Genomic DNA, 57,538 nt, shown 5'->3' on the forward strand with positions numbered 1-57,538 from the left:
TGCCATCCTCGGCCAGGGTGACGGCCTCGCCATCCTGCTTGTCATCGACAAAATGGCTGCGCTGGAACAGCTTGCCATCGGCATAAAACACTTCCTGCACGCCGTTCATCCTGCCGCCCTTCAGGAAGGCGCGGCTGCTGACCTTGCCATTCGGACCGTAAGACACATACTCCCCATCGGCCATCTGCTGGCCGTGGTAGGTGATGCGGTTCATCAGCTGGCCATTCTCATGGTACGTTTCCGAAATGCTGTCTCGCCCGTTCGGCAAGGCGGTCACCCGCTGCTGGACCTGGCCATTCTCGTAGTACACGCTGCCGCCGAGCAACTCCTCGCCCTGGGCATCGAAATAGGTTTCGCGCAGCAGCTGGCCATTCTCGTGGTAGTACTTGCGAAACTTCACGAACTTGACCTGGCTTAAGTCCAGGTCCCTGGCATAGGTTTCAAAGGCCAGCACGCCCGGCGTGTCGGGAAACTCGAGCCGCACATGCCAGGCGCCCAGCGCCTCGTCGCGCACGGGCGGCGTGCGCAGCGCATACACGGCGCGGCGCTGATCGCTGGGCATGAAATTTTCATCCAGATACATGGTCCTGCCTTCTTCTTGCGCGCGCTCGGACGCCGTTGCTGGCAAAGGCGTATCTTCCTGTGCCGCCAGCGGCAAGGCCGTACCCATGCCCAGCGCCGCGGCCAGCAGCCAGCGCATCGTCTGTTGATTCTTCATATTGCTCCATTGTTCATGTTGCTTTGCGGCTGCCATCATAAAGGCAAGCGCCGTTCGCCATCGTCACGATTGCCGCCCGCATGAAAAAGGCCGGGACGGACCTGCTGGTCCGGCTCCGGCCTGGCGCATCGGCTGGCGCAGGATGCGCCAAGTATCCGGTTTCAGCCCACGCCATCCTTGACCGGCGACAACTGGCTCGCATGCAGGCGCGCATACGCGCCGCCCTGCTGCAGCAAGTCCCCATGGCTGCCCGATTCCACCAGGCGACCGCCCTGCATGACGACGATGCGGTCGGCGCTTTCGATGGTGGACAGGCGATGGGCGATAACGATGGTGGTGCGGTTGCGCATCAGCACTTCCAGCGCCGCCTGCACCGAGCGTTCCGACTCCGTGTCCAGCGCGCTGGTCGCCTCGTCCAGCAAGAGAATCGGCGCATCCTTGTACAGGGCGCGCGCGATGGCCAGGCGCTGGCGTTGCCCGCCCGACAGGCGCGAACCATTCTGCCCTGCCTGGGTCTCATAACCTTGCGGCAGTTGCATGATGAAGTCGTGCGCATAGGCGGCGCGCGCCGACGCCTCGATGCGGTCCTGGTCCGGGGCCGGGTCGCCATACGCGATATTCGCCGCCATCGTGTCGTTGAACAGGATCACGTCCTGGCTGACGAGGGCGAACTGGCGCCGCAGGGCCAGCAAGGCGTAGTCGCGCAGGTCGACGCCGTCGAGCAGGATCTGGCCGCCGCTGACGTCGTAGAAGCGCGGCAGCAAGCCCAGCAAAGTCGTCTTGCCGCCGCCGGAACCGCCCACCAGGGCCACCGTTTCGCCGGCGCGGATGTCGAGCGTGATGTCGCTCAAGGCCGTGGGCGCATCGGGATCGTCGCTGTTGTAGCGGAAACTAACATTCTGCAAGGACAGATTACCTTGCACGGCCGCCGGGGCGATGGTGCCCGGGTCCGGTTCCAGCGGCGTGTCGATCAGGCCGAAAACGGACTCGGCCGCCGCCAGGCCCCGCTGCAGCGGTTCATTGATCTTCGTTAAATTCTTGATCGGCGACTGCATGGCCATCAGCGCACCCATGAAGGCGACGAAGGCGCCCGGCGTGATGGCGCCGCTTTGCGCGCGCAGCATGGCGAAATAGATCACGGACGACAGGGTAATGCCGACGAGCATCATGATGAAGCCGGAATTCATGGCCGAGGTGGCCGCGTGCTTGACGGCCAGCTGGCGGTTGCGCTTGACGACGTCGACGAAGCGCGCCTGTTCATAATCCTGGCCGCCGAAGATTTTGACCACGCGCTGGCCGGCTATGCTTTCGTCGAGCACCGAGGTCAGCTCGCCCACGGCTTGCTGCGAACTCTTGCTCAGGTGGCGCATGCGCCGTCCCGCCAGGGTCACGACGATGGCCACGATGGGCATCGAGGCCATGCAGAACAGGGCCAGTTTCACGTCTATGCTGAACAGCAAGATCAGATAGCCGACGGTGGCGACGGAATCGCGCACCATCACGTTGAGCACGTTCAAGCCCGCCTGCGACACCTGGCTGGCGTCGAAGGCCACGCGCGACTGCGTCAGGCTGGTGGTGGTGGTATCGAAAAAGCGGCTGGGCAGGCGCATGATGGTGGCGAACATCTTTTCGCGCAAGTCCGCCTGCACCCGGCTCGATAGCCAGACGGAACCGTAATCGCCGGCAAAGCTCGACACCATGCGCAGCACGGCCAGGCCCAGGATGGTGGCGGGAATCACCCACAAGTCCACCTGCCCCGCCTGTGCCGGCAGGAAACGGTCGACCCAGCCCTGCAGCATGCCCATCACGCCGGACGCGGGAGCGACCTGCGTGCTGGCCGTCGCGCGCATGGCGTCGACGACGTTTTGCAATTGCCTGATTAATAACACATCGGTGGCGGACGCCACGCCCACGGCCAGCAAGGTGGCGGCGACGATGGCGCCATAGCGGCGAAACTGGCCGGCCAGGCGGAAGAACAGGAGGCGACTTTGCTGCATGCAGGTGAGAAAAGAGAGGGTAAAGCGTGATTCTAACCGTTGCCAGACTTACCTAGAGGAAAGTCGCACCTTGCCGGTGCAGGACCGGCAAGGGAAATGCACGGACGATCAGCTCTTCGCCACTTTCCACGCAGCCGTGCCCGCCTTGCAGACCTTCAGCTTGAGGGTCTGTTCCTGGCCCTTGGCGTTCAAGCCCACCTGCACCTTGCGGCAGGTTTGCGCATCCGTCTTTTGCGTGTCGCTGGCTGTGATATCGGCGGCGATGCGCACGGAATTGCGCAAGCCTTCATTGCTCCATTGCACGGTTTCGCCATCTTTCTTGTCATTGAGCACGTCGGTGACGGCCTTCACGAAGACGGGCTTGTCGTTCTTGTTCAGGTAAGCCATCGGCGTATCGGCCAGGAAACCCAGGCCGACGGCGGAGGCGGAAGCGCTGAAGACGACGCTGCCGAAGATCAGGGCGGACAGCAGTGTGGCGGGACGAATACGCATGGAAAACTCCTTTAAAGTAAAAATAGGGACCGCCGGGGCGGCCCTCAGCCGGCATCCGCCGGCGAAATACCCACGGCCAGCAAGGCGTCGATGCTGGGCACAAAATAGATCGCCGACGACAGCGCCGTGGAAAAATCCAGCAGCCTGTCCGTCTTGGTGACGCCATCATAGCCTACGCCGTACATTTGCCGCAGCATGCCCATGCTTACCGTGATGTCCTTGCAAAAACCGACAAACATGACGCCCGCCTCGCCGGCATTGGCGTAATTGGCATTGCGGCGCACGATGTCGACTTCCTCGCCATCGCGGATGAATTGATTGCGGCCCACATGGGAATCGACGGGCAGCGGCGACAATTCATGGCTGCCGGCCTTGGTGCGGCCCCAGACCTGCTCCGCCGCATGCACGGGCAAGGCGCGCAGGCGCTCCACGTCCATGCGCCATTTCTGCAGCAGCACGGTCGAGCCGCCCGCGCCCGCCTCGCCGTCCGGGATGATGGCCACGCCGTGGGCGCGGAACGGATTCGGGTTCGCAACGCCGTCGGCGAAGCCGTCAAACGTTACATTGTTATGATACGGAAAACACACCTGTTCGCTGGCCAGCTCGGCGAAGGGGCTCAGCAAGGCGAGCGTCGTGCGCATGCTGTCGTACAGAGTGGCCGCGTTCGACTGCGTGATCCAGACCCAGAAATCGTGCTGGGTGGCCGGCGCCGTCTTGCCGTTGGCGCCCACCAGGTCGTGCGCGAACGACGCCATATTGTCGGGCACGCAGCCGGGGCAGGCCGCGCGCCACAGCTCGGGCTTGAAGCCCAGCACCACATTGGCCGTGCCGCCCGTCAACTGATGGTGGCGGTTCAGGGTGGGGTCCAGGATGCCCGTGACCTCCGATTCCCACAGCTTGCCCAGCACCCTGAACAGCCGCTCCGGTTCGACGCCGGCCTTCACATTGAACTGCAAATGCACTTCGTCGCGCGCGACGACGGACAACATGCTTTGTGGAATTGCCATGACAGAGGTTCCTCTTTTTCGTTTTCCAGGTGAATCTTAAACCAGAAGTGCCGGATGGTAGTTTCATTTTGGCAACATGCGATGACTGTCACTATCGGCAGTCATGAATTGGACGATAATGCAATGACGTGGAGCAAGAATAAGAATGGATACCATTGCATGAAATTGTATGAAAAGCTCGTCGGCGACATCGAGCAACTGGTGGCCAAGGGCGTGCTCTTGCCCGGCGAACGCATTCCCTCCGTGCGCCAGACCAGCCAGCAGCACAAGCTGAGCATCACCACGGTGCTGCGCGCCTACGTCAAGCTGGAAGGCATGGGCGTGATCGAAAGCCGGCCCCAGTCCGGCTACTTCGTGCGCCAGCGGGCCGGCGACGCGGCCGCGCCATCCCTGTGCATGCAGGCGTCGCATCCCAGCCCCGTGCCGGCGGAAGTGCACGTCAGCCGCCTGGTGTTGTCGACCCTGCGCTCGATCGGCTTGCACGACGCCATACCGCTGGGCTCGCCCTACCCCGACCCGTCGCTGTTTCCCTGGGAACGCATCAACCAGTATGCGGGCGCCGTGGCGCGCCGCAACCGCGCCTGGAGCGTGACGGACGACCTGCCGCCGGGCAACCCGCAACTGATACGCGAAATCGCCCGCCGCTACATGGAAAACGGCCTGGCCGTCGACCCTGACGAAATCATCGTCACCGTGGGCGCCACGGAAGCGATCAACCTGTGCCTGCAAGCCGTGGCCAAGCCGGGCGACACCATCGCCGTCGAATCGCCCACCTTCTATGCCATGCTGATGGCCGTCGAACGGCTGGGCATGAAGGTGGTGGAAGTGTCCACCGATCCCTATGAAGGCATCAGCATCGAGGCGCTGGCCGACATCATGGCCCGGCAGCCGATCGCCGCCGTCATGGTGATGCCGAACTTCCAGAATCCGCTGGGCTTTCAAATGTCCGACCAGCGCAAGCGGGCCCTGGTTCAGTTGCTGGAGCAGCACGACGTGCCCGCCATCGAAAACGGCGTCTACAACGAACTGTATTACGGCGACGCCCATCCGTCCTCGCTCAAGTCCCATGACCGCAAGGGCCTGGTGCTGCACTGCTCCTCGTTTTCCAAGAGCCTCAGTTCCGCGCAGCGCGTGGGCTGGGCCCTGGCCGGGCGCTACCGGGGCAAGGTGGAGGAACTCAAATTCCTCAACACCCTGGCCACCTCCTCGTTCCCGCAGCTGGCCATCGCCGAGTACCTGCAAAACGATGGCTACGAACAGCACCTGCGCCGCACCCGCAAGGCCTATGCCCAGCAGGCACGCATCATGGCCGCCGCCGTGCTGCGCTTCTTCCCTGCTGGCACAAAAATCTCGCACCCGCAGGGCGGCTACGTGCTGTGGGTGGAATTGCCCGGGGACATAGACTCCATGCAGCTGTACCGGCGCGCGCTCGAATGCAAGATCACGGTGGGCCCGGGCCGCATGTTTTCCGTCAGCCAGGCTTACAAGCATTGCATCCGCCTCAATTACAGCTATCCGTGGAGCGTGGGCGTGGAGCAAGCCATTATTCTGCTCGGTAAGCTCATCACCGAATTCCTGTAGACCATTCACCCGCCCACCAGCGACATGCGCACGGTGGGATACTGCTTGCGCCCGCCAAGCTGGGCCAGCGCGCCGCGCACTTCCGAGTAGCGGTCGCCACGGCGCCGCCAGTGCTGGCGCAGCAGGCTTTCCAGCCCTTGCGCGGAATCAAGCAATGGCCGCAGGTCGAGGCCGTCGTGGGCGAACAAACAGGTAAACAGCTTGCCGTCCGACGACACGCGCACGCGGCTGCAGTCGCCGCAGAACGGCTGCGACACGCTGGAAATGAATCCCACTTCGCCGCCCCCATCGCGGTAGCGGTAGCGGCTGGCCGTTTCGTGCAAGAGGGGCTTGCCTGCGCCCATCGCCACGAGGGGAAACTCGGCGGCGATCAGCGCGCGCGCCGCCTCGGACATGACGACGTGCGTGCGCGACCAGGCGCCGATGCCGCCCACGTCCATGAATTCGATCAGGCGCAGCACCACGCCCGTGTGGCGGAAGTGGCGCGCCAGCGGCACGATCTGGCTGTCGTTGACGCCTTTCTGCACGACCATGTTGACCTTCACGGGCGTCAAGCCCACGGCTTGCGCCACCTCAATGCCGTGCAACACTTTCTCGACGGGAAAATCGACGCCATTCATGCGCTGGAAAATGCCCTTATCCAGACTGTCGAGGCTGACGGTGACCCGCTCCAGGCCCGCATCCTTCAGCGCACGCGCCTTGGCCGCCAACAAGCTGCCATTCGTCGTCAGCGCGATGCGCACGGCGCGCCCGTCCGGCGTGGTCAGCCTCGCCAAGCGCTCGATCAGCCGCTCCAGGTTCTTGCGCAGCAGCGGCTCGCCGCCCGTGATGCGGATCTTGTCGACGCCGAGGCGCACGAAGGCGCGCGCCATCGTTTCGATCTGGTCGAAGGACAGGCGCTCGCTCGATGGCAGAAACGGATAATCGCTGGGGTACAGCTCGGCCGGCATGCAATAGGTGCAGCGAAAGTTGCACTGGTCGATAACGGAAATGCGCAAGTCCGTCAGGGGACGGCCCAGCATGTCCACGCACGGTTCGATATGGTCTGGCTGCCGGAGCGCCGGCGGCGGATACAGGATGGTGTTCATGGTGCTTCCCCTCGATAGGCATTCGTCTGGAAGTAGCATAGGACGAATGGGGGCAGGCAAAGAGGTACAGTCCGGCGCCAGCCGATAGAGTACAGACGCGCCGCTACTCTTCTTGCGGTGGAGTAAAGACGCTGGCGCACAGTTCCGCGCCCGCCGCGCTCAGTAGCGCGCTGCCGCCGCTCTCGGCAGTGGCGAGCACCACCAGTCCCGCGCTGGACAGCGCATTGAGCTGGCGCAGCAAGGTGCTCATCTGTACTCCTGCCCGCTTGGCCAGCTTGGCCAGCGACCACGGCTTCCCCGGCGCCTCCTGGCGCGCCTCCCACAGCAGCGCCAGCAGCGCTATCAGCGCCGCGTCGATGCCGTCTTCCCTGTCTTCCTTGTGCATGTTTTTCTCCATGTCGACATCATAAATCACAGCCCGCGCCGGCGCGACCGGCATCGTCATCTTGCCATCTGTACTCTGTTTTTTTGTCCTGAACTGTGCGCCTACGGGGCAAGCCGCCGCCCCTACCATGTGATTGTCCCATCGCATACCACCAGGAGAGTCATCATGAGCAAGCCAAAGTCCGACGCGCGCATCGCGCCCTACACCCATGCCGCGGCCGGTTGGGGAGCACTCAAGTACGTGGCCATCAACCTGTTCAAGGAAAAAGTCAGCGCGGGCAATTACCGCTCGCTGTTCGAGCAAAACCAGCCCGACGGTTTCGACTGCCCCGGCTGCGCCTGGCCCGACCGCGAACACGCGTCGACGTTTGAATTCTGCGAAAACGGCGTCAAGGCCGTGGCCGCCGAATCGACGAGCAAGCGCGTGCGCCCGGAATTCTTCCAGGAGCATACGGTCACCGAACTGATGGAACAGTCGGACTATGAGCTGGAACAACATGGCCGCTTGACGGACCCCATGGTGTACGACGCGGCCAGCGACAAATACCAGGCCATTGCCTGGGACGACGCCTTCGCCCTCGTGGCGCACCACCTGCACGCGCTGGACGACCCGAACCAGGCCGCCTTCTACACGTCTGGCCGCGCCAGCAACGAGGCGGCCTTCCTGTATCAACTGTTCGTGCGCGCCTACGGCACGAATAACTTCCCCGACTGCTCCAACCTGTGCCACGAAGCGACGAGCCGCGGCTTGCCGGAAACGGTGGGCATCGGCAAGGGCACGGTGCTGCTGGACGATTTCGAGCACGCGGACACCCTGCTGCTGTTCGGCCAGAACCCGGCCACCAACCACCCGCGCATGCTGGGCGAATTGCGCGAAGCGTCGCGCCGCGGCGCCGTCATCGTCTCCATCAACCCGCTGCACGAGCGGGGCCTGGAGCGCTTCACGAGCCCGCAGCATCCGCTGGAAATGCTGACGGGCGGCAGCACCAACATCTGTTCGCTGTTCATCTGCCCCACCCTGGGCGGCGACTTTGCGCTGATCAAGGCCATGGCCAAGCGCGTGATCGAACTCGATGACGAGGCCATCGCCCACGGCCAGGAGCGCGTGCTCGACTGCGATTTCATCGCCGAGCACACGAGCGGCTTCGATGCCTTCGCGGCCGACCTGCGCGCGGAAAGCTGGGAGGTGCTGCTGGCCGAATCGGGCGTGGCGCGCGACAAGATCGAAGAATTGACGCAGATCTATGTGAAGGGCAAGGCCGTCATCGCCACCTGGGGCATGGGCGTGACGCAGCACAAGAATTCGCTGGCCACCGTGCAAATCCTGTCGAACTTGATGATGATGCGCGGCAATATCGGCAAGCGCGGCGCGGGCCTGTGCCCCGTGCGCGGCCACTCGAACGTGCAGGGCGACCGCACCATGGGCATCGAGGAACAGCCAACCAAGGAATTCCTCGACCGCCTGGGCCTCGTGTTCAACTTCGAGCCGCCGCGCCACCACGGCTACGACGCCGTCGGCACCATCGAAGCGATGCTGGAGAAAAAAGTGAAGGTGTTTGTCGCGCTGGGCGGCAATTTCTCGATGGCCACGCCGGACACGCCGCGCACCTGGGACGCGCTGCGCTCGTGCGACCTGACCGTGCATATCGCCACCAAGCTCAACCGTAGCCACCTGGTGCACGGCAAGGATGCGCTGATCCTGCCGACGCTGGGACGCACGGAGATCGACGTGCAGGAAGGCGTGGCGCAGGGCGTGACGGTGGAAGACTCGATGAGCATGGTGCACATCTCGTTCGGCATGAACCAGCCCGCCTCGCCCAATCTGCGCTCGGAAATCGCCATCGTGGCCGGCATGGCGCAATCGACCCTGGGCAGCGAAAAGATAGCCTGGCTGCGCTATGCCGGCAACTATGCCTTGCTGCGCGATTCCATCGAGCAAGTTTTCGATGACTTTTTCGACTACAACCTGCGCGTGGCCAAGCCGGGCGGCTTCCACCTGGAAATCGCCTCGCGCGAAAGAGTGTGGAAGACGGAAAGCGGCAAGGCGCAATTCCTCGTCAACGCCGTGGAACTCGACACGCCGATCCACCGCGCGCGCCAGCAATACGGCGAGCGCCTGATGGTGCTGATGACGACGCGCTCGCACGACCAGTACAACACGACCATCTACGCCATGGACGACCGCTACCGTGGCGTATTCGGCCAGCGCCGCGTCGTCTTCATCAACAAGGACGACCTGGCCATGCTGGGCTTTGCGGCCGGCGACTGGGTCGACCTGATCGGCGTGTGGCATGACGGCATAGCACGCCGCGCCGACCGCTTCCTGCTGGTCGAGTACGACATTCCGCGCGGCTGCATCGGCGCCTACTACCCGGAAACCAATCCGCTGGTGCCGCTCGACAGCGTGGGCCACGGTTCGCGCACGCCGACCTTCAAATCCATCCCCGTGCTGCTGGCCCCTTCGGCCGCCGCCAGCTGAACAGGAGAACGCCATGTTCGGTTTCGATACCCTGGACCTGTCGCGCGCGCAATTTGCGATGACGGCCATCTTCCACATCCTGTGGCCCATCCTGACGATCAGCCTGTCGCTGTTCCTGTTCGTCGTCGAGGCGCTGTGGCTGCGCACCAGCGACCCCGTCTACTACCGCCACGCGCGCTTCTGGAGCAAGCTGCTGGTGCTGAACTTCGCCGTCGGCGTCGTCAGCGGGATTCCCCTGGAATTCCAGTTCGGCACCAACTGGGCGCCGTTCTCGCACCATTCCGGCCAGTTCATCGGCAACATCCTCGGCTTCGAGGGCGCCATGGCCTTCATGCTGGAAGCGGGCTTCATCGGCGTCATGATGTTCGGCTGGGGCCGCGTACCGAAGGGCGTGCACCTGTTTGCCACCGGCATGGTGGCGCTCGGTTCCAGCATTTCCTCGTTCTGGATCATGGTCGCCAATTCCTGGATGCAGACGCCGGCCGGCGTGCGCGTGCTCGACGGCAAGATCATCGTCACCGATTACGTGGCCGCCATCTTCAATCCCGACATGGCCTGGGCCGTGGGACACATGTGGGTGGCCGCCGTGGAAACGGGCCTGTTCGTCATCGCCGGCATTTCCGCCTGGTATATGTTCAAGCGCCGCGAACCGGCCTTCTTCGCCCGCTCGTTCAAGCTGGCCCTGATGCTGCTGCTGGTCATCGCGCCGCTGCAAGTGTGGCTCGGCGACTCGAGCGGCGTCGACGTCTTCAAGACCCAACCGGCCAAGGGCGCGGCCATCGAAGGCCATTGGCACACGAACCGCGATGGCGAAGGCGCGGCCTGGTCCCTGCTGGCCTGGCCCAACCAGGCGGAGCAAAAGAATGACTGGTCGCTCGAAGTGCCCGGCATGCTCAGTGTGATCGCCACGCATAGCGCGACGGGCAAGATCACGGGCCTGGCCGACATCGCCCGCGCAGACCAGCCGCCCATGCTGCCGCTGCTGTATTACGCCTTCCGCGCCATGGCCGGCATCGGCATGTGGTTCGTGCTGCTGTCGTTCTGGACCTTCGTGGCCTGGCGCAAGGTGGGCGGACGGGTGCAGGAGTTCGTGCCCAAGCGCAAGCTGCTGCTGGCCTGGGTGCTGACGATTCCGCTGCCCTACATCGCCGTCGAGTGCGGCTGGATCGTGCGCGAAGTGGGACGCCAGCCGTGGGTCGTGTACGGCTTGCTGCGCACGCGCGACGCCGTCTCCGACGTGGCGGCGCATGCCGTGGCCGGCAGCATGCTGATGTTCTTCGTGTTTTACATCGTGCTGTTGGTCACTTTCTTTGTGTTCGCCAAGAAATGGCTGCAACAAGGCCCGGACGTGGCGCTGCCGCCGCCCGCCACGCAGATGCGCACCTATCAATCAAGGAGTGTGTAATGGATATCAATTCGCATGCCATGCTGGGCAATGCCTGGTTCGGCCTGATCGGCCTGATGCTGGTGTTTTACGTGGTCACGGACGGCTTCGACCTGGGCGTGGGCATCCTCAGCCTGTTCACGCGCCGCGAGCAGGAGCGCAACCTGATCTTCCAATCGATCGCCCACGTGTGGGACGCCAACGAAACCTGGCTGGTGGTGGTGGGCGGCGCCCTGTTCGGCGCCTTTCCCAGCGTCTACGCCACCTTGCTGGAACAGTTGTACATCCCCATCATGCTGCTGATCGCCAGCCTGATCCTGCGCGGCGCCTCGATCGAGTTCCGCCATGCGGCCGGCAACAAGCGCCTGTGGGACCTGATCTTCGGCGTGGGCAGCCTGCTGGCCGCCGTGGCGCAGGGCGTGGTGCTGGGCGAAATCATCACGGGCTTGCAGCCTGGCTGGCTGAGCGGCATCTTCACGGCCTGCACGGCGCTGGGCGTGGTGGCCGGCTATTGCCTGCTGGGCAGCACTTACCTGATCAAGAAGACGGGCGGCCAGCTGGAAGCGGCGGCGCGCCGCTACGCCATGGCCAGCGTGCTGGCGACGGTCGCGGCCGCCATCGTGCTGTCGGCCGGCACCATGGTCTTCAGCGCCATCGGCCACGACCGCTGGGCGCAGCCGGGCGTGTTCGGCGTGCTGCTGGCCCTGGCCGCCATCGCCGCCAGCGCTTTTATTTACATCCTGTGGGCCGTGCACGTGAACGGCGTGCGCGGACCATTCCGCGGCGCCATCGTGCTGTTCCTGGCGTCGTTCGCGGGCCTGGCCGTCAGCTTCTTCCCCGACCTCGTGCCGGGCAAGCTGAGCATCGCGGCGGCCGCGTCCGACGAACCGACCCTGATCTTCATGCTGATCGGCATGGGTTCCATGCTGCCGATCATGATCGGCTACAACCTGTTCCAATACTACGTCTTCGAGGGCAAAGTCGTGCCCCAGAAACATTAACCGGCATCACGGCATGCGTATCCCATCATGATTATCCGTCCCACCACCAACTGGTTCCGCATGCTGTTCGTCTGGGATGGCTCGGTGCTGCAAGCCATCATCCCGCAATTGCTGCTGATGCTGGTCGTCAGCTCGCTGGCCCTGCTGACGGATGGCCGCATCTTCGGCGTCAAGATTCCGCTCGATACGGCGCCGTTTCCCATGGTCGGCATCAGCCTGGCGATCTTCCTCGGCTTTCGCAACAACGCCAGCTATGCGCGCTTCGTCGAGGCGCGGCATATCTGGGGGCAATTGCTGATCGCCGCGCGCGCCCTGGCCTCGCAGGCGCTCACTTACCTGCCGCAGGCAACGAGCGGCCTGGAGCATGAATTGCTGCTGCGCCGCCTGGTCGCCTTCGTCTACGCGCTCAAGCACCAGCTGCGCCAGACGGACCCGCGGGAAGACCTGGCGCGCTACCTGCCGGCCGAGGAAGTGCAGCGCTTGCAGGGAGTCAACTTCAAGCCCGTCGCCGTGCTGCACACGGTGCGCGCCATGCTGCACGACGCCGTGCAGCGCCAGCCGGGCCAGACGCAGCTGCTGTGGATGCTCGACACCCAGCTCAACGACCTGGCCGCCACCGTGGCCGGCTGCGAGCGCATCAAGAACACGCCGATACCGTATCCGTATGGCGTGCTGGTGCACCGCACCGTCTATATGTACTGCTTCCTGTTGCCGCTGGGCCTGGTGGACGCCATCGGCGTGGCCACGCCCCTCATTTCCGTCTTCGTCGCCTACACCCTGTTCGCGCTGGAAGCCATCGCGCAACAGATCGCCGAACCGTTCGGCCTGGCGCCCAACTGCCTGGCCCTGAACGCCATGACGCGGGAAACGGAACGCTCGCTGCTGGAATTGCATGGCGACCCGCTGCCGCCGTCGATACGGCCCTGCCCGCGCTATCAGATCGATTAACCGAAGGAGAAGAGCATGGAATGCGATATCGATATCACCACCATCGAACGCGACGGTTACCTGGACGTCCCCATGGTGCGCCACCAGGCTGGCGTGGCCACGGCGGGCCGCGACATGGTGGCCGAGGAGTATCCCGTGGCCCTCGTCTACAACGGCATCGCCCACGCCGTGATGATGGCCACGCCGCGCGACCTGGAGGAATTCGCCGTCGGCTTTACCTTGACCGAAGGCATCGTCGGCAGCGTGCGCGACATCTATGACCTCGACGTATGCTGCGGCGAAGACAGTGCGGAAGTGCGGCTGACCATCGCGCAGCCGGATTTGATCAAGCTCAAGGCCCGCCGCCGCGCGCTGACCGGGCGCACCGGTTGCGGCGTGTGCGGCATCGAAAGCCTGGCCCTGCTGGACCTGGTGCCGGAAAAGATCACGCGTCCCCTGCCGCCGCTGGTCGCCAGCAGCGCCATCCTCGGCCGCGCCGCGCGCGAACTGCTGCCGTACCAGGATTTGATGCACAAGACGGGCGGCGTGCATGCGGCCGCCTGGTGCACGGCAGAGGGCGCCGTGGTCAAAGTGTTCGAGGACGTGGGCCGGCATAACGGCCTGGACAAGCTGATCGGCTACCTGGCGCTGCACCGCATCGCCATGCACGACGGCTTCGTTTTCCTGTCGAGCCGCGCCAGCTATGAACTGGTGCGCAAGTCGGCACGCATGCATATCGGGCTCGTCGCCACCATCTCGGCGCCCACCGCGCTGGCCATCCGCATCGCGCGCCAGGCCGGCATGCAGCTGGCCAGCTTTTGCCGCCGCGACGGCTTTGTCGAGTACACGGCGGGCGAAGGGGAAAATAGCAGCCAGCATGCGACTTGAGCTGCCAATGCTACATTTTTTTCCGTAAAGCAAGTGCACGCTTGACTTGGCGACACGGCAGGCTTTCAATGGTAATAGTTTCCTATTATTAACTTTGCCTGCCACCACACTCCTGGCGCGGCAGCGATGAAAGGATGGCGGCGATGGCCCTGGCACAAGAGCAGCACCTGGCGGACACCTGGCAAACGGGCGGCTTGAAGCCGCGCGCCTGCGACTGCGGCGGCACCGTCTTCACCATCCTGCACCAGCGGGTGATGGCGGACATGCGGCGCCGGCAATTTCTCGGCGGCGCGGCCGCCATGCTGGCGCCCTTCATCGGCTTGTCCACCGGCAGCGCCAGCGGCAGCGCCAGCGCCCAGCAGCCGCAAACGCAGGAGCGGCCGCTGCTGCTGACCAATCTGCGCCTGTTCGATGGCACGGGCAAGGCGCCCCGCTCCGGCCTCCACGTGCTGGTGACGGGCCCGACGATCACCGCCCTGCTGCCGGCCGGCGAGAAGGTGGAAGGCGCGCGCGTGATCGATTGCCAGGGCAAGCTGGTGATGCCGGGCCTGATCGACGCCCACTGGCATACCATGCTGGCCGCCATCAACCAGGTGACGGCCATGACGTCCGACGTCGGCTATCTGTACCTGGTGGCGGCGCAGGAAGCCCGGCGTACCCTGCTGCGGGGCTTTACCTCCGTGCGCGATCCTGGCGGCCCCGCCTTTGCATTGCAACGCGCCATCGATGAAGGCATCGTCGACGGCCCGCGCATCTTCCCGTCGGGCGCCATGATTTCGCAAACGTCGGGCCATGGCGACTTCCGCCTGCGCTCGGACATCCCGCGTGCGGCGAATGCGCCGCTGAGCATCGCCGAAACGGCGGGCATGGCCATGATCGCCGATGGCGAAGCGGAAGTGCTGCGCCGCGTGCGCGAGCAGCTGATGCTGGGCGCGACGCAAATCAAGATGATGGCCGGCGGCGGCGTCGCATCGACGTACGACCCGCTCGACAGCACGCAGTATTCGGAGCGCGAACTGCGCGCGGGCGTGGACGCGGCCGCCGACTGGGGCACCTATGTGATGGCGCACGTGTACACGCCGAAAGGCATCCAGCGGGCCATCCGCGCGGGCGTGCGCAGCATCGAGCATGGCCAGCTGGCCGACGACGAGTCCGTGCGCATGATGCGCGATGCGGGCACGTGGTGGAGCCTGCAACCTTTCCTGCAGGATGAAGACAGCAATGTGTATCCCGATGCGGCGCGCCAGGCCAGCCAGAAGATCGTTGCCGAAGGCACGGTGAAGGCGTATGCGCTGGCGCAAAAGTACGGCATCCGCACGGGCTGGGGCACGGACATCCTGTTCAACGCGAAAAACACGCCCACGCAGGGCCGCCAGCTGGCCAAGCTCACGCGCTTTTACGATCCCCTGACCTTGCTGGCGCAGGCGACGGGACAGAATGGCGAATTGCTGGCCCTGTCCGGCCAGCGCGCGCCCTACCCGGGCCCCCTGGGCCGCCTGGCCGCGGGCGCGCTGGCCGACTTGCTGGTGGCCGATGGCGACCCGACGAAGAACCTCGATTTCCTCGCCCAGCCGGAACAAAACCTGCTGCTGATCATGAAGAACGGGCGCATCTACAAGGACACATTGGGCGCGCCGCTGGCGGGCTGAGGGCTGGCGCGTTGGCAACGGCGGCGGCTTGCCGCATAATGCGCCCATGTTCAAACTGACTTTTCTCGGCACGTCTTCCGGCGTGCCCACGCGCCACCGCAACGTCACGTCGCTGGCCCTGCAAACGACGCACAACCGCGACTGGTGGATGATCGATTGCGGCGAAGCGACGCAGCACCGGCTGCAGCGCCTGCCGCTGTCCGTGCACGACCTGGTGGGCATCTGCATCACCCACGTGCATGGCGACCACAGCTATGGGTTGCCGGGCCTGCTGGCCAGCGCCTCCATGACGGGGCGCAAGAAGCCCCTGCTGCTGATCGCCCCGGCCGCCATCAAGGCCTGGATCGACGCCACCCTGCTGCACACGGAACTGTTCCTCACGTACCCCTTGATTCATATCGACGTCGACAACGCGCCAGTCGTGCACGAGGAAGCGGGCTTGACCGTTTCGCGCCACGCGCTGTCGCACCGCGCGCCGAGCGTCGCTTATCGTTTTGCGCTGGAAACGAGCAGATGGAAGCTGGACAAGGCGGCCCTGCAGGCGGCGGGCGCGCCGCCCGGCCCCGCCTGGGGACTCTTGCAGGCGGGCCAGGATGCGACCCTCGACGATGGCACGGTCTTGCGCGCCGCCACCTTCCGCCAAACGGAAACGCAGCGCGCCACGGTGGTGATCGGCGGCGACAACGACACGCCAGCCTTGCTGGCGGACGCCTGCGCCGGTGCGCAACTGCTCGTGCATGAAGCCACCTACACGGAAGCGATGCTGCAAAAGGTCGGCCCCGGCCCCACGCACAGTTCCGTGCAGCGCGTGGCGCAGTTCGCCGCAGCGGCGCGCTTGCCGAACCTGATCCTCACCCACTTCAGCGCCCGCTATCACCATGCGGAAGGCATGGCCGAGCTGGAAGCGGAAGCGCGCCTGCATTACCCGGGCGAACTGTTCCTGGCGCGCGACTTCGACAGCTATGAACTCGATGCGGCTGGCGTGCTGAGCAAACTGCCGGCGAAATCCAGTGGGGATTGATGCCGTACTACGGATGCATGCAGTATGATCATACTCCGCCTGATGCTAGCGCAAGAATAACGCCATGAAACTGATTGCCCTGCTTTTATCGCTGATTGCCACCTCGGCGAATGGCGGCACCTTGCACCTGGACAAAGCCGCGACGGGCAAAGTGCGGCAAGCCGCCGATATCCGCTATGTCAATCACGATGAAAAACAGACGTACCGGCTGAAAATCGGCAAGCAATGGAGCGCTGGCCATTGCAGCAGCAGCGGCACGGGCAATTTGCACGCGCTGCTGCTGGACATGAACTTCGACGGACATGCCGACCTGTGGGTCACCGGCTACACGGACAGCCAGGGGCGCATCCGCTGTTCCGATGTCTGGCTGTGGGATGCGTCGGCGAAACAATACCGCTTCAACAAACCACTCTCGGCGATTCCGAATCTCGATATCAGCATCGCCGATCAGGGCATCGCAGGCGGCATCGCCAATTGCGGCTGCGCGGCGCAATGCTTTTATGAAGACAGCTATGCCTGGCGGGCCGGCAAGTTAATTGCCATTGCGCGGCGCGCACAGGATTGCGAGCGCTATCGCGAATATCGCTTGAATGACAAAAACGATTTGATTATCGTCAAGGATGAAATCATCGATAGCAGCAACCCCGGCCAGCAAGCCATCGAGCATACAAACGCCCATGACTGGCAGCGCCACGCGCAAACCATGCGCAAAGCCTGGGAGTAAATCCTTCACCACCATCGAACAATGACCGCAGACATGACGACACATCCAGCATCGATTACTTTCCACGCCGCCAGGGCGGAAGACACCCCCGCCTTCATCGACTTGCGCGGCAAGACGCGGCAAAACGCCATCCCCAGGGAGCGCCTGGCGGACGTAGGCATCACGGCCGACTCCTGGGCGGAAATGATGCGCTCGGGCAGCCTGCCTGGCCAGGTCTGCCATCACGATGGCCAGCTGGTCGGCTACTGCTTTGGCGAGCGCGACACAGGCGAAATCATCGTCCTGGCCCTGCTGCCGGCATTCGAAGGCCTCGGGATCGGCAAGACCTTGCTGGCATTGGTGATGACGGAACTGCGCGCGCACGGCCATCAACGGCTGTTCCTCGGCTGCTCCAGCGACCCCGCCTCGCGCTCCTACGGCTTTTACCGCTACCTGGGCTGGACGGCGACGGGCGAGACGGACAAGTACGGCGACGACGTGCTGGAGTTTCGCTTGACGGCCTAGGCGGTCAAGCGATTGGCATCCCACACGCGCAGGATGTGCGTGATGGCCGCGTCAAACACGGCGTAGCCCACGCCATCGCGCGCCTGGATCGATACTCCCGACAAAAAACCGTCGAACACGGCCGCCAGCGCCACCCCATCCGTCTGCGCGGATAACTCTCCGCTGGCCATGCCCCGCTCGACGCAATGCGCGAAACCGGCCCGCGTGCGCGTGCGCGAAGCGGTGAGCGGCGCGGCCACGGCCGCATGTTCGGCCGTCGGCGCGCTCATGCAACCGAGCGCCACCATGCAGCCGGGCGGATGCCCCGGCTCGGACTGCATCGCCGCCGACTGGCGCAAGGCCAGCTCGATGGCCGCGCGCGGCGCCAGGCCATCGTCCCACAGGCACTCCGTCACGCGCGCGAACGTATCCAGATAGCATTGCGCCGCCTCGCGGAACAGCGCTTCCTTGGAGCCGAACGCCGCATAAAAGCTGGGCGCGGAAATGCCGCCGCCCAGGCTCGCCTTGAGCTGGCTCAAGGACGTCGATTCATATCCCTGTTGCCAGAATAAAAACATGGCCTGCTCGACCGCTGTCTGCCGGTCGAACGTGCGCGGCCGTCCCATTTGCGCCATTGCTCGCTCCTTTTCGTCTACTTACATACTACTCGATACAGAAGTCGTTGACAACGCGGCGCGCCATCGCCTATATTTATACCGATCGATATATATGTACCGCCGCGACGGTCCGGGGCACTCCTGCGCCCGGCCGACTCGTCACCCTTCCAAGGATTTTTCTTTGAATCACGCTACGCTCACCACCGGAACCAGCCCTGCGCTGGCCGACCGTCTCCCCGTCGCCGGCCTGCTGGCCCTGGCCATGACGGGTTTTATCTGCATCGTCACGGAAACCTTGCCTGCCGGCTTGTTGCCACAGATCAGCGCGGGACTCGGCATCAGCGCCGCGCTGGCCGGGCAAATGGTCACGGCTTATGCGCTGGGCTCCCTGCTGGCGGCCATTCCGCTCACCATCGCCACGCGCGGCTGGCGCCGCCGCAATGTGCTGCTGCTGACCATCATCGGTTTTCTCTTGTTCAATACCGTCACGGCCCTGTCGTCCCACTACTGGCTGACCCTGGCGGCCCGCTTCTGTGCCGGCATGGCGGCCGGGCTGGCGTGGAGCTTGCTGGCAGGCTATGCGCGGCGCATGGTGGCGCCGCACCAGCAAGGCCGCGCCTTGGCGCTGGCCATGGTGGGCGCGCCCGTCGCCCTGTCCCTGGGCGTGCCGCTGGGCACCTTGCTCGGCTCCCTGGTCGGCTGGCGCGCCGCGTTCTGGATCATTTCCGCACTGGCATTGATCCTGATCGCCTGGGTGCTGGCGAAGGTGCCGGACTACCCGGGCCAGTCCGTCCATGAACGCCTGCCCCTGCGCCGCGTCTTTGCGACGCCGGGCGTGCGCCCGGTGCTGGCCGTCGTCATCGCCTGGATGCTGGCGCACAACATTCTCTACACCTACATCGCCCCGTTCGTGACGCCGGCCGGATTGACCGAGCGGGTCGACCTGGTCCTGCTCGTCTTCGGCGCCGCCGCCATGGCCGGCATCTGGATCACGGGCAAGCTGGTCGAGCGCCACCTGCGCGCCACCGTGCTGGCCAGCCTGGCCGTGTTCGCCGCGACGGCCCTCGTGCTGGGCCTCGCAGCGCACGTGCCTGCCGTCATCTACCTGGGCATGGCCGTCTGGGGCTTGTCCTTTGGCGGTGCGGCAACGCTGTTGCAGACGGCGCTGGCCGACACGGCCGGCGGCGGCGCCGACGTGGCACTGTCGATGAATGTGGTGGCGTGGAACGGCGCCATCGCGGCCGCGGGCGTGGTGGGTGGCGCCCTGCTGGAAACCTGGGGCGCGGGCGCCTTCCCGTGGGCGATGCTGGCCTTGCTCATGCTCGCTTTCGTGCTCGCCTGGTCGGCCCGCGCGCACGGTTTCCGGCCGGGACGGCGCAGCGGCGGCGCGCCCGTGGCCGGGCATTGAGCATCAGCGCGCCGCAGGGACGCTCATGACGCGGGGCACGTGTCCCGTATGCGCGAGGAAACGGACCAGGGTGGCATGCGGCAGCGCCACGGTGGCCGTGTTGCGCAGCGGATGGGCTTGCACAAAAGCAGCTTCCCATACGGCCTGGTCCATTACCAGTGCCACCGCCTGCGCACTGTCGTGTATCAGCGCAAGCAGGCTGACGGCCCCGGGCGTGATGCCCAGGTGCTGCAACAGGCGCTCGGACGATGCCATGCTCAGCTTGCTGACTGGCAGCAAGCGCCCCAGCGCCGCCAGGTCGATGCGCTTGTCGAAAGGCACGATGACGAGAAAATGCCGCCGGCCCTTCTCGTCGCGCACGAACAGGTTTTTCACCATCAGGCCCGGCATGGGCGGCACGTGAACCAGTGCTTCATCGATGGTGTGCACGGCCGGGTGCTCGACGAACTGGACATCGCCGGCGCTGCTTGCCAGCCAGCGGGACAGGGTTTCTTGCATGGTCACTCCTCAGCGCGAACGAATGCGCGATGAAGAGATTGTAGCGGCGCGCCGCGTGGAACGCTTGCCGTCAAGGCTGCTTGTCGGCCTTGTCGGCCGCCGCCAGCCCCCAGTCATTCCAGCCTTCGCCGAACAGCTCGATCGGATGCTGCGTGCGCTCGGAACCATTGCCGCAGCGCATGGCGTCCGGCGGACAATACTTGTCGCAGCCCCAGCAGATGCGTTCGGGGTTCTTGGGGTTCAGGGGAAAGGGCTTGGCCATGGGAGGCGATCGTGGTCGGTTGAGGGTTCTTAGCCGACTCTAGACCTGGCGCGGATGGCGGTCAAACGAATTTCAGTGGGGAATTTGTCCGGGATCAAGGTTGTGCGGATAGTAGAACATCGGCACGGCGCCATGCCCTACTCTTGATCTTTCCGGACGAATACGGCGACTTCCAGCACGCTCCGCGCGTAGTTGACACCACCGTCCGCCGCAGGTTGCGCCTTGAGTTCGTCCAGCGCATACACCATCGTCACCGTGGCACCGGCCACGAACAGCTCGATGTCCTGCCTGCGGTGCGTGTAGATGCTCTCCTCGACTGTCGAGCCATCGGCCAGGCGCAAGGTGAAGCTGTTGACTTGATCGCCACGGCGGCTGTCCTGCCCCGCGAAATACGTGCGCTCGATGCTGCCCGTCACCGTTTGCGTCTGGATGCGGCCGGCATTGATGCTTTCCCACCACGCTGCAGAAGCGAACAAGCCGTGCCTGCCTTTCAAGCCCATGTGAGGCCTGGAACTGTCGAGGGTGAGGGATTGGGTCTTGGCGACCCGACCGGGGTCTTGGGCCAGAGACTCGGCGAGGGTGTAGACGGTTTTCATAGGGCGCGGGTATTCCTGCAAGCGGTCGCTCAATATTTACGCCGGATGATGTAGGCATTGCCGGCAGGTTCAAAACCGAGCGTCGGATAGTAGGACATGGCATCCGGGGCGGAAAGCAATATCAAGGACACTTCGTCGCCGATGATGGCCTGGGTACGCTGGACAAGTTCCTTGCCGATGCCCAAGCCCTGGTACTGCTTGTCGACCGCCAGATCCGACAGATAGCAGCAATATGCATGGTCGGTCAGCGAGCGGGCCAACCCCACAAGCTCGCCATCCACCCATGCCGACAGCAGCAGGCAAGGCGCGGCGAACATGCGCGCGATTCTCGGCAGATTATCGGTCGGGCGCTTGATTCCAGATTGATCAAAAACACGGACGACATCGACGGGGTCCAGGGGGAAATTGTGACGATATTCTACGGTGATGTTTGTCATGGGTTCAACAGTGGAAAGTGATCGTACATGGGCGCAGCTTGTTTCTGCAAACATTGCTCATGTCGGCATATGCATTGAATAGTATGCCAGTGGCGATGACTGAGGGCTGTTTCCGTCCCCACCAAGCCCCTGACGCTTATTTAAACGCCCGGAATTTCAAAAAGCGTTGGCCGTCATACTCCACCTCGCAATCAAATAGGAAGCCGATTCTTGCCAGCCCCTTGACACGAGTGCGGCTGGGCGGCAGCAGGATGCTTACCGGGCCAATACCCAGTTCCAGCCGGCTGCGCATGAAATGGCCCACCAGCGCAGGCCCATGTCCCCAGAACCCAGGGAGCAACACCAGTGCGAGATCAGCTTCGCCCCCTTCCTTCTGAAAACCGCCCCAGCCGGCAAACGCGCCATCAATACGGATAGCCCAAGGTCCATAGCCATTCGCTTGCCACTGCGCATCCTTGCCTTTCGCCCATTCCGTAATAGCGCTGTCGGTCCAACGTTCTGTGGCGAGCGGCATGTGGCGGATGACGTCCGGGTGGTTCCACAGATGGAACCATTCTTCATTGGGAATATCGGAGAGCGGGTGAAAAGTGAAAGCCATGTGCGTTTAGTCAATTGCATGAGAACCCGATGAACTCATCATCGTGCCATGGAAAGTACGCAATCGCCAGTGAAGAAAACAGCTAGGGTCAGGTCCGCCTTCAGACACTGACTGATGCTTAGGGTGCTGTGACAACTGGCTCAGTCGAAAAGCTAATTGGAATCACAAACGCGCGCCTGCGGCGCACGGGGCTGCCGCGCAGCGGCAGCAGGTGGAGGATTCGGGGCGGGCCGGGCCGGTAGGCCCGGCCCTTCGAATCTCACACGCAGGGCGCGAAGGCGCCCTGCTCGCTTCCGCCAGGCAATAAAAAACCGCCTGAAGGCGGTTTCTTTATTTCTTGGAGGCAACGGTGTAATGCGAACAACTAGGCTTCATGCGGCTTTCACGCACCATGCAACAACCATACCTACTAATTTACCTACACACACAAAATCCCAGGCACCGAGCGCCGTCGGCCAACAATACATCGCCTCCCCCTGAAATAAATTGCCTATTAAGCAATATTTTGTGATTTCGCAATTAGATATTACCAAGACTGCGGAACAATGCCTGTCATCCCCCCACTCAAATCTCGGAGACATCATGGCACTCGACGTATACCTCCAAATCGATGGCATCAAGGGCGAATCGACCGACTCCGGGCATCCAGGCTGGATTGAAATCACTTCGGCACAGTGGGGTGTCACGCAACCCAAAAGTGCGACCGCATCGACTGCAGGTGGCCATACCGCCGAGCGGTGTGAGCATCGATGCCTTTCTATCACCAAACTGGCAGACCTCTCCTCACCCCTCCTGATGCAGACCTGTTCTTCCGGCAAGACGATCCCCAAGGCCAGGCTTGAATTCATGCGTGCCGATGGCGATGGCAGGCCTGTCAAATACTACGAGGTAGCGCTAGAAAACGTCTTGATAGGCAATATGGAGCAGATCGTATATGAGGGCAGCGTCTTGCACGACGCTATTGGATTGAAATTCTCAAAAGTAGTCTGGAAATACACCCAACAAAAAATTGGCGGCGGCGCCAGTGGCAACACGACCGGCGGCTGGAACCTATCGACCAATCGCATGGCCTAGCAGGAGCGAACCATGCTTGAAGTCCAACGCAAGGATAAACGTGGTCACTTCATCATTCCGCAAGCCCCGGAGGATGCCGGTTATTACGTGTACGGCACCCCGGGCGGCGGTGCTGGCCAATATGCCCACCCGACGATGATGACCGCGATCCTGCGAGTAGAGCGGGAATGGCAAGCTATCGATAAGCGCAAATTCGGTGTGGGGAACATCAGCTTGGCCGAAGGCGTGAAGTACAAGGGGCATGCAACGCATCGAAGCGGGCTTGAGGTCGACGTGCGTCCGCTGCGCAAAGACGGTCGTCAGGTCGCAGTTCATTGGTACAACGAAGAGTACGACCAGGCCGCAACGGCCAAGCTCATCGAGCTATTTCGCCTTTACTCGTCCGTCGCCTTAATCTACTTTAACGATAGTCATATTCCATTCGTGACTCATCTGGCAGAGCACGATCATCATTTTCACGTGAAGCTGCGAGGCTGACATGCAAAAAATCCTGGGATTGCTACTTGGCGCCACAGCACTACTCTCCTTGGCCTATGCAAATGACAACATCGGTTGGACATGGGAATACAAGCCGTTTAAAGGCGCATACCTTATCTATTCCGGAGAACTGGGGGAACAAGAGGCGCCCACCCAGAAGGATCGTAAACTCGCCATCGAAGTTACGGGACAACTGGCACGCGACATGTTCGATTCGATGTCTCCAGATTTCAAGCCGACATGCAGTAATGAAAAAGGCGACCGCGATCGACGCAAAGGCAACCTTTATTGCACCTATCATATTGGCGAAGAATACCGCTGCTTTATCGGCCTGAATCTGCGGACTGGCAAGAGTATTGGGGCAGCGTCATGCTGACGTTCGGGTAACGACAGCAAGGTCGCAGGGAGGCAACACAGCCCCACCAGGGCGCAAACTCAGCCCATCCCTGCTCGTCCACACCACCCGCACAAAAAACCGCTCAAAGTGCGTCAAAATGCGTCAAAACGCGCGCGCCCTCTTCGCCCCGCCGCGCCAGTCCTCATGCGCCTTTGGCCATGGTGCAAATTTGAGTCAAAAGCCCCCTATATAGCGGGCAGGTGTGGAGGGGTGCCGGGGTCATATCTGACATTTGGACACGGCCTCAGCTTTTATAGAACGGGCGTCGTGAAATTTACCCTGGTTTCAAGCCCAAATCTGCTCAAGCCCCCCGCCACCGCGTGCGTCCGCATGCGGATTTCGGCATCATGCATTGCGTGAACACCGATCTGTCCGGCCCAGCCATCACCTTGGCCGTGCTCATAGAACAGGTAAGCGTCGCGCGCGCCCATCGATCTCGCCAGTTGCCGGCGCCCTGCGTGGCGGAAGTGCGGGACGTCGAAACTATCCCCGCAGCGGGCAAGGAACATCTGCTCAGCCTGCTGCGGGAAACCCGGCACGCTGCCGTCACAGCCCTGCCGGCTTTATACAACACCGCCCATCGCACCACGTGCCCGGCGCTCACTCCACGGCTGCCTGCTGATATAATACTAACAATCAACTAATACTTGGCAATGAGCGCCTCAAGGCTCCCGCAACCGTCTGTGTAACGCCAAGCCCAGCCCATGCGCTCCCTTTTCGACCACGAGATCATCACACAGCTGCACAGCGGTGCCCGCTCGCGCGTCTACCGTGCCAGGGCCGCCGATGGCACGGCGTTGATCGTCAAGATGCCGAATCAGCAGTTCCCCTCCTTTCAGCAACTGGCGCAGTTCAAGCGCGAGTATGCGATCGCGCGCCGCTGCCGCCATCCTGGCGTGGCGCATCCGCTGGCGCTGCAGCTGCACGGCGGGCACTGGACGATGATTCAGGAAGATGCCGGCGGCGTGGCGCTCGACCAGGTGTTGCGCGCGCAGGTGGCGGCGCGCAGGACGCCGTCGCAGCCCGCATTGGCGCTGGACGTTTTTTTCGACATCGCGCTGCAACTATGCGCGGCACTGGACGAGGTCCATCGTCAGGGCGTGATCCACAAGGACATCAATCCCTCCAATCTGGTGTGGAATGACGAGCGGCGCCTGCTGCAGCTGATCGATTTCGGCATCGCCTGCGAGCTGCCCTGCGAAAGCCATGGCGTCGTCAGCCTCCAGACCCTGGAAGGCACGCTGCGCTACATGGCGCCGGAACAGACCGGGCGCATGAACCGGCGGGTCGATTGGCGCGCCGATTTCTATGCGCTCGGCGCCACCTTGTACGAATTGCTGACTGGCCAGGCGCCGTTCGAGGCGGGCGACGAGATGGAACTCGTGCATTGCCACATTGCGCGCAGTCCGGACTGGTCGCACCCGGCGCTGGCAGGCTTGCCCGGCCAGCTGCTGCCGATCATCCAGCGGCTGCTGGAAAAAAATGCCGATCAGCGCTATCAGAGCCTGCAAGGCTTGCGCAGCGACCTCGCGGCATGCCGCGCGAAAAAGCCGGCGCAGGCGCTCACGCTGTCCGACCACAATGGCCGCTTCCTGGTGCCGCAAACGCTGCGCGGGCGCGAGGATGCCATCGCCATGCTGCTGGCGGCGTTTGAACGCAGTGCCGCCGGCGCCGGCGAAATGCTGCTGGTGGCCGGCCATTCGGGGATCGGCAAGTCGGCGGTCGTCAACGAAGTGCAAAAGCCCATCATCGCCCGGCGCGGCTGCTTCCTGTCCGGAAAATGCGACCAGTTCCAGCGCGACGTACCGTATGCCCCGCTGGTCCAGGCCTTCCAGGGGCTGGTGCGCCAGCTGCTGGGCCAGCCCGAGGAAACGCTGCGGCAATGGTCCGCGAAATTGCACCAGGCCCTGGGCGGCGGCGTGGGCGTGATCGTCGAGCTGATTCCCCAGCTGGCCCTGATCGTCGGCCCCACCGACGCGCTGCCCGCGGCGGCGCCGGATCAGGCCCAGCTGCGCCTGGACCGCTTGTTTCCCCGCTTCGTCGAAGTCTTCGCCTGCGCCGGGCATCCGCTGGTGCTGTTCCTCGACGACCTGCAATGGGCCGATGCGGCCACGCTGCGGATGATCGAACTGCTGATGGTCTCGTGCGACAAGAGCCACATGCTGTTCATCGGCGCCTACCGCGACAACGAAGTGGGCGCCGCGCATCCGCTCATCGCGCTGCGCGACAAGCTGCTGGCCCGGGACGTGCGGCTCTCGACGCTGTTACTGAGCGCGCTGACCGAGCCGCAGGTGGCGCAAATGGTCTCGGCCACCGTGCGCGTAGCGGCCCCCGATTGCGCGCCACTGACCAGCATTTGCTACCGCAAGACGGCCGGCAATCCCTTTTTCCTCAACCAGTTCCTCGCCGCGCTCAATGAGACGGGCCATCTGCGCTACCGGCCGGCCGACGATTGCTGGGACTGGGACTTGCCGGCGATAGAACAGGCCAAGTACACGGACAACGTGGTCGAGGTGCTGCTGGAGAAAATCCGCCGCCTGCCCACTCCGACGCAGCACCTGCTGCAACTGGCCGCGTCCAGCGGCAACCGCTTCACGCTCGACACGCTCACCCTGGCGGTGGGCCGCGCGCCCCGGCAAGCGCAGCAAGACCTGTGGCCGGCGCTCAGGGCAGGATTGATCCAGCCGCTCGACGAACGCTATAAATACGTCGATGGCGACACCGCCGCGGGCAACAGCGGCGTCAGTTACCGCTTCCTGCACGACCGGGTGCAGCAGGCAGCCTACCTGGTCGCCGATGCCGCTACGCGCGTGGCCAACCATCTTCTCGTCGGCCGCCTGCTGCTGCGGCATGCGCTGCCAGAGCGACAGGACGAGACACTGTTTGACATCGTCGAGCAGCTCAACGCGGGCCGCGCGCTGATCGACGAGGCGGGCGAGCGCGTGCAGCTGGCGACGCTCAATCTCCAGGCCGGCGTCAAGGCGCGACGTTGCGCCGCGTTCCAGTCCACCCTGGAACACATGCGCATCGGTCTCGACCTGCTGCCGGATCAAGCATGGAGCGTCCACGCCGATCTCTGGCTCGAGCTGCAGCTGGGCGCGGCCGAAGCGGCCTACCTGTGCGGCCAGTTCGACGCCGCCGAGGCGATCTACCCGCTCGTGCGCGCCCGTGCCTCGAACCCCTTGCAGCAAGTGCGCTGCATCGCCATCCAGGCGCACCAGTATCAATTGCAGGGCCGCCTGCTCGACGCCATCGCCGTGCAGCGCGACGGCCTGGCGCTGCTGCACATCGACATTCCGCACGAGGTGGCGCACATGAAGGCGCGCTTCGCCGACATTCTCGCCGACATCGGGCGGCAGCCTGGCGCGCATGCGCCCGAGACCTTGCTGGAAGCGGGCGACATGTGCGAGCCGGACGCGGTGGCCGCGATGCAGATGATGCAGGGCCTGTGGATGGCCAGCTACTACGCCGGCCAGCAGGATCTCAGCGCCCTGATGGTGGTGTCGATGACGCGCCTGTCCATGCAGCGGGGGACCAGCGATTCCAGCGCCGTCGCCTATGTCGGCTACGCGCTGATGCTGGCGCTGTACAGCGACGACATCGCGCGCGCCTATGACTTCGGCGCGATGGCGATGGCCCTGGCCCGGCGGCGTGCCAACCTGCAGACGCGCACGCTCACGGGCTTGATGTTCGGCGCGCTCAGCAGCCACTGGACGCAGCCGTTGCGCAACTCCGACGCCCTGTACGAAGAAGCGTTTGGCTGGGCGCTGGAAATCGCCGACTTCGTGCAGGTCGGCGTGGTGGCGGCCGTGCGCGCCACCGACCGGATCATCCTGGGCGACTACCTGCCGCACCTGATGCACGACATCGAGCACGACCTGGCGCTGATGCGCGCCAACGGCCAGCAGGCGATGGCCGATTGCTGCGTCGCCGCCGCGGTCCAGCCGATCAAGTGCCTGATGGGCCTTCTGCCCCGTCATGCCAGCTACGACGATGCCGTCTTCAGCGAGGCAGGCTTCCTCGCACAATATGGCGACTCGACACTGTACCGCGCCTACTTCTTGCAAGGGAAGATACGCAACGCCTACCTGTTCGACGGCGCCGACGCCGAGCCGCTGGCCGGCCAGCTCGGCATCGTCACGCAGATCATGCGCGGCCAGGCCAAGGTGGCCGAGTGCAGCTTCTACGCCGCGCTGATCCTGATCCGCGCCCTGCGTCGCGCTCCCGCGCGCCCCGACACGGGCGCCGTGCAGGCGGTGATCGGCACGCTGCAAGCGAATCTCGCCGAGTGGGCCAGGCAAGGCTCGGACAATAGCGCCGCCAAACATCTGCTGGTGATGGCCGAGATGGCGCGCTACCGGGACGACCTGCAACTGGCCACCCGCCTTTACCAGCAGGCGATCGACGCGGCCGGCCTGGCGGGCTACGTCAACATGCAGGCGCTGGGCAATGAACTGTGCGGTGAATGCTGGTCCGACCAGGGACAGCCGCGCGTGGCCGCCGTCTTCGTCAGGGACGCCATCGCGCATTATGGCCAGTGGGGCGCGCAGGGCAAGGTGGCGCAACTGCGCGAGCGCCATGCCGCAGCGCTGTCAAGGATGGATGGCCGCGCCACGCAGCGCCATTCGGTCTCCCATACGCATGGTAGTGCCGCGCTCGATCTGGTGTCGCTGCTGAAGGCGGCGCAAATCCTGTCGAACGAAGTCGGCCTGCGCAACGTGCTGACACGCCTCATTTCCATCGTCTGCGAAAACGCCGGCGGGCAGGTGGCGCGCCTGCTGCTGCTGTCCGAGGGCCGCTACCAGCTGGAAGCCAATCTCGATGGCGATGGCGTCAGCGTGCTGCAAGCGCGCCGGCTCGACCTGAACGCCGCCAGCGACCCGCAATTTCCGCTGTCGCTGCTGCGCTACGTCATCCGTACCGGCGCCGAGGTGATCGAAGACTGCATCACGGACGCCTCGCGCTTTGCCGCCGACCCGTACGTGCAGTTGCAGCGGCCGCGCGCCGTCATGTGCCTGCCGATCCGGCACGGCGGCCAGATCGACGGCATCCTGTACTTCGAGAACCGGCTGGCCGAAGCCTCGTTCACGGAGGAGCGCGTCGCGTTCCTGCGCATGCTCGGCGCACAGGCGATGATCTCGATCTCCAGCGCCAGGCTGCACGACAGCCTGGAACGGCGCGTTGCCGAGCGCACGGAACAGCTGGAAGACGCGAACCGCAAGCTGGCGACCCTGTCCATCACCGACGGCCTGACGGGCCTGTCGAACCGGCGCCATTTCGACGACGTGCTGCGCGCCGAATGTGCGCGTGCCACGCGCGTCGGCCAGCCGCTCGCCGTCATCATGCTCGATGTCGACTACTTCAAGCTATTTAACGACCGTCACGGCCACCAGGCCGGCGATGCCTGCCTGATCCGGGTCGCGCAGGCGCTGGCGGCCGGCATGCGGCGCGCGGGCGACCTGACGGCGCGCTACGGCGGCGAAGAGTTTTCGATCGTGCTGCAGAACACCGGCGCGGACGAAGCGCGCCAGATCGGCGCAGCGCTGCGGCGCGCCATCGAAGATCTGGGCATCGTCCACGCGAACACGCAGGCGCGGCTGGTGACGATCAGCGTCGGCATCGCGGTCCAGTCGGCGCCGGGCGCCGCCGATCCGGACGCCATGTTGCGCCTGGCCGATGCCGCCCTGTACCAGGCCAAGGATGCGGGACGCAATTGCGTGGTGCTGAGGATGCTGCCGCCTGGCTGAGCGGCACGCGGCGCGCGCCATGTTTCACGGCGCGGGGCGGCGCCTCACTCGCTGCCATGACTGGTCTCGCGCGCCTGCGCCTGCGCCGTTTCCTGCGAAGAAAAACCGTTGAAGAACAGGTTGAGCAACACGGCGACGATGGCGGCCAGCAGGATACCGCTGTGCAGCAAGGGCGACAAGGCCTTCGGCATGTGCTGCGCATATTGCTCGGCCACCAGCGGCAGCATGCCGAAGCCGATCGCCAGGGCCACGATGAGCAGGTTGTTGCGGTTGCTCTTGTAGTCGACGCCGGCCAGGATGCGGATGCCGGTGGCGGCGACCATGCCGAACATCACCAGCCCTGCCCCGCCCAGCACGAACGCCGGCACGGCTTCGGCCGTCTGCGCGATCTTCGGAATCACCCCCATGACGAGCAGGATGAGGCCGGCCGCCACGCAGACCCAGCGGCTGCGCACGCCCGTCACGCCCACCAGGCCCACGTTTTGCGAGAACGAGGTGTAGGGAAAAGTATTGAAGATGCCGCCGATCAAGGTGCCCAGGCCATCGACGCGCAAGCCGCGGCTGATATCGGCCTGCGTGATGCGCTTGTCCGTCATTTCTCCCAGCGCCAGGAACATGCCCAAGGACTCGATCATGACGACGATCATTACCAGGCTCATGGTGACGATGGCGACCACGTCGAAGGTCGGCATGCCGAACTGGAACGGCGTGACGATGGCAAAGGCCTTGGCGCCGGCCACCTTGGCGAAATCGGCCTTGCCCAGCGCAAACGACAGGGCCGTGCCGGCGATGATGCCGATCAATACCGCGATATTCGACAGGAAACCGCGGCCATACTTGGCCACCAACAAGATGACGGCCAGCACGAAGAAGGCGATGCCCATGTTATCCAGCGCGCCGTAGCCGGGATTGGCGATCAGGGGCGCGGGGCCGGCCGGGGCCGGCAAGCCGGCCGCCGTGGCGGCAGCGGCCATCTGGAGGAAGGCGGGATCGGCAATCTGCGCCATGGCGGGTGGCCCGCCCATGGCCCAGTTCACGCCCACGCGCATCAGCGACACGCCGATCACGGCGATGATGCTGCCGGTAACCACGGGTGGAAACAGGACCAGCAGGCGGCTGATGAAGGGCGCGATCAGCATGGAGACGACGCCGGCGCCGATCACGGCGCCAAAGATACCGGTGATGCCCAGCGCCGGATTGTTGGCCATGGCCAGCATGGGACTGACGGCGGCAAAGGTCACGCCCATCATCACGGGCAGGCGGATGCCGAAGGTCTTGCCGATTCCCAGGGACTGGATCAGGGTGACGAGGCCGCAACAGAACAGGTCGGCACTGATCAGTGCCGCCACCTGTTCGGGCGGCAACTTGAGGGCGCGGCCGACGATCAGCGGCACGGCGATGGCGCCCGCATACATGACGAGCACGTGCTGCAAGCCCAGGGTGAACAGTTTGCCCGCTGGCAGCACTTCGTCGACAGGCGATGGCGCGGCAGGAACGGCGCCTGGCACGCCGCGGTGGATGGATTTCAGACGGGGAGTGACCATTTACGCTCCATTTCCTGGGTGACCACGCCCCGGCTGGGCGCAGGTGAAGGGGAAAAGCAAAAGAGAAACGGGACGACAGGAACACACTGGCGGCGGACGAGGCATGCGAAGCTCCCTGGATAGGACAACCAAGGTATGCCAAGCACGCATCGTGCCAGGTGGATTGTATATAGAAATTGTGGCAAAAAATCATCAAGGATCGGCCAATCTGGCGGCGACTGCACCGTTTTCTCGCATGCCGCCCCGCGCCTGCACCTGAAGGCGGCAAAGGCCGCAGCGCTGGCAGGCCGCTGGCGACGGATGGCTGGAAGCTGAAGTGGAGGTGGAGGTGGAGGTGGAGGTGGAGGTAGAGGTGGAGGTGGAGGTGGAAAGTGAAAGTGAAAGCTGGAATCCGCTGACCGGTGCTTGGCGCCTATCCCAGTAGATGCATACCTCCCCTGCTGGTGCCTCTGGGCAGCGGGGACGACGTCGAGCGCCGTCGCAGGTTCGCCACCCGTCCTCCTCGCGCCCTGGCCGCGTTCCTGATGCGCTGCCAGCAGACGATGCGCCCTACCGGGACAGGCTCTTAGCCACCAGAGCAGGCTTCAAGCAGCGCTTCCAGCTGGCGCACATGGGCGGCACGCAATTGCTCGCGCGCCAGCAAGGCTTGCACTTGCTCGAAAATGCCGTGGGATGGCACCGCCGGCAAGGCGAGAGCGACCGGGAGCGTGGCGATACAGGGCGCGCTCACCGGCCAAGTTTCCACGTTCGATGCGGGCGCCCAAGCCGCACAGCCGGTCAATACACTCACCAGCAATACCGTTCCGGCATACTTGATACTCCGCCTGCTTGCCAGCCATCCGCTACTCTGCTCACATTGCGGCCGCCTCATGGCATTTCGCTGGCGATCAGCGCCTCGGCCGCGCGGCAAGCGTCGCCACCTGGCTGCAATGCCAGGATGCGCGCCGCTGCCGCCTGGGCGTCTGCCTGCCCAGCCTGCGCGCTGGCCAATGCCTGCCGGGCCCGCTCCGACCTGCGTGCCCCCTCGTCCCGCATCACATTCAGCGCCTGGGTCTGGCGCCGCAACAGGCCCTGCACCTCCTGCACTTGCGTCGCGCATGCGGCACGGCCCGCTTCGCGGCCCCAGCGCTGCGCGCAAAACACGGCGGCACCCAGCAACAGCAACATGGCCATAATGCTCAACGACGGCTTCATGCCAGCACCTTGCGCGCCGCTGCATACCAGGCCAGGCGTTCGGCCAGGCCGTTCACGCCGCCGTTGATGCGGCGCGTCACCCTTTCCTGGTCGCCCGCGTCGGCCAGGCGGTTCAAGCCGCGCGATTGCCAGAACCAGCCCGCCGAGCGACACGCGAATATCGTTTGCTCCAGCAGCTGCGGCGCCGCCAGCAAATCCAGGCCCAGCGCCACGCCGCACGCGGCATAGTTGGCGCGCCCCGTCACCTGCAGCAAACCGCGCCCCTTGAAACGCACGCCATCGCCGGCGATCACATTGCCCAAGTCCGCCCTTCCTTCATAGGCCGCGCCGCTGGCCAGCTCGCGCACATAGCGTAACTGTCCCGATTCGTGGCCCACCTGCGCCAGGAACGATGCCTGGCGCAGCGGTGTATCGATGCTGAACTCGGTCATCGCCGCATTCAGGGGCGCCAGGAACAGCGTAGCGCGGCGGCCGGCCAGCGGCATGATCTGCATCAATTGCGCGCCTGTCACAGCATGCCCCGCACATCCTTGACGGCAGCGGCCGCATCGGCCGCCAGTTCGCCGATGTCCTTGCCGCGCCGCTTGTCGAACCAGCGCACGCAGGCGCCCAGCACCCACCAGGCGGGCAAGCCGGCCGCCACCATCAGCGGCGCGGCGATGAACAAAAAACCCGTGGCCGGATCGCCGCCATACAGGCCCGCCACGGTCTTCGCGCTGTCGAACAGGCTGGGCCACCACGACAGCACGGCGGCCACCAGCGCGGGGCCGAGGAAGGTGGAAATGATGATGCTGGAACAAAAACGAATGAATGCCTCCTTGGTGGACTGGGGCCACATGAACATGAAGCCCAGCGACGTGGCGGCGGCGCCGGCCAGCACGGGCACGCCAAACAATTTGATCAATGCGCCGCCGGCGGCGGTAGTTTCGAGGGCCATGATTGCCTTTCAGGTGGTGGAAATGAAAAAACCCGCCGAGGCGGGTTGGGATGTAGCAAGCGCAGTCTCAGTCTTTATGCCACCTTCACGATGACACGGGCGCGTCCATCCTCTTCGATGGCGATGACCTTGCCGATGGCGCGCAGGTATTGCTGGAGCGTCATGTCTTCCTCGTTGATGGCAATGCCCGCAATGCCCTCGCCTTGCTGCACCGGCAAGATGAACTGTCCGGAAGTAGCTCCCAGGACGTTGCATGGCACCTGACCGGCGAAAGCGATGCGGTCGACCGTCTGGCGCAGCGCTTCGAGTGCCGCATCGAAGGCAAGCCCGGGAGCCTGCCGAACAGCCCACTCTTCATCCGTATCGCCTGCCAGCGGCACCTCGCGGTATACGGCAGCCTTGGCGGGAATCGCTGGCGTGAGCAGGGTGAGGCCATCGTAGATGGCCTCGACAGCTGGTTGCGCCTCGCTGACCAGCTGCGATTCAACGCGATCAACAGTACGCGTCACGGATGCCGGACGCTGGCCAAGTTGTTGCGACCATTTGTCGCCGCCGACCATGCAAGGATCCGTGGATTTCACGGCAAACGAGATGGCGTCGGCCCAGCGATCGGTCAGCTTGCCATCCGCGCCGATGCCGATCAACTGACCTGCCGCGACGATGCCGCATGCAGGAGACTTGAAAATGTATTCGGCATAGTCGGCGCCGCCAGCGTTGATCGTCCCGCTGGCGTTAATGCTACGTCCCGTGTTGGTGCTTGCATTTACAGACACACTACACGCCGAAGCGGACCCCATTGCCCCTGCCGATACATAGAACGTCGTGCTGTTTGGGATTCGGAGGTTAGTCTTCCCCTGCGACTGGTCAATCCCTCCTATGATACTTTCGCTCCCCATTGCTGGAATGGGGCCGACTTGTATCGCACTAGAGACGATGCGTGCCGATGAAGACAGGGTGCCTCGAACCGCTAAATCTCCTGCCCCGCTGATGACCATCAGATCAGCACTTTCCAAGTTGCTCTGGACATCAATTGCACGCAGGCGCAGGTCGTATGACACATAGGTGTACGTGCCGTTAGATGTGGACCGACCAGATGACGTGTACCACCTGAACTGCCCCTGATACGATAAACCGTTTGTGCCCCCGACCCCTAGCGCCGCCACCAGCGATGGCGATATACCTCCCTGGTGCGCCGCCCCACGCAGCATTGTGGGCGCGTCGCCGGGGGCGGGGGCGCCAGGAGTCACAAATGCAACACTGCTGAAGCTGACGATTGGCCCAGACAAATTGCCGCCAGTCAGTGGCAGCGCATTGTACGGTCCCGCCGCAAACGCCCGATCCATTTCATTCAGTTTCTCGTTGACGTTGGGCATACCGTCATAAAATTTATCCGCCATTTAGATTCCTTCAATTTGTAGTGGTGCTGAATAAGTGTCAAAGTACGGCGTAGCTACCGCGTCGCTATTGCTGGCTTTGCCATACAGCATGTAGTCCTGCTCCAGCAGCGGATCCGGATTTTCCGGGAACAAACTGAACAGCATCGCCTTGCCCTTGCCGTTCTCGCGCAGGATGCGCATGAAGCGCGCGCGGTCCATCGAAGTCAGGTGCGTCAGATTGATGCTCAGCTTGTCGCTGCTCGTGCCCAGCGCGGTTTTCAGGTTGCCCGCACCCGTGCGGTAATTTTCACTGCTATCCTGCGTCTGCAACTGCGCGCCATACTCGGCGTTGTATTGCGGTGACCAGTAGTTGCCCACCACCAGCCGCGAGATTTCCAGGTAGCCTTCCGGGCTTTGTGGCGCAGACACGTCGATCACTATCCGGCGCACGCGCACAGGGGCGAACCATGTCACGCCGTCGGAGCCGCCGCCGCACGGCCAGGTGTTTACACCGCCCCACTGATAGGCGTTCCAGCCGAGCGGCAGAACGCCCCAGGGATAGGAGCCATGCACGGCAGCCGGGCACGGGAAGATGCTGCCTGTGTCGAGTACCGGCACGGCGTCGCCCGGCTGGGCATAGCCGCGCACGCGCATGCGCGCGCTGCTGGTCATGTTGGTGGAGATCAGCGCCACGCAGGCGATGGACTCCTGCGTCAGCCAGGTGGCGGTGATGGTCTGTGCAGTGCCGCTGGCGCGCAGCACGGCGTTCTTGCTGTCGCGCTGCAGGTTGGCCGGACCAAGTTCGCCGGTTTGGCTTGATGCCGTCAGCACCGCGCGGTCAGCGGCGTTGTCGTGGATGATGCGAAGATTGCTCATGGCGGCAATGCCCCTTCCAGAATGAGGTAAGTGATTGGTGAAATAAACCCAGTGGCAACGCCGATAGGCCCGGTGGCGGCAATTTCCCGGCGCCGCTTCGACAGCATCACCTCGACTATCCCGGTACTGGTGGCCGAAATGAAAAAACCCGCCGAAGCGGGTTTGAGAGGGATGACTGCCTGGTCACACGGCCTTGACCATCACATAAGCCCGGCCGTCCGGCTCGATCGAGATCACGCGGCCGACCGCCTGCAGGTATTGCTTCATGCTGAGATCGTCCTCGTGCACGGCGATGCCCTTGATGCCGGCGCCGTCCTGCACCGGCACGATGTAATCACCAGGCTGGGTACCCAGCACGTTGACCGGCACGCGGCCGGCGATGGCGATGCGGTCGACCTTCTGGCGCTCGACTTCCAGCGCCGCGTCGAAGGCGGCCATGGCTTCGGCGTCCTGCAGCACGGCGGCGTTGTGGGCGGCCAGTGCGATAGCGAAGGTGGCCTGTTTATCGGCCCATTCTTCATCGGTATCGCCGGACTCGGTGACCACATCCTCGTATTCCGGTGGATTGGTGCCGAGAACTGGCTGCTGCGTTAGCACGTCTTCTCGGCGCAGGGGCTGGCTCGGCGCTGTTCCTGCCTGGGGCGATGGGCGCTGCCCTATGTCATTCGCCCAGGAATCACCACCGACAAACGAGGGCGCGGTCGATTTGATCGAGAACATGACAGCATCGAACCATTGGTCGGTGACTGTATTGTCGGCTGTGATACCGACTATTTGGCCGGGGGAGACGACACCGCAGGCCGGGCTTTTGAAAACGTATTCGGCATAATCATTGCCTGACGTATTGACTGTACCTCCGGCTGATACGCTACGACCTGTAGCGGAGTTCTTGCCTACATATAGTACCGCTACCGGTGCCGACCAACTTCCTACCCCTTCAGAGGCTAAAATACCTACACTTGGCGCAGGGGCATTATCAACACCAAAATATATAATCTCTGCTCCTTGCCCTGTCCCACGGCAGATATTATGTCGCAGCAGAGAAGGGTCGCTACTTCCTGCCTTGAGCAAAGGAACATAAACCGTGCCATTGCCAGTAATGGAAAACAGTGTTGGGGTGAAGTTCCCTGAACCCACATCACGAGCCTTAAGCGCCAGTTTGTATCCCAATGCGAATGGGCTGGCATTTTCACCTACGGATACCACAGCATTGAAGAAGCCGGCGTATGAGATACCCGTATTGCCGGATACACCAATACGAAGGGCTTCTGCCTCTTGTTTAGCTGCCATTGAGTGCGCTTTTGGCGCGCCTGCAAGGTACGACACTGAAGACGTGTTACCGTCTTGCGCACGCACTTCGACAATGCTGTCAAAGCTCGTACCTTGCAGAGTGGTTGGGGCGTTACCCATACCACGCGAACGAGGGGAGCGATACAAAGGCTCCGATGGGCTTGCGGAACTATCCCATACTGGCGTGCCAGTCACTGTGTCCACCGCAACTGGACTGGTATAGGTAGTGATCTGCATTCCCATCAATTGGAAAGATGCCTGAGCAAAACCACCTGCCAAAAAGAACAGGTACACCGAGACTTTGCCATCTGATTCCAAGTACGCCAAGAATCGTACATTAACCGGGATGAAGCGGCTGGACGACCATTCGACGTTCACACCTTCAGCTGCCGTAGCGACACGACTGCCAATGATGATAGTCATGGCTGTCAAATCATAAGCGCCCCACCCCCCTACCATTGCATCAATACGCAGCGATGAGTACGTGCTGGAAACCGTAGGCTCCAAGGTTGCGATTTTATACAGGCGCTGACCTTGACCACCTTGCAGGTAGTTGTATCCATACTTGTTCGCCATTCCTGCACCAACACTAATAGGAAATTGTGACTTAATTGGCGTTGCAGTATCAATCCACGCGGCATCAATATATCCATTCGGCCCGCCAAGTGGCGACCGCCCCACGGCGGGCGCATACGACGCCACCACGGCGCCCCGCCCCGCCAGCTCATTCAGGCGCTGGATCGTATCCTTCTGACCATAGTAAAAAAAATCACCCATTACAACTCCTCGATTTCGATGTTGGTGGCATAAGCCTGGAAAGATGGCGTGGTGATGGCGGCCAGGTTGGCCAGACGGCCATACACCTGGTGCGCCTGCTCCAGCTCGACATCGTCGCTATCCGGATACAGGCTGATGAAAAGCGGGCGCGACAGGCCGTTGCCGCGCACGATGCGCCACAGTTCCGCACGGTCCAGCGGCGTCATGTGATCGAGCGCCAGCGACAGCTTGCGGTACATCACGCCGCGCTCCACCTTCTGTTCGCCGGCGCCATTGCGGTACTGGCTGCTGGTATCGACTGGCGTGATACCGGCGCCATACGACGCGTTCTGCTCGGGACTCCAGTAAGGGCCAGCCACCAGGCGCGCGGCCTCGATGTAGCCGGCGGGATTGTCAGGGTCGGCCAGGTCGATCACCAGCTTCCTGATGCTGCGCATCTGAAACCAGCAGCGGGCGTAGGTACCGCCGCCATAACTGTAGGCATTCAAGCCCAGCGGCAATGCGCCCCAGTCCCACATGCCCAGCCGCGCATACTCGCACGCTGGCATGACGCCACTATCGATGGCAGGCGCAACATCGCCGGGCTCGATATAGCCGCGGACCCGTATGGTTGCCCCTGGAGTCAGGTTGCAAAACGGCAACGCCACGCCGCCGATGATTTCCGGTGACGACCACGTTGCCGTGATGCTCAGCGATGCGCCGGTTGAGCGCAATACCAGAGACTTTCCCTCGCGCTGCAGGTTAGCCGGGCCAAGCGCACCGGCCCGGCTCGATGCGGTCAACATCGCGCGGTCGGTGGCATTGTCGTAGATGATGCGCAAGTTGTTCATGCGCCCACCTGCGCTGGCCAAACAATGGCCTCAAGCGCATCAAAAGAAGCGGCGGCAGCGATCCGCCCTCGCAAGTGAAGGGCGATGGCGAACGCCGTGGCAACGTGTGCTCCCAGGGCTGCGCCGACGGCGATCATGCCGGCCGCGTCGAGCGTCAGGTAGGTGTTATCCGACAGGGTCCAGTCGATGCTGTATGGCTGGCCGGCAGCCTGCGCAATCAGGGCCATGTGCGCGGCTCCAACGATGCGATCCTTGTCTGCCTGGTACAGAACGCCTCCGCACGTGAAATCTGCGGCTTCAGCCACGCTACGTGCCGCCTTGATGCGCGCCCAGGTACGAGCTTTGACGCTATCCAGCGTTCTTGCATCTATCCACATGTCCGCCGCCGCATCGTATTCGTGATGCTCGCTGGGCTGTGGCGGCAACATCTCGCCGGTGCGCTCGTTCGTGTAAGTGCCGTCACGGTTAACGATGATTGTTTCCATTAAAAATTCCTTGCGATCACAATCGCCTGACATTGTTTAACATAAAGCTTGCCCATGTCCGCAGCAGTAAGGTACGCATTGGTGCCGGAAACGCCGAACTGGACGGTGTCACCCACGTTGATGTCCAAGGTAAGTCCGTAGACCGTTGCGGCAGGGCCATCTCCGCCCTGCCGCTCCTGGACTCCGCTCATCCAGAGCCAATTCCCACCATTGATGCGGTACCAGATGCTCAATTGATCGTCGACCACCGCCGTGCAAATGATTGAAAAAAATACACGACCAGAGCGGATACGGAGCGCGGCAGGCCACCCTGGAGCGTTGTGCTTGAACAGCACTTCCAGATTGGTAAATACAGCCGCAGAATTGAGCGACGACGCCTCAACAAATACCCCGGATGCGGACGATTGCAGGGAAATCGATGGATAACCGGGCTCGAAAAATGCAGTTGCAGCGGAGGCAGTGCCAACAGACACGCGCGCAGACGAAAGATCGCCTGAAAATGTACCTTTCACAGCGTCCAGCTCACCGGAAAATTTTCCTTTGGCTGCATCCAACACACCAGAAAATGTGCCCTTCGCCGCTTTTAACTCTCCCGAGAAGGTGCCCTTGACGCCGTCCAGGTTGCCGCTGAAAACAGCACTGCCATTGATGATGGAAAAGCCAGGCGCATAGATATTGCCTGCCGCATCGATCTGCACATACTTTCCCAGGCCCGGATTGCCAAACAGCAATCCACTCTCGCTCAGATGGAAACCGCTACCGCCATTGCTTGGCCATGCATAGGTACTGGTGGGATAACCACTACCGCCGTGCAGCGTCGCGCTATAAATGTCTCCTGCCGTGACTTTGCCAAGATCGGCGCTGATTGCGCTCAACTGCCCCACCTTCAGCGCATTCAGATACGGCGCCGCCCACTTGGTCGTGCCGCTGGCCGGATTGAAAATGCCATCGGACCGGTACAGCGATTCACCCGCGCCGAAAGCCTGCGGCGACCCCTCCCACACCGTGCCAGCGCCCCAGGTATTGATTGGCGGGAAGGACGCATCCCCCTGTGTGCTGATCGTCGCCGGCGCGCTGGCCAGCGACAGCAGCGTGGTCTTGCTGTAGGCAACGCGCGCCGAATTGCCGGTTACGCCATCGAAAATCTTGCTGACCGTCTGGCTGGCCGTATAGGTCAGGCCGTCGACCACGATGGTCGCCGTGACCGTCACGCTGTCGCCCACCATGCCGCCATAGGTCATGCTGGCCACATTGCCGACGCGCGTCAGCACGCTGGCATTGCTGGCGGAAAAGGCCACCTGCCCCTGCATATTGATCAGTCCCGCCGTGAAGTCGATGCGCGCAGGCGTGGCAATTGTCGTGGCCGCCACCTTGAACGCCTGCGCCGTGGCCGCCAGCAGCAGCACGCGGTCGTTCGCAGGCTGAAAGCGCGGCACCGTGTTCATGATCATCCTGTCACGTTCCCCCACGATGGCGCTCATACGAGCACCCCCACCGTCACTCTGCCCGTCAGCCAGAAGCGCGACAGCAGCACGACCACGCCCGGTACGCCATCCTGCAAGCCGAAGCGCTCAGCGCGCAGAGTTACGGGCTGTCCCAGTTCCAGCATCATCATCTCGGGTTCTCCATCGAATTCATAAATGGTGCGCGGCACCTTGCTCAAGGCCAGGCGCCGCTGCGCTTCCGCGAGGGCGTCGGCCCGCGTCTTCAGACAGGTATCGATCTGCACCGGGTCGTCGCTCAGGCGGTAACGCGCACGCACCGCCTCATCGACCACCGTCTCCGTCAGCCATTCCGTGGCGTACAAATCCGCATGCGCGGGCGGAATGCTGGTCGTCAGGCCAGCCTGCAGCGTGTAGTTGCGGTCGAAGCCGATCTTCACGGCGGCCGTCACCGGCACCCGCTGCGCGGGACGCAGCGAGCGCTCGCGCATCTGCTCCGGACCGATCGCCAGCGGCACGCCGGCGGCCGGCAGCGCGATCTGCACCAGGCGCAGCTGGCCGGTGCGCGACATGATCGCCTGGGCGCCCACGCTGGCCGCCAGCTGCTGGATGGCTTGCGCCTGGTTCGTCCGGTCCGCAACATACAGACCCACCGGCTGCGGGTGGGCCGCATCGAAGGCGGCCAGGTTGACCAAGTCCAGGTCGTCCGGGGTAAAACGGTCGGCCGCCTTGCCGTAGGCGGTGGCGATGCGCCGCACCAGCGGGGCGATGCGCGGCGCATAGCCGCCGCCCTTGTCGCCTTGGACGCTGGCCGTGATCGTGGTGGAAAACGGATCGGTGGTCAGATTGAAGCGGCCCGCCTGGTCATTGAGCGCCACGGCAATCGGCTTGCCGTTGGTGCGCACCTCGAACGTCGACTCGACCGCGCCGAGAAAACCGTATTCCAGGGTGGCCGGATTGGTCAGCAAGGGCGCCACGTTGTGGCATTCGCCAAACGGTATCGGCAGGATGGCGTCCTTGTTTGGCGTCGTGCCCCCCAGCTTGGCTTCGGAAATCGGCGTATTCAGGCGCTGCAGCTTGTCGCGCAGCACCAGGTTGACCGACTCGCGCCCCGCACTTGCCACGTCGGCGATGATGCCGTCGAAGACCAACTGGAAGTCGGCGCGCGGCCACGATGCATCGCCGGCCCAGGCCTTGATCGGCCGGTTCATCCAGACGTCATCCAGCCAGTCATCAAGAGCCCCGTCGGCGTTATCGAGTTCGATATCGCCGCCCGACAGCCCCGCCTCGCCGGACAGGCTGACCTGTTCCGTGAAGGCCAGGCCGCCCTTGGCCAGCGGCTGGTACGCGGTATTCGCCGGCACCTCAGCCGGGCCCGTGACGTAGGGCCGCGAAGCGATATACCGCGTCACCTCGTTGCCGGCCACGTTCACCTGCGCCTCGATCAGCACCATGCGGATGGCCGACGGGCTTTGCAGCCAATCCTGAAATTGCGCATCGGTCATGCGTATTCTCCTTTCACTGCATTGGCCCAGGCGGATGCCCGGGACGATTTATCCACGCCATCAACCACCGTCCTGGCGGCGTTGGCGTTCGATTCAAAGGTGGCCTGGATGGTGGCGCCCGTTTGCGCCCGCTGGTCGGCGCGCAAGCCTTCCAATTCGAGGCGCATGGCCTGGTTGTCTTCGCGCAGGCCGCGGATTTCGGCGACGAGAACCTCGGAGCCGGCGTTCGCCGCCGACGAGTAGCGCACGGGGTCGAAGACTGCCGCTGCGACAGGGGAAGTCATCGGAGCCAGTGCCGCGACCACGGGAGGATTACCGAGTTGCACACCCAGATCCGCCGCACCGCCCATCGCCGCCCGCAGGCCGGCAATGGCTTGCGCCACCGTCAGCACGCTGTCGTTGATGGTGATCAGGCCCGACACCTGGGCATTGAGCGCATCGAGGCTGGCTTGCTGCACGTCGACTTGCGCGGCAGCCCATTTCAACGCTTCCTTGTTCGCTTCCACCACGCGGGCATAATCGGCCGCATAGCGGGCGTCGGACGCGTTGACCACCTGCGATGCCGTCAAAAATGCCTGCTCGGCGGCGGACAAACCCGATTGCGCCGTCGCGTCGCCCGCATTCGCGGCCGCCAGGGTTTTCTCGAACTGGGCCCGTGCCTCCGCATACTTCTGCTCCGGCGTCAGCGTCGACTGGGCCCCCAACGCCATGCTGGAGTTCAGGCCATTCAGCGTCGTCACCCACGATTTCGATTTCTCCAGCGCCGACTTGGCCGCCGCCGATTCCGTTTCATACGCCTTGGCCAGCGCATCCTTCGCGCTGGTCACTGCCTTGACGGCCTGAATCTGGTCGAACAATCCGCGATTACCGTCGGCGATGCTGGCGCGCTGGGCGGCCAGCAATTGTGCTTCAGTCTTCGTCAGTTCGTTCAACTGCTGCTGCAGGTCCTTGCGCTCGCCGGCAATGTCGCTGGCCGTCTTGCTTGCTTCGCTCAATTCGCCCGTAGCGGCGGCCAGGTCAGCGGCATAGTCGGCCGCCTTCTTGAACGGCTCGGCGATGGCAAGCAGCTGCACGTACATGTTCTGGCCAGCGACCGTGTTCAAGTCCTGCGCCAGTACCAGCGCCTTGAACTGCTCGCTGGTTGTCACGCCGGATTGCCCCATCGCCGCCATGGCGCTGCGCACCGACTTGGTGACGGGGTCCATCTGCTCTGCCTCGCTCAGGAAGTTCTGCACGAAGAAGCTCGTACCGCTGGTCAGGGTATCGAGGTCGCCCGCCGCGTGTATCAAGCTTTCGCTCAGCGCCACGGCGGCAAGACCGGATGTGTTGAACGACTTGCCCAGCACGGCCAGCACATCCGACACCTGCATGTAATTGTTCGCCACACGCGCCAAGGTTTCCAGGTAGCCCTCGCCCACGGCCTGGTATTTTTCCAGGCCGCCCACGCCGAACTTCGCCATGTCGTCGCCCAGCTTCGAAAAGGCCGCTTCCAGGGCTTTTTGCATTTCCTCGCCCTTCAAGTCCTTCAGGCTGATCTTGCCCAGGCTGACGACGAAGGTGTTCAAGCGCGCCGAGAAGGCATCGCCACCCATGCCAAGGGAATCGGCTGCCGCGACGATACTCGTGCGCAGGCCCAGCACGATTTTTGTAAATTGGTCATTCGTTTCCGCTCCCATGGCCGTGAGGTTCGTGGACTTCTTGTCGCTGGAAAACCAGCCGCCGGACTTCTTGATATCCACGTAGGAATTCACATTGAAGCCGGATTTTTCCAACGTGCCCAGGCTCGACGAATTGGTCACGATGCCCACATCCTGCACCGTGGTCTTGCCGCCAAAAATGCTGCTGACGACATTGCCGATGAAGCCGCCGCTGGAGCTGCCTTTGGTACCCAGCGCGGCGGTCAGAATATCCGAGCGCACCAGCAGGCTGCCCAGGCTACCGATACCCGAGACGATCTGCTTGAGCGAGATCACCATCGATGAGGAATACGCCAGGCCCAGGCCGGAATTTTTCTCCATGATTTCCAGACTCTTGGCGATCGATTCCGATTTCGCGGACGAATCACCGAGCACCGTGCCGGTGCCGTTGGCGGCCTGGCGATCTTTGGCCGTCGTGTCGACGCCGCCACCGCCGCCGCTGAAGGCGCCGCCCAGCACGGCGGCAATCGCCGCTGCCGCCGCCGCATAGCCCCACGGCCCCATGGAACTCATGAAGGACATGAACACGCCCGGCACCTTGGCCGCATTCTGCGCCGCCTGGCCGGCGGCCACTGCGCCCGTCTCCGTTGCCTGGCCGACGACCACGCCTGCAGCGGACGAGCCAGATACAAACAGGCTGGTGGCCAGTTTTTGCAGTTGGCCGGCCATCTCCACCGCGCGAAACGCCTTTTCGGCCCCTTCCATCAACTTGTAGCCCGTGCTGTTTTCCTTGAAGAAGCCCTTGGCCGCACCAGCCATGTCGCGGTATCCCTTGATCTGCGCCTTCGCGCCATCCTCGCGGGCTTTGGCATGCGCAGCTTCTTGTTTGGGCTTGTCGTCCTTGGCGTCCGTGAGTCCTTCGCTCAGGGTACGTTGAATGTCACGCTGTGCCTTCTGATAATCGGCAAAGGCCGTGCCCAACTTGCCGACCGCCGCCGCTGCCTTGCCAAACGCTTTTTCCAGCGCGTCGCCCATGGCCTTGGCGCCATCGACCGATTCTTTCCACGTTTTTTCATCCGCCGCCATGTTGTCGGCACGCATCTTGGTCTCCTTTGCCGCGGCCTCCTCGTCGCGTTTCTTCGCTGCCGCTTCCTTCTCCTGGCGCGCCGTTTCCTCCAGTTGCGCCAGATCGGCGTTGACTTGCTGCTGTACGCGCAGCTGTGCCGCACCCGCCTCGGCGATCTTGTTGACGTTTTCCTGGCGGCCTTGCGCCGTCTTCGCCTGAAAGCCTGTCAAGACCTCGGCCTGTTGCTGGTAGGCTGCCACCTCTGCATCTCCGCGCGCGCGGATCGCCACGCGGCGGCTCGCAAAAAACTCGTCCTCGCTCAAGGCACCGCCCTTGCGGCGCGCTTCGTCAAGCTTGGCCTGCTGGTCATAACCCTCGTTCTTGATGCGCAATGCGCTTTGGATCGCTTGCAACTCACCTGCCAGCACGGCATCACGGGAATCGGAACCTGCCTCTGGAGGGGCTGCAGTCCTGGCAGGTGCGGCAGTCCGGGAAGGTGCCGCAAACGAGGCTCGCATATTCTGCCGCAGCTCTTTCTCCTTTTCGGGCGAAAAGGAAACACCGGCGGCCCTGGCATTGGCCAGGGTCTCTTCAAGCTGTTTGATTTCCGCTGTTTCGCGCTGCGCCCTGGTGACATAGCGCTTCTGCATTTCGTCCAGCTCCTTGACCGCCTGCTTGCCCTCGGCATTGCGTTTCGATTCGTCCTGGTCGGCCTTCGCCTTTGCTTCCCGCTGCGTCTTCTTGTTCGTCGCCACTTCCAGGGCCCTGGCCTGCTCCTGCTCGAACTGTTCCATCTGGACGCCTGTCAGGCGCGCGGCCGGGTGCGTGCCGGGAACCAGTTGACCCGTGCGGCGCACTTCAGCCGTGCGTTTCTTGATTTTTTCAATTTCGTCTTCCGGCGTCTCCTCGCGTCCGATGGAACGCATGCCATCCATGAAGCTGGACCAGAGATTCTTGCTACCTTGCAGCAAGGTGCCGATCATGCTGAGCTTTTCAGCCCGTTTTTGCAGTCCCGCATTGATCAAGTCGCTCGCCATCACCATGGCCTCTTGCGTCTTGCCTTCCTTTTCCAGGGCGGCGATATGCGCGTACTGGGCACCTGTCAGGATGTTGTAATTCTTATCGTGCGTATCAACCCAGTTGGTGACGCCGTCCGCCATCGTCGCGAAGTCCGCCGCCACGGCACCGGCCGACTGGCCATTCATTTGCGCCATGGTAACGGCCGCCGCGCCCACGGAATTAAGCGCTTCGCTGGTGAACTGGCCCGTTTCCACCAAGGTCTGCAAGACCGCGCGGGTATCGCCCAGGCCGCCCTGGCTGGCATCGGATACCGACGCTACCATGGTGTTGAACTGCCCTTCCGTGATGCCGGCGGCATTGCCGGTCAGCTCCAGGGCGCGGGAAAATTTATCCGATTCCAGCTGGCCTTGTACGAAGGCCTCAGCCACAAAGGCCGCCACGTCGGCCGCCATCTTCAGCGCCAGCAACGGTCCAGCGCCCAGGCGCGTCATGGCCAGTTCCGTCAAGCCGGTGGCATTGGCCATCTCGCCCAGGCCATCCTTGATCTTCCCGATGTCGGCGTTCAATCCGGCTTCGCCGATCTTGGCCGAAGCCTTGGTAAAGCCATTGACCGCCTCAAGTGCCTTGAGCAGACCGTCCGCGGCGTCGCTGCCGCCCGCGCCCAGGGCGATGTTCGCGTCGGCCGCCGTGCGCGCCGCTTCGGCCTGCGCGCGCACCCGTGGTTCGAAGTTGCCAAACTTGCTGCTGGCCTTCTCAACCTGTTCGCCTGTCTGTTTACTGGCGGCTGCCAGGTCATTCACTGCCTGCGTTCCCGCCTTGATCTCCGCCGCATTCACGGCAAGTTTTAATTCTGTTATCTCTGGCATGGTTGGCCCATAAAAAAAGGCCGCGCATGGCGGCCGGGTTGGAAAATGCGGGTCAGCCCGCCGCATGCTGGTGCGACAGGAACAGCGCGTCGAGCTGGTCCAGCAGCTGGTGCTCGAACGGCTCGATGGCGATGGCGTGGCGCGCCTGCCAGGCGAGGATTTCCGTGCTGGCGATGGGATTGACGGCCATGCCGTTCTGGCGCTTGCGGTTCAACTGCGCGAACCATTCCCACACGTGGGCCAGCTCGAACGGCATGGGCGGCGTCGCCTCTTCGGGCGGCGCGCGGTACAGCGGATGGCGCCGGGCCGCGTCGATATGCTCGCCCTTGGCATGGCCGTCGGCCGCCCGCGCGCCGCGCTCGAACTGGTGCCCGGCGTAGCGCAGCAGGCTGGCCGTCAGAGTTTCAAAAAATTCGACTCGTTTTCCAGCGCCGTGGTGACCTTTTCCTGCCAGGTCGGATATTTTTCAAAGGCCGCTTCCAGCAGCGCGGCATCGAGCGGCACGGGCGCGCCATTGCTGGTGAAACCGTACCAGCCCGTGACCACGGCCAGGGCCAGGCGCTTCTGGTTGCCGTCGATGGCTTGCACCAGCAGTTCCGCGCCTTCGTCGGTGGAGGCGTCGATGGCCGTCTTGCGGCGCGCCGATTTTTTATAACCCTCGGCGCGCACGGCGTTGTTGGCCAGGCGGTATTGTTCGCTGTTCTTGCCGACGATGGTCAGGCCGGCCACCGCTTCGCCATCCGCGTCGAAGATGACGGGCACGTCGAAGGTGACGGGAGTGGCAGCCGCGTGGATATTGCCGATGTCGAAACCTGCCTGGATTTTTTGTGCGTTGTTCATGTGTGCTGCTTTCTGGAGGAAGTAGAAAAATATAAAAAAAGGCCGCCATCGCGGCGGCCCCGGTGCAGGCGCTAGTCGCTTACAGCGCGCTGTCCTGGATGCTCAGGGTGGTCGCTTCATGCTGCGCGTCGGTGCCCTTGTAGCGCAGGACGTCGAAGGCGCAGGTGACGATCTTGTTTTTCTCGCCGTCGTCGATCTTGGCCGAGGTGATCTTGATGCGGCCCATGGCCAGCGCCAGCACGTCGGCCATCGGCGCCGTGCCCGACGCCATGGCGTAGGCCAGCGGGATTTCCGTCTCGGACTTGAAGTAGTCGAGGTAGGTGGCGTCCTGCAGCAGCACCGTGAACTGGCCCGAGCCCATCACCTTGCCGCGCGAGGCGGCCGTGGCGTATTTCGAGCCGATCACCGGATCGACCTTGACCTGGCCATCGAGCGAGACGGACATACCGGTGCAGATCTGCGACGGGATGCCGTTCACGGACAGCATGGCCGTGGCGCCCGAGAACTTGCCGGAACCCGGCGCGGCCAGCGGCGTGGGGAAGTACGGCACGGCCGTGGTCGGGCCTTCCGCCTTGCCCATCAGGGTGAAATCGAGGCTGGTGATGCCATTCGGCTGCACGGCGATGTCCATCTTGCTGACCAGCTGGTCGACGAAGCTGCGGTGCACGCCGATCTTCGGGTCCTGCACTTCGGCCGTGAACCAGTCGGTGGTGTGGCCCGTCAACGGGGTGAAGCTGCGCTTGCCCACGGCCGCCACGCCGACCGAGTCGCCGGCCGCCTTGACGATCATCGCCGAACCATCCATGAACTGGCCATTCAGGTTGGTGGCAGTCACCGACGTGACGAAGAAGTTCTTCGCGTTGTTGGCGGCGGCCGGCGCCGTCATGCCCGTGATGCGCACCACGCTGCCGGCGCGGAAACCCTCCGCCAGCCAGGAACCGGCGCTGCGCGTCAGGCCCGTGGCGGCAGCGGCGATGGTGGTTTGCGCGGCAGCCACGCCGCCGGCCGTGAAATCGCGGCGCAGCAGCGCGGCCATCAGCGGTGCATACGTGCCGCACGCCGCTTCGGCCTTGATGGCGCCCGTGGTGCGGAAGTTGCCCAGGCGGGTATCGCCCTGCTGCTGGCTGGCGTCGATTTCGGCGCTCGCGTATTTGTCCGCTTCCGTGTCGAAAGTGGCAGTCACGCGGGGATAAATCTGGCCGCCGCCGGCGGCGGCCTTGCTGCCTTCGGCGCTTTGTTTGCTGATAACGATCAAGCTGTCGATACCGTTTGCTGTCGATGCCATAGTTGTAAAACCTTTCGTGGGATGAAAACCGCCGGAGCGGCCTTGTGGGAAAAACTGAAAAATGGGCGATGAAACGAAAAAGCCCGCACACGGTGAGGTGGCGGGCTGGCGTCCGGATGGCGCGGGGCCATGCCGGACGGAAGTTGGGCGAAGGGGCCATGAAGGCCGTTCGCTGCGCTGAATTCCCCTATCGGTGTCGCGCCGAAAGCGCGTCTATTACGAGTGGAGAAGCATGTGGTGTACTGCGGTGTGACGGGTGTTGCCGGTGTTGCGGTTGCTGCGTGATCGAGACTCTATTGTAGGGGTGTTTTTTTCAGCGCCAGGCATATTGCAAAAAATTTGTCAGTGACCGAGGCGGCGCATTGCGCGGGCGCCGTGCGACTGGAAGATGGCTTCCAGTTCGCTGACCATGTCCTTGATGCGTTCGAGCTCGAAGCCGCCGGAGCAGCTGATGGCCGCTTCTCCGCCGCCGTGGCACGCCTGGCAGACGACGGGCGCGCCGGCCTGCATGGCGGCGACGACGCCCGTGCCGTGGCAGACCTTGCATTTGCTGTCGAGCCAATGCGCGAGCGACGCCTCGGCCACGCGGCGGTACAAGGTATTGGCCGCCTGCGCATCCCAGGCCGTGTGCGCCTTGACCCAGCGGCGCGCGCGGCCCTTCCGCGTCACGGCCGCCGTCCAGGCGCGCAGCAATTGGGCCAGGTTGCCCGCATTGCCCTCGAACAGGCGGCTGATGGTGCCGTCCGCGTATTTGACGCGGCACAGCAAGGCGCCCATGTCGCCGGCCAGCGCGGCGGCCGCGATCACGTCCAGGTCGTGGTGGACGGCATCGTCGCGCAGGTTCCGCGACGACAGCGATGCGATGAATTTTTCTGCAAATCCCATGATTTCTCCTCGTTGATACTAATCTTGATTTTCTTGCGCTGGTCCGAACAGCGCCGCCACCAGCGGATCGCGGCTGGCCGTGCCGCGTGCCCAGCTGGCCGTGCGCCTCACCTGCGGAGGCAGTTCGGCCCAGCCATCGACATCGTCATCCTGCTCGCCCAGCGCGTACAGGGCGGGCCGCTGGCGCCCCGGTTCCGTGCAATGGCGCTGCGCCAGATGGATCTGTCCCATGCCGCACATGTGGCGCAGATAGCGGCTCATGGTGCCCGCATCGAGTCCCAGCAAGGCGGACAACTGCGCCGCGCTGGCCTGGCCCTGCTCGCGGATGTACTGCGCGATGCGGGCGATATGCAGCTGCGACTTCTTGCTGCGTCCCTGTAACTGGCGCCCCTGCCGTGGCGCCGCCCTGCTTTCAACCAACTGACTGCTGTTCAACATCTGCCTGACCTCCCGTGGTGTCGCCCACCGGCAAACGCTGTAGTGCGTTTGCGACAGGCAACGATTGGACTTTATCAATCGCTAATGTTAAAGTCAAGCATTTGGTAATTTATCAAACGGTAAATTTCAGGTTTAATGTGGAGATGAATATGTATCAATACAGACGCGACCGCCTGCTGGCCCTGATCCGCGAGCACTACGACAACACGCGCAAGAAGATTTCCGACGTCAGCGGCTGGAGCGAGGCGCGCATCTCGCAAATCCTCTCGCCCACCTACCGCGAAGGACGCGCCTTCAGCGAAAAGATCGCGCGCAAGCTGGAAGCGGACCTGCAGCTCGACAGCATGTACTTCGACCAGGGCGCGGCGCCCGACCAGGCGACGCTGGCCGCGCGTGCCTTGGGCGCGCCGGGCGAAGTACGGCCGGTGGTGGTGGTCGATGGCGAGGACGAGCGCTTTTACCCGATCCGCAAGGTGAAACTGCGCCTGTCGGCCGGCATCACGGGCTTTGCCATCGAACCGGAGACGCACGACGGCAGCACCATCAGCGTGCCGCGCAGCTGGGTCGAGCGCAATGGCTACCACCCCGAACGGCTCGTGGCGATCAAGGTCAAGGGCGAGAGCATGGAGCCGGCCCTGTTCGAGGACGACGTGGTGATCATCAATACGGCCGACAACCGGCCGGCCGACGGCGTGGTGTTTGCCGTCAATTACGAAGGCGAACCGGTGGTCAAGCGCATGGCGCGCGATATCGGCGAATGGTGGCTGACGTCGGACAACCCCGACCAGCGCAAATACCACCGCAAGCTGTGCCGCGGCAATGAATGCCTGATCGTGGGCAGGGTCGTACGCAAGGAAAGCGACCGGATTTGAGAACGGGGTTTATCGATTGATAAACCCCATTCCCATCATGGCGCTGACGCCAGCGCCGCCTGGATCTGCTGCAGCGCTGCCGGATCATCCATCGACGTCAGGTCGCCCGGGCTGCGCCCTTCGCAGATGGCCTGGATCGAACGGCGCAGCAGCTTGCCCGACCGCGTCTTCGGCAACTGCGCCACGAACAGCACGCGCGCAGGCCGCGCCACGGCGCCCAGCTGGCGGTCGACGACGGCCATCACTTCGCGCTCCAGCAGCGCCTTCGCCTCGACGCTGTCGACACCCTGCGGATTCTTCAGGATCACGAAAGCCATCGCCACCTGGCCTTTGAGCTTGTCTTCCACGCCCACCACGGCCACTTCCGACACGTTCGGATGGCTGGTGATGCTTTCCTCGATTTCGCGCGTGCCCAGGCGGTGGCCGGCCACGTTGATCACGTCATCGGTGCGTCCCAGGATGAAGTAATAGCCGTCCGCATCGCGCACGCCCCAGTCGAACGTGGAATACACTTGCCGGCCGCCGAAGGTGGACCAGTAGGTGTCGACGAAGCGCTCGTCATCGCCGTACACCGTCTGCATGCAGCCGGGCGGCAGCGGGCCTTCCAGCACCAGCACGCCCTTCTCGTTGGCGCCGCACTCCTCGCCAGTCGCCTCGTTGAGCAGCTTGACCTGGTAGCCGTACATGGCCATGCCCGGGCTGCCCAGGCGCGTCGGCGTGTCGGCCACGCCCTTGGCCACCGACAGGATCGGCCAGCCCGTCTCCGTCTGCCAGTAGTTGTCGATGATGTCGACCTTCAGTTCGTCGGCTATCCATTGCGAGGTGGTCTCATCGAGCGGCTCGCCCGCCAGGTACAGCGCCTTCAGGGAAGACAGATCGTACTTGCGCATCAGTTCCACCGGATGCTTGCGCAGCACGCGGATGGCCGTCGGCGCCGAGAACATGCGCGTGACCTTGTATTTCTCGACGATGCTCCACCAGATGCCCGCGTCGGGACAGATGGGCAAACCCTCGTACAGGATGGTGGCCATGCCGGCGATCAGCGGGCCATACACGATGTAGGAATGGCCCACCACCCAGCCGATGTCCGAGGTGGCAAAGAAGGTTTCGCCGGGCTTGCCGCAGAAGTTGTACCGCATCGACGACGCCAGCGCCACCGCATAGCCGCCCACGTCGCGCTGCACGCCCTTCGGCTTGCCCGTCGTGCCCGAGGTGTACAGCACGTACGACGGCTCGTTCGATTCGAGCCAGGTGACGGGCACCCGCGCGTCCAGGTGCTGCTCGCGCAGGGTCGCGTAATCGACGTCGCGCTCCGGCGTCAGTGCCATCGGCACCAGATGGCGGTCGACCAGCAGCACCTGCCGCGGCTTGTGCGCGGCCATGCGGATGGCCTCGTCGAGCAGCGGCTTGTAGGCGATCGCCTTGCCATTGCGCGAACCGGCATCGGCGGAAAACACCAGCTTGGGCTGCGCATCGTCGATACGGCTGGCCAGGCTGTTGGCGGCAAAGCCGCCGAACACCACGGAATGCACGGCGCCGATGCGCGCACAGGCAAGCATGGCGAACGCCGCCTCGGCGATCATCGGCATGTAGATCAATACGCGGTCGCCCTTGGCCACGCCCAGTGACTGCAGCATGGCGGCGCAGCGTTCCACTTCGCGCTGCAGTTCGCGAAAGCTGTAGCTGCGCTCGGTGTTCGTTTCGGTGGAAATGGCGATCAGGGCTGGCGCATCGCCCTGGCTATCGACCCAGCGGTCGACGGCGTTGTGGCACAAATTGGTGGTGCCGCCGACGAACCATCTGGCGAATGGCGGCCGGGAATAATCGAGCACTTGCGAAAACGGGGCATGCCAGGCTATCTTGTCCGCTTCCTCGCGCCAGAAAGCGTCAGGCGTGTCGATCGAGCGTTGATAAAATGCTGCGAAATTCATGTCTCCTCCGGTGTGCGTATTCTTCCTAAAATGCGTCGCCGGGCACGCGCACGCACCCTTCCATCAGCACGCGCGCGCTACGGCTCATGATCGCCTTGGTGACGCTCCAGTCGCCATCGACCTGCTGCGCTTGCGCCCCCACCGTCAGGGTGCCGGAAGGGTGGCCGAAGCGCACGGCGTTGCGGGGACCGCCGCCCGCCGCTAGGTTGACCAGGGTGCCGGGAATGGCCGCCGCCGTGCCGATGGCGACAGCGGCCGTGCCCATCATGGCGTGGTGCAGCTTGCCCATCGACAGGGCGCGCACCAGCAGGTCGATATCGCCGGCTGACACATTTTTCCCGCTGGACGAGACATAGCTGGCCGGCTTGGCGACGAACGCCACTTTCGGCGTGTGCTGGCGCTTGGCTGCCTCGTCCAGGTGGGAAATCAAACCCATGCGCAGGGCGCCATGCGCGCGGATGGTCTCGAAACGGGCCAGCGCGGCCGGATCGCCATTGATGGCGTCCTGCAGTTCCGTGCCCGTGTAGCCGATGGCGTCCGCATCGACAAAAATCGTCGGGATGCCGGCATTGATCATCGTGGCTTTCAGCGCGCCGATGCCGGGCACGTCGAGGTCGTCGACCAGATTCCCGGTCGGGAACATGGCGCCACCGCCACCCTCCTCCTCGGCGGCCGGATCGAGGAATTCCAGTTTCACTTCGGCGGCCGGGAAGGTCACGCCATCGAGTTCGAAGTCGCCCGTTTCCTGCACTTCGCCCTGCGTCATGGGCACGTGGGCGATGATGGTCTTGCCGATATTGGCTTGCCAGATGCGCACCGTGGCGATGCCGTTTGCAGGCACGCGCGCGGGGTCCACCAGGCCGCTGGCGATGGCGAACGAGCCGACGGCGGCCGACAGGTTGCCGCAATTGCCGCTCCAGTCGACGAATGGCTTGTCGATGGAGACCTGGCCGAACAGATAGTCGACGTCATGCTCAGGCTTGCTGCTTTTCGCCAGGATCACCGTCTTGCTGGTGCTGGAGGTGGCGCCGCCCATGCCGTCGATCTGCTTGCCGTACGGGTCGGGGCTGCCGATCACGCGCAACAGCAAGGCGTCGCGCGCCGCGCCCGGCACTTGCGCGCTGGCGGGCAAATCCTGCAGGCGGAAGAACACGCCCTTGCTGGTGCCGCCGCGCATGTAGGTGGCGGGGATCTTGATTTGGGGGGTGTGGGTCATTAAAGTTCCTGCGTTGAATTGCTGATTAAACCCAGAGGCAAAGAGCTGGGGTCAGACCCGGCGGGTCTGACCCCTGATTTACGTTGCATCAATCGTGTACTACGCGGCTTTCGACGACTCCAGGAAATCCTGGGCGAATCGCTGCAGCACGCCGCCGGCCTCATAGATCGACACCTCTTCCGCCGTGTCGAGGCGGCAGGTCACGGGCACTTGCACCGTTTCGCCGCTCTTGCGGTGGATGACGAGGGTCAGGGTGGAGCGCGGCGTGCGCTCGCCCACGACGTCGTAGGTTTCGCTGCCATCGAGGGCCAGGGTCTTGCGGTTCACGCCCGGCAAGAACTCCAGCGGCAGCACGCCCATGCCCACCAGGTTGGTGCGGTGGATGCGCTCGAAGCCTTCGGCCACGATGGCTTCCACACCGGCCAGGCGCACGCCCTTGGCGGCCCAGTCGCGCGAGGAACCCTGGCCATAGTCGGCGCCGGCGATGATGATCAATGGCTGCTTGCGCTCCATGTACACCTCGATGGCTTCCCACATGCGCGAGATCGTGCCTTCCGGTTCGATGCGCGTGAGCGAACCCGCTTTCACCTTGCCGTCCTCGATGACCATCTCGTTTTTCAGGGTCGGGTTGGCGAACGTGGCGCGCTGCGCCGTCAAATGGTCGCCCCGGTGCGTGGCGTAGGAATTGAAGTCTTCCTCGGGCAAACCCATCTTCGCCAGGTATTCGCCGGCCGCGCTATCGAGCATGATGGCGTTCGATGGCGACAGGTGGTCGGTGGTGATGTTGTCGCCCAAAACGGCCAGCGGACGCATGCCTTTCAAGGGGCGCGCGCCAGCCAGCGCGCCTTCCCAGTATGGCGGGCGGCGGATGTAAGTCGTCTGCGGGCGCCAGTCGTACAGGGGGCTGACCTTGATGCCGTCGTCCGCCTGCGCGGCGAACATGGGGATGTACACCTTGCGGTACTGCTCCGGCTTGACGCTGGAAGCGACGATGGCGTCGATTTCCTCGTCGGACGGCCAGATATCCTTCAATAAAATCGGCTTGCCGTCCGGAGTGATGCCCAGTACGTCCTTCTCGATGTCGAAGCGGATGGTGCCGGCGATCGCATACGCCACCACCAGCGGCGGCGAGGCGAGGAAAGCCTGTTTCGCGTACGGGTGGATGCGGCCGTCGAAGTTGCGGTTGCCCGACAGGACGGCCGTGGCGTACAGGTCGCGCGACACCACTTCATCCTGGATCACGGGGTCGAGCGCGCCCGACATGCCGTTGCACGAGGTGCAGGCGAATGCCACCACGCCGAAGCCCAATTGTTCCAGCTCCGGCATCAGGCCCGCTTCCTGCAGATACAGTTCCACGGTTTTCGAGCCGGGCGCCAGCGACGATTTCACCCACGGTTTGCGCGTGAGGCCCAGGCGGTTCGCATTGCGCGCGATCAGGCCGGCGGCGATCATGTTGCGCGGATTGTTCGTGTTGGTGCAGCTGGTGATGGCCGCGATGATGACGGCGCCGTCCGGCATCTTGCCCGGCTCGTTTTCCACCACGCCGGAAATGCCGCGCGCAGCCAGTTCCGACGTCGGCACGCGGTTGTGCGGATTCGACGGCCCGGCGATATTGCGCACCACGGACGACAGGTCGAAGCTCAGCACGCGCTCGTACTCGGCGTCTTTCAGGCTGTCGGCCCACAAGCCCGTCTCTTTCGCGTACAGCTCCACCAGTTTCACCAGCTCGTCGTCGCGGCCCGTCAGTTTCAGATACTTGATGGTTTGTTCGTCGATGTAGAACATGGCCGCCGTGGCGCCGAATTCCGGCGCCATGTTGGAAATCGTGGCGCGGTCGCCCAGGGTCAGGTGCGAAGCACCCTCGCCGAAGAATTCCAGGTAGGACGAGACGACCTTCTGCTTGCGCAAAAATTCCGTCAGCGCCAGCACCGTGTCGGTGGCCGTGATGCCCGGCTGCGGTTTGCCCGTCAGCTTGACGCCGATGATGTCGGGCAGGCGCATCCACGAGGCGCGGCCCAGCATCACGCTTTCCGCTTCCAGGCCGCCCACGCCGATGGCGATCACGCCCAGCGCATCGACCATCGGCGTATGCGAATCCGTGCCCACCAGGGTGTCGGGATAGGCCACGCCATCCTGCACCTGGATCACGGGCGACATGCGCTCGAGATTAATCTGGTGCAGGATGCCGTTGCCCGGCGGGATCACGTCGACGTTCTTGAAGGCTTTTTTCGTCCAGTCGATGAAGTCGAAACGGTCTTCATTGCGGCGGTCTTCGATGGCGCGGTTCTTGGCAAAGGCGTCGGGATCGAAACCGCCGCATTCGACGGCCAGCGAATGGTCCACCACCAGTTGCGTGGGCACGACGGGGTTGACCAGGGCCGGGTCGCCGCCCTGGGCCGCGATGGCGTCGCGCAAGCCGGCCAGGTCGACCAGGGCCGTCTGGCCCAGGATGTCATGGCAGACGACGCGCGCGGGGAACCATGGAAAATCGAGGTCGCGGCGGCGTTCGATGAACTGGCTCAGCGATGCGTTCAGGGTGGCCGGGTCGCAGCGGCGCACGAGGTTTTCCGCCAGCACGCGCGAGGTGTAGGGCAAGGTGGCGTAGGCGCCCGGGGCGATCGCATCGACGGCGGCGCGCGCGTCGAAATAATCGAGCCCTGTTCCGGGCAAGGATTTGCGGTGCAGCGTATTCATAGTCGTAAGCATTATTTGCGGTCCTTGATCGGCACGAATTCCAGGTCTTCCGGGCCCACGTAATTGGCGCTCGGGCGGATGATCTTGTTGTCGATGCGCTGCTCGATGATGTGGGCGGCCCAGCCCGACGTGCGCGAGATGACGAACAGTGGCGTAAACATCGCCGTCGGCACGCCCATCATGTGGTACGACACGGCCGAGAACCAGTCCAGGTTCGGGAACATGTTCTTGATTTCCCACATGACCAATTCCAGGCGCTCGGCGATGTCGAACATTTTCGTGGAACCGGCTTCCTGCGACAGCGAGCGCGCCACTTCCTTGATGACTTTATTGCGCGGGTCCGAGATCGTGTAGACGGGGTGGCCGAAGCCGATCACCACTTCCTTGTTGGCCACGCGCTCGCGGATGTCCGCTTCCGCTTCGTCGGCGTTGTCGTAGCGTTTCTGGATGTCCAGCGCCACTTCATTCGCGCCGCCGTGTTTCGGTCCGCGCAGCGCGCCGATGGCGCCCGTGATGGCCGAGTGGATGTCCGAACCCGTGCCGGCGATAACGCGGCTGGTGAAGGTCGAGGCGTTGAATTCGTGTTCCGCGTACAGGA

Annotated in this window: 51 protein-coding genes (2 of these 51 running past the window's edge); 17 read left to right on the forward strand and 34 right to left on the reverse strand. The window is 63.6% G+C overall.

Going from position 1 to position 57,538, the window contains the following annotated elements; genetic code table 11:
* The 4 genes from J0O65_RS16700 to J0O65_RS16715 form a co-directional block, all read right to left on the reverse strand.
* Positions 1–718: the 5' portion of a toxin-antitoxin system YwqK family antitoxin gene (locus J0O65_RS16700; RefSeq protein WP_215408374.1), read on the reverse strand. Its footprint begins 413 nt before the window's first position; the window shows 718 of its 1,131 coding nt (coding positions 1–718); its start codon is at positions 716–718; its stop codon lies off the left edge, out of view.
* 161 nt (positions 719–879) lie between these two features.
* The gene (gene msbA, locus J0O65_RS16705; protein WP_215408376.1) at positions 880–2,715 is read right to left on the reverse strand and encodes a lipid A export permease/ATP-binding protein MsbA; all 1,836 of its coding nucleotides are present in this window, start codon (positions 2,713–2,715) and stop codon (positions 880–882) included.
* A gap of 108 nt (positions 2,716–2,823) precedes the next feature.
* Entirely contained in the window at positions 2,824–3,207 is a 384-nt protein-coding gene (locus tag J0O65_RS16710) for a hypothetical protein (RefSeq protein ID WP_215408378.1), read from the reverse strand.
* A gap of 44 nt (positions 3,208–3,251) precedes the next feature.
* Positions 3,252–4,214, reverse strand: a complete 963-nt coding sequence (locus J0O65_RS16715) for a Dyp-type peroxidase (RefSeq protein ID WP_215408379.1) — start codon at positions 4,212–4,214, stop codon at positions 3,252–3,254.
* Between the two features lie 159 nt (positions 4,215–4,373).
* On the opposite strand from J0O65_RS16715, the gene J0O65_RS16720 reads away from it, so the two are divergent.
* Positions 4,374–5,795 carry an aminotransferase-like domain-containing protein gene (locus J0O65_RS16720; protein WP_215408381.1) on the forward strand — a complete coding sequence of 474 codons (1,422 nt, stop codon included), beginning with the start codon at positions 4,374–4,376 and terminating at the stop codon, positions 5,793–5,795.
* 5 nt (positions 5,796–5,800) lie between these two features.
* On the opposite strand, the gene moaA is transcribed toward J0O65_RS16720, so the two are convergent.
* Together moaA and J0O65_RS16730 are read right to left on the reverse strand one after the other, a co-directional pair.
* Entirely contained in the window at positions 5,801–6,883 is a 1,083-nt protein-coding gene (gene moaA / locus J0O65_RS16725; protein WP_215408383.1) for a GTP 3',8-cyclase MoaA, read from the reverse strand.
* Positions 6,884–6,986: 103 nt separating this feature from the next.
* Positions 6,987–7,268 (reverse strand): helix-turn-helix domain-containing protein, encoded by a 282-nt coding sequence (locus tag J0O65_RS16730; protein ID WP_215408385.1) that lies wholly within the window; start codon positions 7,266–7,268, stop codon positions 6,987–6,989.
* A gap of 165 nt (positions 7,269–7,433) precedes the next feature.
* Here J0O65_RS16730 and J0O65_RS16735 point away from each other — a divergent pair, with 165 nt between their 5' ends.
* The 9 genes from J0O65_RS16735 to J0O65_RS16775 all read left to right on the forward strand — a co-directional run bounded on the left by J0O65_RS16735 (position 7,434) and on the right by J0O65_RS16775 (position 17,844).
* Entirely contained in the window at positions 7,434–9,746 is a 2,313-nt protein-coding gene (locus J0O65_RS16735; protein WP_215408387.1) for an FdhF/YdeP family oxidoreductase, read from the forward strand.
* 13 nt (positions 9,747–9,759) lie between these two features.
* Positions 9,760–11,151, forward strand: coding sequence for a cytochrome ubiquinol oxidase subunit I (locus J0O65_RS16740; protein WP_215408389.1), 1,392 nt, complete (start codon positions 9,760–9,762; stop codon positions 11,149–11,151).
* Entirely contained in the window at positions 11,151–12,131 is a 981-nt protein-coding gene (locus tag J0O65_RS16745) for a cytochrome d ubiquinol oxidase subunit II (RefSeq protein ID WP_215408391.1), read from the forward strand. Before J0O65_RS16740 ends, J0O65_RS16745 begins: the two co-directional genes overlap by 1 nt.
* Positions 12,132–12,158: 27 nt before the next feature.
* The gene (locus tag J0O65_RS16750; RefSeq protein WP_215408392.1) at positions 12,159–13,079 is read left to right on the forward strand and encodes a bestrophin family protein; all 921 of its coding nucleotides are present in this window, start codon (positions 12,159–12,161) and stop codon (positions 13,077–13,079) included.
* A gap of 15 nt (positions 13,080–13,094) precedes the next feature.
* On the forward strand, positions 13,095–13,946 hold the full coding sequence (gene fdhD, locus J0O65_RS16755; protein WP_502793569.1) for a formate dehydrogenase accessory sulfurtransferase FdhD: 852 nt from the start codon (positions 13,095–13,097) through the stop codon (positions 13,944–13,946).
* Between the two features lie 143 nt (positions 13,947–14,089).
* Positions 14,090–15,595 (forward strand): metal-dependent hydrolase family protein, encoded by a 1,506-nt coding sequence (locus J0O65_RS16760; protein WP_251373786.1) that lies wholly within the window; start codon positions 14,090–14,092, stop codon positions 15,593–15,595.
* Positions 15,596–15,641: 46 nt separating this feature from the next.
* Positions 15,642–16,616, forward strand: a complete 975-nt coding sequence (locus J0O65_RS16765; RefSeq protein WP_215408396.1) for a ribonuclease Z — start codon at positions 15,642–15,644, stop codon at positions 16,614–16,616.
* Positions 16,617–16,680: 64 nt separating this feature from the next.
* Positions 16,681–17,340 (forward strand): XAC2610-related protein, encoded by a 660-nt coding sequence (locus J0O65_RS16770; RefSeq protein WP_215408398.1) that lies wholly within the window; start codon positions 16,681–16,683, stop codon positions 17,338–17,340.
* A gap of 33 nt (positions 17,341–17,373) precedes the next feature.
* A complete protein-coding gene (locus J0O65_RS16775; protein WP_215408400.1) occupies positions 17,374–17,844 on the forward strand; it encodes a GNAT family N-acetyltransferase in 471 nt (156 codons plus the stop codon).
* Here J0O65_RS16775 and J0O65_RS16780 read toward each other — a convergent pair.
* Positions 17,841–18,458: a TetR/AcrR family transcriptional regulator gene (locus J0O65_RS16780; RefSeq protein WP_215408402.1), complete on the reverse strand. Its 618-nt coding sequence runs from the start codon at positions 18,456–18,458 to the stop codon at positions 17,841–17,843. The genes J0O65_RS16775 and J0O65_RS16780 overlap by 4 nt on opposite strands.
* Before the next feature lie 244 nt (positions 18,459–18,702).
* Between J0O65_RS16780 and J0O65_RS16785 the strand changes: the two genes are divergently transcribed.
* Positions 18,703–19,848 carry an MFS transporter gene (locus tag J0O65_RS16785; protein ID WP_215408570.1) on the forward strand — a complete coding sequence of 382 codons (1,146 nt, stop codon included), beginning with the start codon at positions 18,703–18,705 and terminating at the stop codon, positions 19,846–19,848.
* Between the two features lie 3 nt (positions 19,849–19,851).
* Here J0O65_RS16785 and J0O65_RS16790 read toward each other — a convergent pair whose 3' ends face one another.
* The 5 genes from J0O65_RS16790 to J0O65_RS16810 form a co-directional block, all read right to left on the reverse strand.
* Positions 19,852–20,346, reverse strand: coding sequence for a prolyl-tRNA synthetase associated domain-containing protein (locus tag J0O65_RS16790; protein ID WP_215408404.1), 495 nt, complete (start codon positions 20,344–20,346; stop codon positions 19,852–19,854).
* Positions 20,347–20,416: 70 nt separating this feature from the next.
* Positions 20,417–20,608 (reverse strand): DUF3079 domain-containing protein, encoded by a 192-nt coding sequence (locus tag J0O65_RS16795; protein ID WP_215408405.1) that lies wholly within the window; start codon positions 20,606–20,608, stop codon positions 20,417–20,419.
* Between the two features lie 137 nt (positions 20,609–20,745).
* Positions 20,746–21,204, reverse strand: a complete 459-nt coding sequence (locus tag J0O65_RS16800) for an immunity protein RhsI2 family protein (protein WP_215408407.1) — start codon at positions 21,202–21,204, stop codon at positions 20,746–20,748.
* Between the two features lie 29 nt (positions 21,205–21,233).
* Positions 21,234–21,641: a GNAT family N-acetyltransferase gene (locus J0O65_RS16805; RefSeq protein WP_215408409.1), complete on the reverse strand. Its 408-nt coding sequence runs from the start codon at positions 21,639–21,641 to the stop codon at positions 21,234–21,236.
* Between the two features lie 136 nt (positions 21,642–21,777).
* Entirely contained in the window at positions 21,778–22,239 is a 462-nt protein-coding gene (locus J0O65_RS16810; protein ID WP_215408411.1) for a GNAT family N-acetyltransferase, read from the reverse strand.
* 582 nt (positions 22,240–22,821) lie between these two features.
* Here J0O65_RS16810 and J0O65_RS16815 point away from each other — a divergent pair.
* The 5 genes from J0O65_RS16815 (at position 22,822) to J0O65_RS16835 (ending at position 29,934) form a co-directional block, all read left to right on the forward strand.
* Positions 22,822–23,313 carry an Hcp family type VI secretion system effector gene (locus J0O65_RS16815; protein WP_152256362.1) on the forward strand — a complete coding sequence of 164 codons (492 nt, stop codon included), beginning with the start codon at positions 22,822–22,824 and terminating at the stop codon, positions 23,311–23,313.
* 12 nt (positions 23,314–23,325) lie between these two features.
* A complete protein-coding gene (locus J0O65_RS16820) occupies positions 23,326–23,790 on the forward strand; it encodes a penicillin-insensitive murein endopeptidase (protein WP_152256363.1) in 465 nt (154 codons plus the stop codon).
* A gap of 1 nt (position 23,791) precedes the next feature.
* Positions 23,792–24,166, forward strand: a complete 375-nt coding sequence (locus tag J0O65_RS16825) for a hypothetical protein (RefSeq protein ID WP_215408413.1) — start codon at positions 23,792–23,794, stop codon at positions 24,164–24,166.
* Positions 24,167–24,543: 377 nt separating this feature from the next.
* Positions 24,544–24,831 (forward strand): hypothetical protein, encoded by a 288-nt coding sequence (locus tag J0O65_RS16830; RefSeq protein WP_215408414.1) that lies wholly within the window; start codon positions 24,544–24,546, stop codon positions 24,829–24,831.
* Between the two features lie 60 nt (positions 24,832–24,891).
* Positions 24,892–29,934 carry a diguanylate cyclase domain-containing protein gene (locus J0O65_RS16835; protein WP_215408416.1) on the forward strand — a complete coding sequence of 1,681 codons (5,043 nt, stop codon included), beginning with the start codon at positions 24,892–24,894 and terminating at the stop codon, positions 29,932–29,934.
* 44 nt (positions 29,935–29,978) lie between these two features.
* On the opposite strand, the gene J0O65_RS16840 is transcribed toward J0O65_RS16835, so the two are convergent.
* The 18 genes from J0O65_RS16840 to J0O65_RS16925 form a co-directional block, all read right to left on the reverse strand.
* Positions 29,979–31,478, reverse strand: coding sequence for a nucleobase:cation symporter-2 family protein (locus J0O65_RS16840; protein WP_215408418.1), 1,500 nt, complete (start codon positions 31,476–31,478; stop codon positions 29,979–29,981).
* Positions 31,479–32,043: 565 nt separating this feature from the next.
* Complete coding sequence (locus J0O65_RS16845; RefSeq protein ID WP_215408420.1) at positions 32,044–32,208, reverse strand: hypothetical protein; 165 nt, start codon at positions 32,206–32,208, stop codon at positions 32,044–32,046.
* A gap of 137 nt (positions 32,209–32,345) precedes the next feature.
* Positions 32,346–32,672 carry a hypothetical protein gene (locus J0O65_RS16850; RefSeq protein ID WP_215408422.1) on the reverse strand — a complete coding sequence of 109 codons (327 nt, stop codon included), beginning with the start codon at positions 32,670–32,672 and terminating at the stop codon, positions 32,346–32,348.
* Positions 32,669–33,166 (reverse strand): glycoside hydrolase family 19 protein, encoded by a 498-nt coding sequence (locus J0O65_RS16855; protein WP_215408424.1) that lies wholly within the window; start codon positions 33,164–33,166, stop codon positions 32,669–32,671. The genes J0O65_RS16850 and J0O65_RS16855 overlap by 4 nt, the downstream gene beginning before the upstream one ends.
* Positions 33,167–33,180: 14 nt before the next feature.
* Positions 33,181–33,609 carry a hypothetical protein gene (locus J0O65_RS16860; RefSeq protein ID WP_215408426.1) on the reverse strand — a complete coding sequence of 143 codons (429 nt, stop codon included), beginning with the start codon at positions 33,607–33,609 and terminating at the stop codon, positions 33,181–33,183.
* Between the two features lie 74 nt (positions 33,610–33,683).
* Positions 33,684–35,006 carry a hypothetical protein gene (locus tag J0O65_RS16865; RefSeq protein ID WP_215408427.1) on the reverse strand — a complete coding sequence of 441 codons (1,323 nt, stop codon included), beginning with the start codon at positions 35,004–35,006 and terminating at the stop codon, positions 33,684–33,686.
* Complete coding sequence (locus tag J0O65_RS16870; protein ID WP_215408429.1) at positions 35,007–35,861, reverse strand: hypothetical protein; 855 nt, start codon at positions 35,859–35,861, stop codon at positions 35,007–35,009.
* A 183-nt stretch (positions 35,862–36,044) separates the two neighbouring features.
* Complete coding sequence (locus tag J0O65_RS16875; RefSeq protein ID WP_215408431.1) at positions 36,045–37,928, reverse strand: hypothetical protein; 1,884 nt, start codon at positions 37,926–37,928, stop codon at positions 36,045–36,047.
* Entirely contained in the window at positions 37,928–38,758 is an 831-nt protein-coding gene (locus J0O65_RS16880) for a hypothetical protein (protein WP_215408433.1), read from the reverse strand. Before J0O65_RS16880 ends, J0O65_RS16875 begins: the two co-directional genes overlap by 1 nt.
* Entirely contained in the window at positions 38,755–39,243 is a 489-nt protein-coding gene (locus tag J0O65_RS16885) for a DUF4376 domain-containing protein (RefSeq protein ID WP_215408435.1), read from the reverse strand. Before J0O65_RS16885 ends, J0O65_RS16880 begins: the two co-directional genes overlap by 4 nt.
* Positions 39,243–40,724, reverse strand: coding sequence for a hypothetical protein (locus J0O65_RS16890; protein WP_215408436.1), 1,482 nt, complete (start codon positions 40,722–40,724; stop codon positions 39,243–39,245). The genes J0O65_RS16885 and J0O65_RS16890 overlap by 1 nt, the downstream gene beginning before the upstream one ends.
* Positions 40,721–42,190: a hypothetical protein gene (locus tag J0O65_RS16895; protein ID WP_215408437.1), complete on the reverse strand. Its 1,470-nt coding sequence runs from the start codon at positions 42,188–42,190 to the stop codon at positions 40,721–40,723. The genes J0O65_RS16890 and J0O65_RS16895 overlap by 4 nt, the downstream gene beginning before the upstream one ends.
* A complete protein-coding gene (locus J0O65_RS16900; RefSeq protein ID WP_215408438.1) occupies positions 42,187–46,779 on the reverse strand; it encodes a phage tail length tape measure family protein in 4,593 nt (1,530 codons plus the stop codon). Before J0O65_RS16900 ends, J0O65_RS16895 begins: the two co-directional genes overlap by 4 nt.
* 52 nt (positions 46,780–46,831) lie before the next feature.
* Positions 46,832–47,242, reverse strand: coding sequence for a phage tail assembly chaperone (locus tag J0O65_RS28365; RefSeq protein WP_502793574.1), 411 nt, complete (start codon positions 47,240–47,242; stop codon positions 46,832–46,834).
* Complete coding sequence (locus J0O65_RS16910; protein WP_070289666.1) at positions 47,176–47,619, reverse strand: hypothetical protein; 444 nt, start codon at positions 47,617–47,619, stop codon at positions 47,176–47,178. The genes J0O65_RS28365 and J0O65_RS16910 overlap by 67 nt, the downstream gene beginning before the upstream one ends.
* Before the next feature lie 79 nt (positions 47,620–47,698).
* Positions 47,699–48,904: a phage tail tube protein gene (locus tag J0O65_RS16915; RefSeq protein WP_215408439.1), complete on the reverse strand. Its 1,206-nt coding sequence runs from the start codon at positions 48,902–48,904 to the stop codon at positions 47,699–47,701.
* Positions 48,905–49,246: 342 nt separating this feature from the next.
* Entirely contained in the window at positions 49,247–49,789 is a 543-nt protein-coding gene (locus J0O65_RS16920; RefSeq protein WP_215408440.1) for a DnaJ-like cysteine-rich domain-containing protein, read from the reverse strand.
* A gap of 18 nt (positions 49,790–49,807) precedes the next feature.
* Positions 49,808–50,227, reverse strand: a complete 420-nt coding sequence (locus tag J0O65_RS16925; protein WP_215408441.1) for a FeoC-like transcriptional regulator — start codon at positions 50,225–50,227, stop codon at positions 49,808–49,810.
* A gap of 149 nt (positions 50,228–50,376) precedes the next feature.
* Between J0O65_RS16925 and J0O65_RS16930 the strand changes: the two genes are divergently transcribed.
* A complete protein-coding gene (locus J0O65_RS16930; RefSeq protein WP_215408442.1) occupies positions 50,377–51,099 on the forward strand; it encodes a S24 family peptidase in 723 nt (240 codons plus the stop codon).
* Positions 51,100–51,134: 35 nt separating this feature from the next.
* Here J0O65_RS16930 and J0O65_RS16935 read toward each other — a convergent pair whose 3' ends face one another.
* The 4 genes from J0O65_RS16935 to prpC all read right to left on the reverse strand — a co-directional run.
* The gene (locus J0O65_RS16935) at positions 51,135–53,030 is read right to left on the reverse strand and encodes a propionate--CoA ligase (protein WP_215408443.1); all 1,896 of its coding nucleotides are present in this window, start codon (positions 53,028–53,030) and stop codon (positions 51,135–51,137) included.
* A 25-nt stretch (positions 53,031–53,055) separates the two neighbouring features.
* Entirely contained in the window at positions 53,056–54,246 is a 1,191-nt protein-coding gene (prpF, locus tag J0O65_RS16940; protein ID WP_215408444.1) for a 2-methylaconitate cis-trans isomerase PrpF, read from the reverse strand.
* A gap of 99 nt (positions 54,247–54,345) precedes the next feature.
* Positions 54,346–56,940, reverse strand: a complete 2,595-nt coding sequence (gene acnD, locus J0O65_RS16945) for a Fe/S-dependent 2-methylisocitrate dehydratase AcnD (RefSeq protein WP_215408571.1) — start codon at positions 56,938–56,940, stop codon at positions 54,346–54,348.
* An 11-nt stretch (positions 56,941–56,951) separates the two neighbouring features.
* Positions 56,952–57,538 carry the 3' portion of a bifunctional 2-methylcitrate synthase/citrate synthase gene (gene prpC / locus J0O65_RS16950; protein ID WP_215408445.1) on the reverse strand. Its footprint extends 568 nt past the window's final position, so 587 of the gene's 1,155 nt are visible here — the last part of the coding sequence; the start codon falls outside the window, past its right edge; it ends in the stop codon at positions 56,952–56,954.

This window comes from Janthinobacterium sp. JC611 (assembly GCF_018682595.1).
Lineage (GTDB): Bacteria > Pseudomonadota > Gammaproteobacteria > Burkholderiales > Burkholderiaceae_D > Janthinobacterium.

Excerpts from the sequence above, each read along its gene's own strand:
- msbA (WP_215408376.1), bottom strand. The coding sequence starts at position 2,715 with ATGCAGCAAAGTCGCCTCCTGTTCTTCCGCCTGGCCGGCCAGTTTCGC.
- J0O65_RS16710 (WP_215408378.1), bottom strand. The coding sequence starts at position 3,207 with ATGCGTATTCGTCCCGCCACACTGCTGTCCGCCCTGATCTTCGGCAGC.
- J0O65_RS16715 (WP_215408379.1), bottom strand. The coding sequence starts at position 4,214 with ATGGCAATTCCACAAAGCATGTTGTCCGTCGTCGCGCGCGACGAAGTG.
- J0O65_RS16720 (WP_215408381.1), top strand. The coding sequence starts at position 4,374 with ATGAAATTGTATGAAAAGCTCGTCGGCGACATCGAGCAACTGGTGGCC.
- moaA (WP_215408383.1), bottom strand. The coding sequence starts at position 6,883 with ATGAACACCATCCTGTATCCGCCGCCGGCGCTCCGGCAGCCAGACCAT.
- J0O65_RS16730 (WP_215408385.1), bottom strand. The coding sequence starts at position 7,268 with ATGCACAAGGAAGACAGGGAAGACGGCATCGACGCGGCGCTGATAGCG.
- J0O65_RS16735 (WP_215408387.1), top strand. The coding sequence starts at position 7,434 with ATGAGCAAGCCAAAGTCCGACGCGCGCATCGCGCCCTACACCCATGCC.
- J0O65_RS16740 (WP_215408389.1), top strand. The coding sequence starts at position 9,760 with ATGTTCGGTTTCGATACCCTGGACCTGTCGCGCGCGCAATTTGCGATG.
- J0O65_RS16745 (WP_215408391.1), top strand. The coding sequence starts at position 11,151 with ATGGATATCAATTCGCATGCCATGCTGGGCAATGCCTGGTTCGGCCTG.
- J0O65_RS16750 (WP_215408392.1), top strand. The coding sequence starts at position 12,159 with ATGATTATCCGTCCCACCACCAACTGGTTCCGCATGCTGTTCGTCTGG.
- fdhD (WP_502793569.1), top strand. The coding sequence starts at position 13,095 with ATGGAATGCGATATCGATATCACCACCATCGAACGCGACGGTTACCTG.
- J0O65_RS16760 (WP_251373786.1), top strand. The coding sequence starts at position 14,090 with ATGGCCCTGGCACAAGAGCAGCACCTGGCGGACACCTGGCAAACGGGC.
- J0O65_RS16765 (WP_215408396.1), top strand. The coding sequence starts at position 15,642 with ATGTTCAAACTGACTTTTCTCGGCACGTCTTCCGGCGTGCCCACGCGC.
- J0O65_RS16770 (WP_215408398.1), top strand. The coding sequence starts at position 16,681 with ATGAAACTGATTGCCCTGCTTTTATCGCTGATTGCCACCTCGGCGAAT.
- J0O65_RS16775 (WP_215408400.1), top strand. The coding sequence starts at position 17,374 with ATGACGACACATCCAGCATCGATTACTTTCCACGCCGCCAGGGCGGAA.
- J0O65_RS16780 (WP_215408402.1), bottom strand. The coding sequence starts at position 18,458 with ATGGCGCAAATGGGACGGCCGCGCACGTTCGACCGGCAGACAGCGGTC.
- J0O65_RS16785 (WP_215408570.1), top strand. The coding sequence starts at position 18,703 with ATGACGGGTTTTATCTGCATCGTCACGGAAACCTTGCCTGCCGGCTTG.
- J0O65_RS16790 (WP_215408404.1), bottom strand. The coding sequence starts at position 20,346 with ATGCAAGAAACCCTGTCCCGCTGGCTGGCAAGCAGCGCCGGCGATGTC.
- J0O65_RS16795 (WP_215408405.1), bottom strand. The coding sequence starts at position 20,608 with ATGGCCAAGCCCTTTCCCCTGAACCCCAAGAACCCCGAACGCATCTGC.
- J0O65_RS16800 (WP_215408407.1), bottom strand. The coding sequence starts at position 21,204 with ATGAAAACCGTCTACACCCTCGCCGAGTCTCTGGCCCAAGACCCCGGT.
- J0O65_RS16805 (WP_215408409.1), bottom strand. The coding sequence starts at position 21,641 with ATGACAAACATCACCGTAGAATATCGTCACAATTTCCCCCTGGACCCC.
- J0O65_RS16810 (WP_215408411.1), bottom strand. The coding sequence starts at position 22,239 with ATGGCTTTCACTTTTCACCCGCTCTCCGATATTCCCAATGAAGAATGG.
- J0O65_RS16815 (WP_152256362.1), top strand. The coding sequence starts at position 22,822 with ATGGCACTCGACGTATACCTCCAAATCGATGGCATCAAGGGCGAATCG.
- J0O65_RS16820 (WP_152256363.1), top strand. The coding sequence starts at position 23,326 with ATGCTTGAAGTCCAACGCAAGGATAAACGTGGTCACTTCATCATTCCG.
- J0O65_RS16825 (WP_215408413.1), top strand. The coding sequence starts at position 23,792 with ATGCAAAAAATCCTGGGATTGCTACTTGGCGCCACAGCACTACTCTCC.
- J0O65_RS16835 (WP_215408416.1), top strand. The coding sequence starts at position 24,892 with ATGCGCTCCCTTTTCGACCACGAGATCATCACACAGCTGCACAGCGGT.
- J0O65_RS16840 (WP_215408418.1), bottom strand. The coding sequence starts at position 31,478 with ATGGTCACTCCCCGTCTGAAATCCATCCACCGCGGCGTGCCAGGCGCC.
- J0O65_RS16850 (WP_215408422.1), bottom strand. The coding sequence starts at position 32,672 with ATGAAGCCGTCGTTGAGCATTATGGCCATGTTGCTGTTGCTGGGTGCC.
- J0O65_RS16855 (WP_215408424.1), bottom strand. The coding sequence starts at position 33,166 with ATGCAGATCATGCCGCTGGCCGGCCGCCGCGCTACGCTGTTCCTGGCG.
- J0O65_RS16860 (WP_215408426.1), bottom strand. The coding sequence starts at position 33,609 with ATGGCCCTCGAAACTACCGCCGCCGGCGGCGCATTGATCAAATTGTTT.
- J0O65_RS16865 (WP_215408427.1), bottom strand. The coding sequence starts at position 35,006 with ATGGCGGATAAATTTTATGACGGTATGCCCAACGTCAACGAGAAACTG.
- J0O65_RS16870 (WP_215408429.1), bottom strand. The coding sequence starts at position 35,861 with ATGAGCAATCTTCGCATCATCCACGACAACGCCGCTGACCGCGCGGTG.
- J0O65_RS16875 (WP_215408431.1), bottom strand. The coding sequence starts at position 37,928 with ATGGGTGATTTTTTTTACTATGGTCAGAAGGATACGATCCAGCGCCTG.
- J0O65_RS16880 (WP_215408433.1), bottom strand. The coding sequence starts at position 38,758 with ATGAACAACTTGCGCATCATCTACGACAATGCCACCGACCGCGCGATG.
- J0O65_RS16885 (WP_215408435.1), bottom strand. The coding sequence starts at position 39,243 with ATGGAAACAATCATCGTTAACCGTGACGGCACTTACACGAACGAGCGC.
- J0O65_RS16890 (WP_215408436.1), bottom strand. The coding sequence starts at position 40,724 with ATGAGCGCCATCGTGGGGGAACGTGACAGGATGATCATGAACACGGTG.
- J0O65_RS16895 (WP_215408437.1), bottom strand. The coding sequence starts at position 42,190 with ATGACCGATGCGCAATTTCAGGATTGGCTGCAAAGCCCGTCGGCCATC.
- J0O65_RS16900 (WP_215408438.1), bottom strand. The coding sequence starts at position 46,779 with ATGCCAGAGATAACAGAATTAAAACTTGCCGTGAATGCGGCGGAGATC.
- J0O65_RS16910 (WP_070289666.1), bottom strand. The coding sequence starts at position 47,619 with ATGAACAACGCACAAAAAATCCAGGCAGGTTTCGACATCGGCAATATC.
- J0O65_RS16915 (WP_215408439.1), bottom strand. The coding sequence starts at position 48,904 with ATGGCATCGACAGCAAACGGTATCGACAGCTTGATCGTTATCAGCAAA.
- J0O65_RS16920 (WP_215408440.1), bottom strand. The coding sequence starts at position 49,789 with ATGGGATTTGCAGAAAAATTCATCGCATCGCTGTCGTCGCGGAACCTG.
- J0O65_RS16925 (WP_215408441.1), bottom strand. The coding sequence starts at position 50,227 with ATGTTGAACAGCAGTCAGTTGGTTGAAAGCAGGGCGGCGCCACGGCAG.
- J0O65_RS16930 (WP_215408442.1), top strand. The coding sequence starts at position 50,377 with ATGTATCAATACAGACGCGACCGCCTGCTGGCCCTGATCCGCGAGCAC.
- J0O65_RS16935 (WP_215408443.1), bottom strand. The coding sequence starts at position 53,030 with ATGAATTTCGCAGCATTTTATCAACGCTCGATCGACACGCCTGACGCT.
- prpF (WP_215408444.1), bottom strand. The coding sequence starts at position 54,246 with ATGACCCACACCCCCCAAATCAAGATCCCCGCCACCTACATGCGCGGC.
- acnD (WP_215408571.1), bottom strand. The coding sequence starts at position 56,940 with ATGAATACGCTGCACCGCAAATCCTTGCCCGGAACAGGGCTCGATTAT.